General features: G+C 40.1%; 54 protein-coding genes (1 of these 54 only partly in view). 48 read left to right on the top strand and 6 right to left on the bottom strand.

Going from position 1 to position 57,671, the window contains the following annotated elements:
• Window positions 1–422 carry the 3' portion of a D-glycero-beta-D-manno-heptose 1,7-bisphosphate 7-phosphatase gene (gene gmhB / locus F8B77_RS06435; protein ID WP_130047219.1) on the top strand. The gene continues 130 nt to the left of window position 1, outside the view, so only the last 422 of its 552 coding nucleotides appear in the window; its start codon lies off the left edge, out of view; it ends in the stop codon at window positions 420–422.
• 68 nt (window positions 423–490) lie between these two features.
• Here the strand turns inward: gmhB and F8B77_RS06440 are convergent, their stop codons facing one another.
• Window positions 491–1,375, bottom strand: a complete 885-nt coding sequence (locus tag F8B77_RS06440) for a LysR family transcriptional regulator (RefSeq protein ID WP_151654666.1) — start codon at window positions 1,373–1,375, stop codon at window positions 491–493.
• Between the two features lie 168 nt (window positions 1,376–1,543).
• Between F8B77_RS06440 and F8B77_RS06445 the strand changes: the two genes are divergently transcribed.
• The 13 genes from F8B77_RS06445 to F8B77_RS06500 all read left to right on the top strand — a co-directional run bounded on the left by F8B77_RS06445 (window position 1,544) and on the right by F8B77_RS06500 (window position 15,998).
• On the top strand, window positions 1,544–1,927 hold the full coding sequence (locus F8B77_RS06445; RefSeq protein WP_151654668.1) for a RidA family protein: 384 nt from the start codon (window positions 1,544–1,546) through the stop codon (window positions 1,925–1,927).
• An 88-nt stretch (window positions 1,928–2,015) separates the two neighbouring features.
• The gene (locus tag F8B77_RS06450) at window positions 2,016–3,479 is read left to right on the top strand and encodes an aldehyde dehydrogenase family protein (protein WP_151654670.1); all 1,464 of its coding nucleotides are present in this window, start codon (window positions 2,016–2,018) and stop codon (window positions 3,477–3,479) included.
• Window positions 3,480–3,535: 56 nt separating this feature from the next.
• A complete protein-coding gene (locus F8B77_RS06455; protein WP_151654672.1) occupies window positions 3,536–4,525 on the top strand; it encodes a membrane dipeptidase in 990 nt (329 codons plus the stop codon).
• 98 nt (window positions 4,526–4,623) lie between these two features.
• Window positions 4,624–6,222 (top strand): BCCT family transporter, encoded by a 1,599-nt coding sequence (locus F8B77_RS06460; protein ID WP_151654673.1) that lies wholly within the window; start codon window positions 4,624–4,626, stop codon window positions 6,220–6,222.
• An 89-nt stretch (window positions 6,223–6,311) separates the two neighbouring features.
• A complete protein-coding gene (locus F8B77_RS06465; protein WP_151654674.1) occupies window positions 6,312–8,012 on the top strand; it encodes a hypothetical protein in 1,701 nt (566 codons plus the stop codon).
• On the top strand, window positions 8,009–8,740 hold the full coding sequence (locus tag F8B77_RS06470; protein ID WP_151654675.1) for a DUF3726 domain-containing protein: 732 nt from the start codon (window positions 8,009–8,011) through the stop codon (window positions 8,738–8,740). Before F8B77_RS06465 ends, F8B77_RS06470 begins: the two co-directional genes overlap by 4 nt.
• 213 nt (window positions 8,741–8,953) lie before the next feature.
• Window positions 8,954–9,121 carry a hypothetical protein gene (locus tag F8B77_RS17515; protein ID WP_167512778.1) on the top strand — a complete coding sequence of 56 codons (168 nt, stop codon included), beginning with the start codon at window positions 8,954–8,956 and terminating at the stop codon, window positions 9,119–9,121.
• 261 nt (window positions 9,122–9,382) lie between these two features.
• Complete coding sequence (locus F8B77_RS06475) at window positions 9,383–10,411, top strand: ABC transporter permease subunit (RefSeq protein ID WP_151654676.1); 1,029 nt, start codon at window positions 9,383–9,385, stop codon at window positions 10,409–10,411.
• Window positions 10,412–10,422: 11 nt separating this feature from the next.
• The gene (locus tag F8B77_RS06480) at window positions 10,423–11,466 is read left to right on the top strand and encodes an ABC transporter permease (protein WP_208846102.1); all 1,044 of its coding nucleotides are present in this window, start codon (window positions 10,423–10,425) and stop codon (window positions 11,464–11,466) included.
• An 84-nt stretch (window positions 11,467–11,550) separates the two neighbouring features.
• The gene (locus F8B77_RS06485) at window positions 11,551–13,389 is read left to right on the top strand and encodes an extracellular solute-binding protein (RefSeq protein ID WP_167512779.1); all 1,839 of its coding nucleotides are present in this window, start codon (window positions 11,551–11,553) and stop codon (window positions 13,387–13,389) included.
• Between the two features lie 76 nt (window positions 13,390–13,465).
• On the top strand, window positions 13,466–14,473 hold the full coding sequence (locus F8B77_RS06490) for an ABC transporter ATP-binding protein (RefSeq protein WP_151654679.1): 1,008 nt from the start codon (window positions 13,466–13,468) through the stop codon (window positions 14,471–14,473).
• Window positions 14,470–15,438 carry an ABC transporter ATP-binding protein gene (locus F8B77_RS06495; protein WP_151654680.1) on the top strand — a complete coding sequence of 323 codons (969 nt, stop codon included), beginning with the start codon at window positions 14,470–14,472 and terminating at the stop codon, window positions 15,436–15,438. Before F8B77_RS06490 ends, F8B77_RS06495 begins: the two co-directional genes overlap by 4 nt.
• A gap of 233 nt (window positions 15,439–15,671) precedes the next feature.
• Window positions 15,672–15,998, top strand: coding sequence for an MliC family protein (locus F8B77_RS06500; protein WP_151654681.1), 327 nt, complete (start codon window positions 15,672–15,674; stop codon window positions 15,996–15,998).
• A 64-nt stretch (window positions 15,999–16,062) separates the two neighbouring features.
• On the opposite strand, the gene F8B77_RS06505 is transcribed toward F8B77_RS06500, so the two are convergent.
• On the bottom strand, window positions 16,063–16,671 hold the full coding sequence (locus tag F8B77_RS06505) for a YitT family protein (RefSeq protein WP_151654682.1): 609 nt from the start codon (window positions 16,669–16,671) through the stop codon (window positions 16,063–16,065).
• Between the two features lie 326 nt (window positions 16,672–16,997).
• Here F8B77_RS06505 and glyA point away from each other — a divergent pair, with 326 nt between their 5' ends.
• Window positions 16,998–18,248: a serine hydroxymethyltransferase gene (gene glyA / locus F8B77_RS06510; protein WP_151654683.1), complete on the top strand. Its 1,251-nt coding sequence runs from the start codon at window positions 16,998–17,000 to the stop codon at window positions 18,246–18,248.
• Window positions 18,249–18,662: 414 nt separating this feature from the next.
• Here the strand turns inward: glyA and F8B77_RS06515 are convergent, their stop codons facing one another.
• Entirely contained in the window at window positions 18,663–19,799 is a 1,137-nt protein-coding gene (locus F8B77_RS06515) for a flagellar assembly protein FlgT (RefSeq protein ID WP_151654684.1), read from the bottom strand.
• A gap of 162 nt (window positions 19,800–19,961) precedes the next feature.
• Here F8B77_RS06515 and F8B77_RS06520 point away from each other — a divergent pair, with 162 nt between their 5' ends.
• Both F8B77_RS06520 and F8B77_RS06525 read left to right on the top strand, forming a co-directional pair.
• Window positions 19,962–20,597, top strand: a complete 636-nt coding sequence (locus F8B77_RS06520; RefSeq protein ID WP_151654685.1) for a FlgO family outer membrane protein — start codon at window positions 19,962–19,964, stop codon at window positions 20,595–20,597.
• An 11-nt stretch (window positions 20,598–20,608) separates the two neighbouring features.
• A complete protein-coding gene (locus F8B77_RS06525) occupies window positions 20,609–21,040 on the top strand; it encodes an LPP20 family lipoprotein (RefSeq protein ID WP_151654686.1) in 432 nt (143 codons plus the stop codon).
• 343 nt (window positions 21,041–21,383) lie between these two features.
• Here F8B77_RS06525 and F8B77_RS06530 read toward each other — a convergent pair whose 3' ends face one another.
• The 3 genes from F8B77_RS06530 to flgA form a co-directional block, all read right to left on the bottom strand.
• Window positions 21,384–21,812, bottom strand: coding sequence for a flagella synthesis protein FlgN (locus tag F8B77_RS06530; protein ID WP_151654687.1), 429 nt, complete (start codon window positions 21,810–21,812; stop codon window positions 21,384–21,386).
• Between the two features lie 52 nt (window positions 21,813–21,864).
• A complete protein-coding gene (gene flgM, locus F8B77_RS06535; RefSeq protein ID WP_151654688.1) occupies window positions 21,865–22,176 on the bottom strand; it encodes a flagellar biosynthesis anti-sigma factor FlgM in 312 nt (103 codons plus the stop codon).
• Window positions 22,177–22,376: 200 nt separating this feature from the next.
• On the bottom strand, window positions 22,377–23,099 hold the full coding sequence (flgA, locus tag F8B77_RS06540; protein WP_244298223.1) for a flagellar basal body P-ring formation chaperone FlgA: 723 nt from the start codon (window positions 23,097–23,099) through the stop codon (window positions 22,377–22,379).
• Between the two features lie 98 nt (window positions 23,100–23,197).
• On the opposite strand from flgA, the gene F8B77_RS06545 reads away from it, so the two are divergent.
• The 31 genes from F8B77_RS06545 to fliJ all read left to right on the top strand — a co-directional run bounded on the left by F8B77_RS06545 (window position 23,198) and on the right by fliJ (window position 57,633).
• Window positions 23,198–24,118, top strand: coding sequence for a chemotaxis protein CheV (locus F8B77_RS06545; RefSeq protein WP_151654690.1), 921 nt, complete (start codon window positions 23,198–23,200; stop codon window positions 24,116–24,118).
• A gap of 79 nt (window positions 24,119–24,197) precedes the next feature.
• On the top strand, window positions 24,198–25,025 hold the full coding sequence (locus tag F8B77_RS06550) for a CheR family methyltransferase (protein WP_151654691.1): 828 nt from the start codon (window positions 24,198–24,200) through the stop codon (window positions 25,023–25,025).
• 195 nt (window positions 25,026–25,220) lie between these two features.
• Entirely contained in the window at window positions 25,221–25,616 is a 396-nt protein-coding gene (gene flgB, locus F8B77_RS06555; protein ID WP_151654692.1) for a flagellar basal body rod protein FlgB, read from the top strand.
• A gap of 2 nt (window positions 25,617–25,618) precedes the next feature.
• Complete coding sequence (gene flgC / locus F8B77_RS06560; protein WP_151654693.1) at window positions 25,619–26,035, top strand: flagellar basal body rod protein FlgC; 417 nt, start codon at window positions 25,619–25,621, stop codon at window positions 26,033–26,035.
• Between the two features lie 15 nt (window positions 26,036–26,050).
• Window positions 26,051–26,761 carry a flagellar hook assembly protein FlgD gene (gene flgD, locus F8B77_RS06565; RefSeq protein WP_151654694.1) on the top strand — a complete coding sequence of 237 codons (711 nt, stop codon included), beginning with the start codon at window positions 26,051–26,053 and terminating at the stop codon, window positions 26,759–26,761.
• Window positions 26,762–26,923: 162 nt separating this feature from the next.
• Window positions 26,924–28,222, top strand: coding sequence for a flagellar hook protein FlgE (flgE, locus tag F8B77_RS06570; RefSeq protein ID WP_151654695.1), 1,299 nt, complete (start codon window positions 26,924–26,926; stop codon window positions 28,220–28,222).
• Between the two features lie 213 nt (window positions 28,223–28,435).
• A complete protein-coding gene (locus F8B77_RS06575) occupies window positions 28,436–29,185 on the top strand; it encodes a flagellar basal body rod protein FlgF (RefSeq protein ID WP_151654696.1) in 750 nt (249 codons plus the stop codon).
• 55 nt (window positions 29,186–29,240) lie between these two features.
• Window positions 29,241–30,029: a flagellar basal-body rod protein FlgG gene (gene flgG, locus F8B77_RS06580; protein ID WP_130048971.1), complete on the top strand. Its 789-nt coding sequence runs from the start codon at window positions 29,241–29,243 to the stop codon at window positions 30,027–30,029.
• A 12-nt stretch (window positions 30,030–30,041) separates the two neighbouring features.
• The gene (gene flgH / locus F8B77_RS06585; RefSeq protein ID WP_151654697.1) at window positions 30,042–30,833 is read left to right on the top strand and encodes a flagellar basal body L-ring protein FlgH; all 792 of its coding nucleotides are present in this window, start codon (window positions 30,042–30,044) and stop codon (window positions 30,831–30,833) included.
• A gap of 2 nt (window positions 30,834–30,835) precedes the next feature.
• Window positions 30,836–31,957, top strand: coding sequence for a flagellar basal body P-ring protein FlgI (locus F8B77_RS06590; protein WP_151654698.1), 1,122 nt, complete (start codon window positions 30,836–30,838; stop codon window positions 31,955–31,957).
• 130 nt (window positions 31,958–32,087) lie between these two features.
• Complete coding sequence (flgJ, locus tag F8B77_RS06595) at window positions 32,088–33,092, top strand: flagellar assembly peptidoglycan hydrolase FlgJ (RefSeq protein ID WP_151654699.1); 1,005 nt, start codon at window positions 32,088–32,090, stop codon at window positions 33,090–33,092.
• Window positions 33,093–33,365: 273 nt separating this feature from the next.
• A complete protein-coding gene (gene flgK, locus F8B77_RS06600; RefSeq protein ID WP_151654700.1) occupies window positions 33,366–35,246 on the top strand; it encodes a flagellar hook-associated protein FlgK in 1,881 nt (626 codons plus the stop codon).
• 16 nt (window positions 35,247–35,262) lie between these two features.
• Complete coding sequence (gene flgL, locus F8B77_RS06605; protein ID WP_151654701.1) at window positions 35,263–36,456, top strand: flagellar hook-associated protein FlgL; 1,194 nt, start codon at window positions 35,263–35,265, stop codon at window positions 36,454–36,456.
• 653 nt (window positions 36,457–37,109) lie between these two features.
• Window positions 37,110–38,249, top strand: coding sequence for a flagellin (locus F8B77_RS06610; RefSeq protein ID WP_151654702.1), 1,140 nt, complete (start codon window positions 37,110–37,112; stop codon window positions 38,247–38,249).
• A 322-nt stretch (window positions 38,250–38,571) separates the two neighbouring features.
• Window positions 38,572–39,705 carry a flagellin gene (locus F8B77_RS06615; protein WP_151654703.1) on the top strand — a complete coding sequence of 378 codons (1,134 nt, stop codon included), beginning with the start codon at window positions 38,572–38,574 and terminating at the stop codon, window positions 39,703–39,705.
• Between the two features lie 312 nt (window positions 39,706–40,017).
• Complete coding sequence (locus F8B77_RS06620) at window positions 40,018–41,151, top strand: flagellin (RefSeq protein ID WP_151654704.1); 1,134 nt, start codon at window positions 40,018–40,020, stop codon at window positions 41,149–41,151.
• A 445-nt stretch (window positions 41,152–41,596) separates the two neighbouring features.
• Entirely contained in the window at window positions 41,597–42,724 is a 1,128-nt protein-coding gene (locus F8B77_RS06625; RefSeq protein WP_151654705.1) for a flagellin, read from the top strand.
• 243 nt (window positions 42,725–42,967) lie between these two features.
• A complete protein-coding gene (locus F8B77_RS06630) occupies window positions 42,968–44,104 on the top strand; it encodes a flagellin (RefSeq protein WP_151654706.1) in 1,137 nt (378 codons plus the stop codon).
• A gap of 124 nt (window positions 44,105–44,228) precedes the next feature.
• Complete coding sequence (locus F8B77_RS06635; protein WP_151654707.1) at window positions 44,229–44,648, top strand: flagellar protein FlaG; 420 nt, start codon at window positions 44,229–44,231, stop codon at window positions 44,646–44,648.
• A 23-nt stretch (window positions 44,649–44,671) separates the two neighbouring features.
• On the top strand, window positions 44,672–46,639 hold the full coding sequence (gene fliD, locus F8B77_RS06640; RefSeq protein WP_151654708.1) for a flagellar filament capping protein FliD: 1,968 nt from the start codon (window positions 44,672–44,674) through the stop codon (window positions 46,637–46,639).
• 29 nt (window positions 46,640–46,668) lie between these two features.
• Window positions 46,669–46,959 (top strand): hypothetical protein, encoded by a 291-nt coding sequence (locus F8B77_RS06645; RefSeq protein WP_151654709.1) that lies wholly within the window; start codon window positions 46,669–46,671, stop codon window positions 46,957–46,959.
• A gap of 15 nt (window positions 46,960–46,974) precedes the next feature.
• Entirely contained in the window at window positions 46,975–47,385 is a 411-nt protein-coding gene (gene fliS, locus F8B77_RS06650; RefSeq protein ID WP_065624088.1) for a flagellar export chaperone FliS, read from the top strand.
• A 216-nt stretch (window positions 47,386–47,601) separates the two neighbouring features.
• Window positions 47,602–49,083, top strand: coding sequence for a sigma-54 interaction domain-containing protein (locus F8B77_RS06655; protein WP_151654710.1), 1,482 nt, complete (start codon window positions 47,602–47,604; stop codon window positions 49,081–49,083).
• A gap of 129 nt (window positions 49,084–49,212) precedes the next feature.
• The gene (locus F8B77_RS06660; RefSeq protein WP_151654711.1) at window positions 49,213–50,274 is read left to right on the top strand and encodes a sensor histidine kinase; all 1,062 of its coding nucleotides are present in this window, start codon (window positions 49,213–49,215) and stop codon (window positions 50,272–50,274) included.
• A 2-nt stretch (window positions 50,275–50,276) separates the two neighbouring features.
• Window positions 50,277–51,710, top strand: coding sequence for a sigma-54-dependent transcriptional regulator (locus F8B77_RS06665; protein WP_151654779.1), 1,434 nt, complete (start codon window positions 50,277–50,279; stop codon window positions 51,708–51,710).
• Between the two features lie 99 nt (window positions 51,711–51,809).
• Complete coding sequence (gene fliE / locus F8B77_RS06670; protein WP_060991566.1) at window positions 51,810–52,121, top strand: flagellar hook-basal body complex protein FliE; 312 nt, start codon at window positions 51,810–51,812, stop codon at window positions 52,119–52,121.
• A 17-nt stretch (window positions 52,122–52,138) separates the two neighbouring features.
• On the top strand, window positions 52,139–53,869 hold the full coding sequence (gene fliF, locus F8B77_RS06675; RefSeq protein ID WP_151654712.1) for a flagellar basal-body MS-ring/collar protein FliF: 1,731 nt from the start codon (window positions 52,139–52,141) through the stop codon (window positions 53,867–53,869).
• The gene (fliG, locus tag F8B77_RS06680; protein ID WP_151654713.1) at window positions 53,862–54,914 is read left to right on the top strand and encodes a flagellar motor switch protein FliG; all 1,053 of its coding nucleotides are present in this window, start codon (window positions 53,862–53,864) and stop codon (window positions 54,912–54,914) included. Before fliF ends, fliG begins: the two co-directional genes overlap by 8 nt.
• Window positions 54,915–55,015: 101 nt before the next feature.
• Window positions 55,016–55,813: a flagellar assembly protein FliH gene (gene fliH / locus F8B77_RS06685; protein WP_151654714.1), complete on the top strand. Its 798-nt coding sequence runs from the start codon at window positions 55,016–55,018 to the stop codon at window positions 55,811–55,813.
• Window positions 55,814–57,133, top strand: coding sequence for a flagellar protein export ATPase FliI (gene fliI, locus F8B77_RS06690; protein WP_130048989.1), 1,320 nt, complete (start codon window positions 55,814–55,816; stop codon window positions 57,131–57,133).
• A gap of 56 nt (window positions 57,134–57,189) precedes the next feature.
• On the top strand, window positions 57,190–57,633 hold the full coding sequence (gene fliJ / locus F8B77_RS06695) for a flagellar export protein FliJ (RefSeq protein ID WP_130044140.1): 444 nt from the start codon (window positions 57,190–57,192) through the stop codon (window positions 57,631–57,633).
• Window positions 57,634–57,671 lie beyond the last annotated feature (38 nt).

A 57,671-nucleotide genomic window follows, 5' to 3' on the forward strand; every position in this document is an offset into this window, starting at 1 on the left:
GTTACCTACTTGTATTAGTAACAAACCAATCGGGAATTGCTCGTGGTATGTTTACTGAAGAGCAATTTGAAATCCTAACTGAATGGATGGATTGGAACTTTGCTGATCACGGTATTGATTTTGATGGTATCTATTATTGTCCGCATCACCCAGAAGCAACAGTAGAAAAATACAAAGAAGAGTGCGATTGCCGCAAACCAAATCCAGGGATGTTTAACTCAGCACAGAGTTTCCTAGACATCGATATGGAAAACTCGGTCATGATCGGCGATAAGAAAGAAGACATGATGGCAGCACAAGCTGCGGGTGTTGGTACTCGTATCCTTGTTCGTACCGGTAAACCAGTAACTGAAGAAGGTGAAGCGTTAGCAACTACGGTACTTGATAGTATTGCTGATGTGCCTAAGTTCCTTTTTGCTTAATTAAATAAAGCACACGGCTGTAATTTTAGAAAGCGCACAGACTTTAAGTTTGTGCGCTTTTTTATTGATTATCCTTCGTGATAATTTAAGTACTGAACGCATAATTCATAGAATTGCTGAGCTTGTGGTGAGATGGTTCTGCCTGCTAACTGAAATATTCCAATGTGTCGTTCTAATGGTGGATCAATCAAAGGGATCCAGAGTAAACGGGTTTCATTGGTTGGGAAAGCCAATTTGGGTAAGGTCGTAATTCCAATACCGAGTTCTAATATTGAAAACAATGAGGTGATATTCTCTACAGAGTAGAGGGCCTGTTGACTGAGTACGTGAGCAGGAGTGGAATTAAGTAAAGAACAAGTCCCGTTTTTAATAAAAGGGTATGAGAGTAACGCCTGCCATTCTACACCATCGAGGTTATTGGCTATTGGATGATCTTTTAAGCACACCACCCCAATTGGATCGGCGATAAGCGGAGTAAAGTGAATCGCTTCCTCTTCTAATTGAGAGTAATTCCCTAACGCTAAATCGACCTCGCCAGATAATAATCTTGCTTCAACGGCGGCAGCATTATCATCAATTAAACTGACTTCCACATTTGGATACTTCTCACTAAATGCTCCCAATACACTCGGGATTAATTTTGCAGCAACAGAAGGAACACTTGCGATACGAACTCGTCCTTGCTGGCCTGCCGCATCAGCACGTAAGTCGTTAGTTAGCTGTTCATAAACGCCTAAGAACTGTTTTATTTTAGGAAAACAGATCTCTCCAAAAGGCGTTAATTTAGATTTATTACCCGCTTCAAATAAAGGTTGCTCTAAAATACGTTCAAGTTCTTTTATTGAGGTTGATAACGCCGCTTGAGAACGATTTGCACGATTTGATGCAGCGCGAAAGCCTCCTTCTTCTACGACTAAAGTAAAGTGTTTCAATTGTTGTAGCTTGATACTCATTTATCCTCCCTCCTGTCAGCCCTTTATTTATCGAACTCTTACTAAAGTGATTAGTTTTTCTTATCGAATGTAAAAAATTTACCGTTAGATTTATCATCTGTCAATGTGCAATATTTAACCATATTGAAACATTGTTATTACATGACGAATGAGAGCGTGAAGACTAAAATGAAAAAGCATTCAATAAAAACTGACTTATTTGCCTCTAAAGCGCCACTTGAGTGGGCAATTGTAAATAACGGAACTTTATATACCGCTCAGATCCCAATTGACCAATCCGGTGCGGTTGTTGAAGGCGGCATTGAAGCGCAAGCACACCAAACACTAGACAACTTAGCTCATACCTTAGAGTGTGCTGGTGAGTCTTTAGATTCTGTTTTGCAGGTATTAATTTATGTGACTGATAGAGAGTATTTAGCCACTGTAAATAAAGTGTACGCAGAGTACTTTAATGCACCTTATCCAAACCGTGCTGCAATGATTGTTGCTGGGTTAGCTCGAGAAGAAATGCTCGTTGAATTTGTTGTTTATGCCGCAGTCGGATCAGAATAAGCCCAACGCTTTACCTTATTAAATACTAAAGCATTCGTTTTTTATTGCTTATTTTTACAAGCAATAATCTTAGAACAAGGAAGATAGCATGACAGTTCAAACACTAAATATTCAAGCAGAGAAATCATTATACATTGGCGGCGAATGGCAATCTGGGATCAGTACTATTACTAACATTAACCCATCAGATATTACGCAGGATTTAGGTCATTTCGCTCAAGCAAGTGCAAGCCAAGTTCAAGATGCAGTTTCAATTGCAAAAAAAGCACAACCACTGTGGGAGAAAACACCACTAGAGCGTAAACAAGCAGTATTACAAGCGATTGGTGATGAGTTAATTGCCCGTTGTGATGAATTAGGACGTTTGCTATCAAGTGAAGAAGGCAAACCTTTTATGGAAGGTCGTGGTGAGATTTATCGTGCGGGTCAATTCTTTCAATATTTTGCCGCTGAAGTGCTACGTCAAATTGGTGATAGTGCCGATTCTGTAAGACCGGGTGTTTCTGTTGAAGTAACGCGTGAAGCTGTCGGTGTGATTGCGGTGATTTCGCCTTGGAATTTTCCAACTGCAACTGCAGCTTGGAAGATAGCTCCAGCTCTCGCGTTTGGTAACAGTGTCATTTGGAAGCCTGCGAATTTAACACCTGCAAGTGCGGTTGCTCTTACTGAAATTATTCACCGACAAGGCTTGCCTGAAGGTACATTTAATTTGGTATTAGGTAATGGCTCTCAGGTGGGGAATGCGCTTATTAATTCAAAAGAGATCAATGGCGTGAGCTTTACGGGATCGGTTGATACGGGACGTAAAGTAGCAACGGCTACCGCACCAAACTTTGTACGTTGCCAGCTAGAAATGGGCAGTAAAAATGCGTTAGTGATTGCTGATGATGCGGATATTCAAACCGCGGTTGAAGCAACCATTGCAGGATCTTTCTCTGGTGCAGGTCAAAAATGTACAGCGTCATCTCGTTTAGTTGTTATGGATGGTATTCATGATGCGTATGTTGAAGCGCTAATTAAGCGCATGAGTGAATTAAAAGTAGGTCACGCATTAGAAGATGGCATCTTCATGGGGCCAGTGGTTGACGGTAATCAGTTAGATGCAAACTTTAGCTGGATAGAAAATGCACGCCAAAGTGGTGCTGAATTGGCATTTGGTGGTGAGCGTTTAACTCTTGAACATGATGGTTACTATATGTCTCCAACGCTATTTATTAACACGGATAATAAGTGGGAAGTAAACCAAGAAGAAGTCTTTGCACCAATGGCGAGTGTGATCCGCGTGTCTGATTTAGATGAAGCAATTGCAACGACTAACGCTACTCGTTTTGGGTTAACGGGTGGCATTATTACTCAAAGTTTACGCACGAGTTCATTGTTTAAACAACAAGCTCAAACGGGCTGTGTAATGGTGAATTTACCTACTGCTGGTACGGACTATCATGTGCCATTTGGTGGTCGTAAAGAATCAAGTTTTGGCCCTAGAGAACAAGGCCAATACGCAAAAGAGTTTTATACAGTGGTGAAAACAGCCTACCAACGTCCTTATTAAAATGGATGGAAAATCTACTCAACTAGATGAAACCGAAATGAAATAAGGGGTGATTTATGTATCAACAACGGATTGTTATCGATGGATTGCAGTATTGCAATTGGGACCGAGAATATTTTCAAACCTTAAAAGCCAGTGGGATTACTGCGGTTCACGTCACTATGGTATATCACGAAAATGCACGTGAAACCTTGAGCCGTTTTTCTGAGTGGAATTTACGTTTTGAGCAAAATGCAGAGCTAATCATGCCTGTTTATTCGATGGCTGATATTGAGACTGCTAAAGCGAAGGGCAAAGTCGGCATTTTCTTTGGCGCACAAAATTGCTCTCCCATTGAAGATGAAATTGGTTTGGTTGAGGTTATGCGTCAGCAAGGGCTACTGATCATGCAGTTGACCTATAATAACCAAAGTCTACTAGCTACGGGATGTTATGAAAAAAATGACAGTGGTATCACACGTTTTGGTCAACAAGTGATCGAAGAGATGAATCGTGTGGGAATGATCGTCGATATGTCTCACAGTGCAGAGCGCTCAACGCTTGAAGCGATTGATTTATCGTCACGTCCTATTTGTATTAGCCATGCAAATCCTTCTTTTGCTCATGATGCATTACGTAATAAATCGGATGCAGTAATTAAAGCCTTGGCAGGATGTGGTGGCTTACTTGGTTTTAGTTTATATCCATTTCATCTGCCAAATGGCAGTCAATGTTCATTAAATGACTTTTGCCAAATGATAGCAAAAACGGCCGACATGGTTGGAATTGAACATTTAGGTATTGGAAGTGATTTGTGCCTAAATCAACCACAAGAAGTGTTGGAGTGGATGCGTAATGGTCGCTGGTCAAAAGCGATGAATTACGGTGAAGGCTCTGCAAGTAATGCTGGATGGCCAGATGCGCTTCCTTGGTTCTGTGGAAGCGCAGGGATGGAAAATATTTACAATGGATTAATGCGTCACGGATTCAGTGAATCTGAGGCGGGGAACATACTGGGTGGAAACTGGTTTAACTTTTTACAACAAGGATTAGAGCCTATTTCGTAAAGCATACCCATACATGGAGCAGCCTAGTCAATAGAAAGATAACAGGGCGGGTGGTAAATACACCTTTGCAGCTGCAAAGCAACTTCTGGAGTCAGAATATGTCAGATTTAGCCAATAGCGTGAAAGAGTCAAATAAAAACACGATAAAAAAGGAAACTAAAACCTCAACACTACAAAGTAAGGAATCAACATCTGAAAAGTTAGGGCTTGATAACCCTGCTTTATGGTATAGCGGCGGTTTTATCGCTCTATTTGTTTTACTTGCATTGGTTGATGGAGAGTTTTTATCAACCGTTGTAAATACTGGCTTTTCATTGGCCGTGAAAATATTTGGTCCTTACTGGCAGTTACTTTTATTACTGACATTTTTAATTGCTCTTGGGCTTGCAGCTGGACGTACCGGGCGAGTTATACTCGGGGGGATCGATAAACCTGAAATGGGTGGTTTTCGATGGGTTGCTATTATCTTTTGTACTTTACTTGCTGGTGGTGGGGTATTTTGGGCCGCAGCTGAACCAATAGCACACTTTGTTAATGCTCCACCATTGTATGGACCTCAAGAGAGTGCTCAGCAAGGTGCTGTAAACGCATTATCACAATCTTTTATGCATTGGGGTTTTTTAGCCTGGGCGGTAGTTGGAGGGTTAACTTCAATTGTTGTTATGCATCTGCATTATGATAAAGGCTTACCTCTTAAACCGAGAATTCTACTTTACCCTCTTTTTGGTGAACGTGTACTCAAAGGGCACACTGGAGCATTAATTGATGCATGTTGTATTGTCGCCGTTGCTGCGGGAACGATAGGTCCAATTGGCTTCTTAGGTTTACAAGTGAGCTATGCGTTAAACGCGTTGTTTGATATTCCTGATGGATTTAACACACAGCTCATTATCATATTATTTGCGATTGCATTATATACCTTATCAGCATTAAGTGGTTTGAACCGCGGCATGCAAATGTTAAGTCGATATAACGTTATTTTAGCCGTTTTACTTATGCTTTATATCCTTATTTTTGGTCCAACCAATTTCATTGTGAATAGTTATATTCAAAGCGTTGGCAGCATGATTGATAACTTCATACCAATGGCGACATATCGTGGCGATGAAGGATGGTTAAGTTGGTGGACCGTCTTTTTCTGGGGATGGTTCCTAGGATACGGACCAATGATGGCCATCTTTATTGCGCGTATCTCACGTGGTCGCAGTATTCGTCAGTTAGTATCTATGATCTGTATTGTTGCACCGTTAGTGACGTGTTTTTGGTTCACTATTGTTGGTGGATCTGGATTGGCGTTTGAAATTGCGAATCCAGGTAGCGTGAGCCTTGCCTTTGAAGGGTTTAATTTACCGGGGGTTTTACTTGCTGTCACATCTCAACTACCAATGCCAATGCTGATATCTATCTTATTTCTTATCTTAACCACTATCTTCATTGTGACAACAGGTGACTCAATGACGTACACCATTAGTGTCGTGATCAGTGGTGAGACTGAACCTAATGCCATTATCCGAACTTTTTGGGGGGTGATGATGGGGTTAAGCGCAATCATCTTAATCTCCCTTGGGTCTGGTGGTATTTCTGCGTTGCAATCCTTCATTGTTATCACCGCGGTTCCTGTCTCTTTGATTCTTTTGCCTTCATTGTGGAACGCGCCACAGATAGCAATGAAAATGGCCAAAGAGCAAGGTCTATAAACGACATCAATAACGTGAATAGAGTGATGGAAACACCACTCTATCTGGCTCTAATAAAAGAGTACCTATTAGTATAATTCTAACGAGAAATGGTGGTGAGGAACATGGATGCACATCGTTCAACGTACGCTAAAACTCATCTGCGTAAACCTGAAATTGTAATGGCACCAGAAAGACTAGGTGCAATGCATCAAAATAGGATCAGTTTTGTTCGTAGCCTAATACGAAAAATGGTACAGCAAGACTGGAAAGTGACTAAGCATGAATGGCTGTTATCACCGCAAGGTTTTGGGCATGTTATTTATAAATTAGTGACTCCACATGATGTTTATCACTTCGTGGTATTTTGTGATGAAATAGCAGATGAAGAGCGGAATGACCGTGTTATTGCCGAAAAGTGGGATGTTACTTTTGCCTTGGTTCTTGGTGATGTTGATGTCGAGTTATTAACTCGACTAAAAGCCAATGTACCGTTGCAAGAAGCAGGAAGAAACCCTAACAATGTATTGGTATTATCAAGAGCGAATAAAAGTGTTAGAGCCTTTCAACATCTTGTTTCGCATTTATCGAGAGGCGAACAACCTAACCAAAAAGAGTTGCTTGAGGTAGGGTATATTCTACGTACAACAGCTGTTTATGGTAATGGCAAATTTGGTATTGCGGATTTTAAATTATTAGAGAATAACGCAGATTTTAATCAATCGTTTAGCGCGCAAATGTGTGCAGTTTATCTATTACGTCAATTTAGCTTAGATTGGGTTCATTACTTAGCGACAGAAACTGGTGGCGAGAAGGCAATTAGCTTGCATCGTGAATTACAACGTTATCTTGGTGTTGGTAATGCAACGGGGTTAGGGATGGCACCGTATTTAATTAATCATCCTTGTATTGTTGATCAGTGGATGTTTGCTCGTGAAATGGCTTTGGCTGAGGTTCTTCATCACAGGGTGTCACTGAATAAGAAATCACCTCTGGATTATTTATTGAAAAAAGCAGTGCTGCACTTAGAGCAGGTTATTACTATTAATGAAGTTCAAGATAACCTTAATCATATTGCAGTGTCTGAACTAAAAGAGTTAGCGAACAATTTAGATAATGTACTTGCTCTGAGTTCAACTTGGGGGGATGTAGTCACTCAAGCGCATAATATGAGCTTAGAAGCACAAGAGATTCTTCTGTCTTGCTTAATGGAAATTCATCCAGAATTAGTCGATAGATTTGAAGAGCAAATGAACTGTAGTGAAACGCTTTCTCTACCGAGTGGGAAAAAAGTGCAAAATTTGCAGATAATCATAGAAGGTTGTTATCAATGGGCAATCGGCACTGATTTTACTAAACCAGAGAATAATTACTGGTTTTGGTATCGTTCACAAGATAAAGAAGAGCCTCGATTAGGGGTTAGAGGAGAAGAAAAAGGAGAAGACAGAGAGTTACCATTAGATATCGGTCGTCAAGTGTATTGTCTTTATCATGAACTATTGAAATGTGAAATGAGTATGTCTCTGGCTCAATTTCTAGTAGAACACCCTCAGTATCGCGCTATTGTGCGTCGGGTATGGACATTAGGGCATAAGACAATGGGGGATATTCAAATGAATGTACTACATAAGTCGTCTTTACCTATGCATTTATTACGCTGTAAATTAGCTGTGTTTGGCGCGACAAAATTTGATCCTCGCTCAGATCGCTGGGTTAGAGTTACGTTTTTTCAAGGAGCGCCACTGCTCGATGAGATTAATGATGGTGAATGGCTGTTCCCATTATTGTCAGTCGAAGGAGAAAGCGAATGATCGTTTCACATAATGAGTTAGTTGCAGTAACTAATAAGGCATTTATGGGGATGAGACGTACCTGTGGAGAGGCTGATATCATTGCGAACATGGTGGCAGACCTGCAAATGGTTGGGCTTAATGGCGTTATGCATTTTAATAATGCTACCAAGTTTTTAATAGCTGAGGAAGATTGCCCTGTCGATATTACAATGTCCAACTCAGGGAACTTGGTGGTGGACTTACACGGTTGCAGTGTGGCTTGTCATTTACCTGTAATTGTTGATTATGCGGTTGAAAAAATGGTAGAGAAAAAAAACTTAACGATCACGCTTAAAAAATGCCATAACCGTTGGTTAGCTTACAGTGAATTAGTAAAGTTGGCAGCGAAAGGTATTGCTTGTAAAGCTCATTGGGAAAACGGTACGAGCCCTAAGCGAACTTTATATGTTTTGAATCGAGGGTGTGTGGCTCCTGAATTATTCTTATCCGATAAAATAGATCTAAACAGTGGTTATCTTAATGATATGACGATTGAGTTATCAGTAAGAGATTTCGATGTAATGGCACTGTCTGAAGGATACAGTATCCATATTGATTCTGCGGAATTAAGTTCAACACAAGAGAATGCATGGCGAAATGGCATTGATGTTGACGATGTTGATTGGGAAAGCTTGAAAAAAACCGCGACCGCTATTTTAGTCGAAAATAGTGAACAATCTCTAAAAGGGGCTGGTGAATCGGTCTAAGTAGAATAAAAAAGTAATGCATACTAATAGCGCTCATGGTAAAAAATGAGTGCCTTTTTACACTTGTCCCAACATTAAGGTTGTTTTTCTGTATATTTATAAGGCAATTTTACATAAGGTAATTTACACTAATGTAAATAAGTATGTAAATAAGTATGTAAATAAGTATGTAAATAAGTATTTAAGTAAGTATTTATGGAAGGGGTGGTTTATATGAATACGTTAGATACAAGTAACAGTATGGTTTCAGATTTAGAAACGACAAAGAAATTGCCAATTCAACATGAAAAACTAGATTACACTGTAAATACGTGGGACCAATTAACTGAAAAACAACAACAAGAAATATTAGCTCATTTGATAGCAATACCTTTTGAGTGATTTTTTGCGTTAACACATTCTTTATTCCCTTATTCGGATAGTTTAATCCAATGAGGTTTACTTTGTTGCACTTTTATAATAATGGTATCAAAAAAACGGCCTTTTTCTTCCTTATCCCCTCACTATTCTGCAAACTGTTAACTCTATTACATTATCAAGCCTTGGCTTTGTAGTTACTTAATCATTGGGCTAAGTTAATAAAACTATTATAGAAATAATAGACAACGGAGTTTATTGAAGGATATGGAGCAATAATCACGGATGATATCTTACCTACTTAGACGACTTTTATTGGTTGTCCCAACCTTCATTGGTATTACCTTACTTATTTTTGCGTTAACGCGTTTTGTTCCCGGTGGCCCTGTAGAGCGTATGCTTCTGAGCTTACAAATGCAGGGAAGCGCTGAAACGGGTGGAACGAGCAGTGTAACTGATGGAAATAATGCCTTATCAGAAGATCAAATCGCCGAGCTTAATGCGTTTTATGGTTTAGATAAGCCCGTTTTTGAAGCCTATTATGATTGGTTAACAAAATTAGTAGTGCTTGATCTTGGTGAATCGACCCGTTATTACGAACCCGTATGGGATATGATTGCTGAGCGCTTACCTGTTTCTCTCTTTTATGGAGGAATGACCTTTCTACTCAGTTATCTTATTTCCATTCCTCTCGGTTATTTAAAAGCGTTAAAGCATGGCTCCATTCTTGATTCCACCTCTTCCATTGCTATTTTTGTTGGTTTTGCTTTGCCGGGTTACGTCATTGGTGTGTTCTTAATTAGTTTATTTAGCTATCAACTAGAATGGTTTCCAATGGGTGGCTTTGTTGGCGATGACTTTGATGATTTCGGCGCTTTTGAACAAATAAAAGACATTATATGGCATGCCGTATTACCCCTGTTTTGCTATCTCATCGGTGATTTTGCTCTACTTACGATGACCATGAAGAATAACTTAATGGAAAACTTAGCGGCGGATTATGTTCGTACCGCCATCGCTAAAGGGTTGCCATTTAGAAAAGCCGTTCGTAAACACGCCTTACGTAATAGTTTGATCCCTGTTGCGAGTCACTTTGGTAATTCACTGATGTTTTTTATGACGGGTTCGTTTCTCATCGAGGTTATTTTCAATATTGATGGTATTGGTTTACTAGGCTACGAAGCGATAATGGAGCGAGATTACCCAGTCGTTATGGGGTTGTTTGCCATTAACGCCATGATGCTGATGCTAGGCAATATTTTATCTGATGTGTGTGTTGCTGTGGTTGATCCTCGCGTGAAGTTTGGAGCTTAATTATGACGTCTATATTAAATTTAAGTCCATTGACGCAAAAGAAAGTTCAACGTTTTAAGGCGATAAAACGAGGCTATTGGTCATTTCTTATTTTGTTTTTACTACTGGTACTTTCTATCTTTGCGGAAGTGTTCGTTAATAGCAGAGCATTATTGGTTAGTTATCAAGGAGAGTGGCATTTTCCAACCTATGGTGGCGTAAAATCTGGAGAGACCTTTGGTTTAGATTATGTTCATGAAACCAATTACAGAGAGTTGAAAATTAAGTTTGAACAAGAGGGGCAAGGCAATTTTGTTATTATGCCCATTGTTCCATGGAATCCTTATGAACAAGATTTTTCAGGGGATTTTCCTCCTACAGAGCCCAGCCTTGAAGGACAGCATTACTTAGGCACCGATACGATTGGTCGAGATATTGTGTCGCGATTGGTTTATGGCTTTCGGATTGCCATGGGCTTTGCCTTAATTACCTTGGCAATATCTTACGCAATTGGCGTATCTGTTGGTTGTGCAATGGGGTTCTTTGGTGGCAAGTTCGATCTGTTTTTCCAACGTTTTATTGAAATTTGGTCTATGGTGCCTTTCTTATACGTCATCATGATATTGGTATCTATTATGAAGCCCAGCTTTATGTTGTTTACCTTAATTAATGTCATGTTTGGCTGGATGGGAATGACATGGTATATGCGAACCATGACCTATAAAGAAAAGGCTCGTGAATACGTAATGGCAGCCAAAGCACTAGGGGCATCTAATTCTCGAATTTTGTTCCATCATATTTTACCTAATACCATGGTGATGATCGTGACTTTAGCGCCATTTACTATTGTCGCAAATATCACGGCTCTCACTGCTTTGGACTATTTGGGGCTAGGTTTAATGCCACCGACACCAAGCTGGGGGGAGCTATTGCAACAAGGAAAATCAAATTTAGATTCACCATGGATAGCAAGCTCCGTTGTGACTGCGATTGTTACGGTATTAATTATGGTGACCTTTATTGGGGAAGGGATACGTGAAGCCTTCGATCCAAAGAAACACACTCGATACGTTTAAGTATTAACTATTAATCTAGGTTGATGGAAAGCAGGACCCTAGACCATATCGAAAATAGAGATAAAAAGAAAGGAATCGATAATTATGAATAAAAAACTCACGATATTAGTACTATCTACCACTGCGTTATTCAGCTCTCATGTATTTTCAGCAGAGTTACCTGATAATTTACAATGGCAAACCAATGACACAGCACCCACGTTTGCCTCTTCTGAAGCAATCTTTGGTGGTTCGTATCGAGCATACACATTAAGTTTCCCACAGACTTTTCGAACCGTTGGACCTGACTCTAATGGGTCTTTTAGAGCGTGGATTTTAGAAGCAAACTTACCCCCATTAATTAAACATCCTAATACCGGAGAGTGGCTTCCAGGGCTGGCTCAGTCGTGGGCGTTTGGTGATGATAATAAAACCGTTTATTTTAAGTTAAACCCAAAAGCGACATGGAGTGATGGTAAACCAGTAACCGCGGATGATTATCAGTTTATGCTTAAGTTGATGCGTTCAACAGACATTGTTGCCCCTTGGTATAACGACTTTTTTACTAATGAAATTGCGGACATCATTACCTTTGATAACAATACGATAGCTGTTGTGTCCGCTAAAGCTCGTAACCGTGATGAATTGATTCAGTACACCAACTTAATGCCTCGACCTGAACACTTTTATGGTAAGCCAAAGGTGGATAAAAATAACGATGGCATTGATGATAAATTTGTTCGTAAATACAACTTCAAGCCAGAGCCTGTCACAGGACCTTACTATATTGATAAAATTAAAAAGGGTAAAAACATTACCTTTAAACACGTAGGTGAAGATTGGTGGGGTTATGAAAATAAGTATAACCAACATCGTTACAACGTAGAAAAAATTAATATCAAGGTGATCCGCGATGCTGATATTGCGCTAAAGCATTTTGAAAAAGGCAATTTAGATTCGTTTGATTTGGTTCGTCCTGACCTTTGGCATGAAAAATCTTCCGGTAAAAACTATCAAAATGGGTACATACAAAAAGCATGGGTGTTTAACCAAGCGCCAGTGGGAGCAGGTGGACTATGGTTGAATACGGCAAAACCAATGCTGAACGATATTAATGTTCGTAAAGGCATTATGTTTGCGACTGACTTTGACATGATGATAGAGAAAGTCCTTCGTGGGGATTATTCTCGTAAGCCAAATGGCATGGGATTTGGTCATATTGGTTATGACAATACAGAGATTAAGGCGCCTAAGTTCGATGCTAAAAAAGCCATCGAATATTTTGAGAAAGCGGGATTCACTAAGGTCGGCTCTGATGGTATTCGTGTTAATGATAAGGGCGAGCGACTAAGTTTTGCCGTTACTTATTCTCAGCAATCTTTCACTCCTCGTGTTGCGGTATTAAAAGAGCAGGCAAAATTGGCAGGGCTGGATCTTGAGCTGAATCTTATTGATGGCTCAAGTATGTTTAAATATGTACTTGAGAAAAAGCACGATATCTCTTTCCATAATATGGGCACAGGCGACATTCCTGCCTATTGGGAATATTTCCACTCAGATAATGCCAATAAACCACAAACTAACCATTTCACTAATTTCACCTCTCCAGAGCTAGATAGTTTAATCGACTCATTCAAAAATGAATTTGATATTGAGAAAAAACGAGCGCTTTCTCGCAAGATCCAACAAGTGATTGCGGATGCTAACGTTATTGTTCCAGGTTATATGGTGCCATACGCACGTGCAGGTTATTGGCGTTGGATGAAACTGCCAGAAAATATAGCCACTAAACAGACTGGGTATTTATTCCACGGTTGGGGATTCTCTCAAACATTCAGCACCTTCTGGATTGATGAAGCAGCGAAGAAAGAAACCAAAGCAGCAATGAAATCAGGCAAAACCTTTGAGTCAGTGACCATCATTGATGACACTTACAAACTATAAGTTTAACTAAGTAACGTAAAGGTTAGGAGAGGGATCTCCTAGTGACAACATACTAATAAAAACAGTGAAGATGCATATGGATAGAAAGATTGTTTTATCAGTAGAAGATCTAGTGACTGAGTTTCAAACTGATGATGGCACAGTAAGAGTGTTAGATGGTGTTAGCTTTCAAGTCCCAAAAGGAAAAACCATTGGTATTGTTGGTGAATCAGGGTGTGGGAAAAGTGTCACGTCGATGTCTATTATGGGGTTATTACCTAAGCCGTATGGCAATGTAGTCGGGGGGCGAATTTTATATAATGAGACGGATTTGGTTCAGCTAAGCCCTGATAAATTATATGAAATGCGTGGTAATCGTATCTCCATGATCTTCCAAGATCCAATGACAGCACTTAACCCCGTACATACTATAGGAAAGCAGATTCACGAAGTACTAGAACTTCACCGTCCTGATTTAGGTAAAAAACAGCGCCTCGCCTATTCTTTAGAGATGTTAGAAAAAGTAGGCATCCCATCACCGGGATCTCGGATTCATGAGTACCCCCATAATTTGTCTGGTGGTATGCGTCAGCGTGTCATGATAGCCATTGCCCTCGCATGTGAACCTGACATTTTAATTTGTGATGAGCCAACGACAGCGTTAGATGTCACCATTCAGGCGCAGATTTTAGAGTTAATGAAAAAGCTGCAAGATGAAACGGGCATGTCGATTATTTTTATTACTCATGATCTTGGCGTGGTGGCTGAGATCTGTGATGAAGTTGTCGTGATGTATGCAGGGAGGGTGGCAGAACAAGCGGGTATTTTTGAATTGTTTGATAATCCAAAGCACCCATACACGCAAGGCCTGATGTCTTCTATGCCGAGTTTAAGTTTACAGCCAAAAACAGAACTTGAAACCATTCAGGGTACGGTTCCTTCATTACATGAAATGCCAGCAGGTTGTCGATTTTCAACACGCTGTAAATACAAGCAAGACATATGTAACACTGAGGTGCCAATCATGAGTGAGGTAGGTTTATTGCATCAGGTAAGTTGCCATTTTACTCATGAATTAATTGCCAGTAATGAGGTGGTTAAATGAGTGAGTTATTAAAAATTAATGGTCTTAAGCAGTATTTTTATTCAGGAAAAGGGATCTTTAATAAGGGATATGTAGTTCATGCGGTTGATGGGGTTTCACTGAGTGTTAATAAAGGTGAAACGCTTGGGCTTGTCGGGGAATCTGGTTGTGGGAAAAGTACATTAGGTCGTAGCCTTCTAAAGTTATTTGAGCCAACAGCAGGGCGTATATATTTTGAAGGTCATGATATTACAGAGCTTGGCAATAAAGAGATGCGGTCACTTCGCCAAGACATGCAGATTATTTTTCAAGATCCTACAGAGTCTCTGAATCCTAGACACACGATAGAGATGATTCTAGAAGAGCCTTTTGTTATTCACGGAGTGGGAACAGTAGAAGAACGTAAACAATGGGTGGAAGACTTGCTGATTAAAGTCGGTTTACCTGCGAGTGCAGCAACGCGTTATCCTCATGAGTTTTCGGGTGGTCAAAAGCAAAGAATTGGTATCGCAAGAGCCATAGCGTTAAAACCAAAATTAATAGTGTGTGATGAATCAGTGTCTGCATTGGATGTGTCAGTTCAAGCTCAGATAGTGAATTTATTATTAGACTTACAAAAAGAGATGAACTTAGCGTTGATTTTTATTGCTCATGATTTATCGGTTGTGAAGCACATCTCAGACAAAGTAGCAGTCATGTACTTAGGTAAAATTGTTGAATATGGTGATTCGGAAACCTTATATCACTCGCCAAAGCACCCTTATACTGAAGCGCTACTGTCTGCGATACCTGTTTCTCATCCTAGATGTAGAGGAAAGGAGCGGATTATTTTAAAAGGAGATGTTCCTTCGCCTATTAATCCTCCCAAAGGATGTCGATTTTCAACTCGTTGCCCAAAAGCAGAGGCAGAATGCTTCACTAAAGAACCGATAAGGCATGAACTTTCTGATAATGGGCATGAAGTGGCTTGCCATTTATATAGATAATACCAATCTACATAAGTATTTGATCATTCTTGCTTGTTAAAATCGATTATATCTGCGTTATAAATTTTGTAATTAGATCCACTAGTTACTGTAATTTATACCTTGCTCTAATCGATTTTTCCTACGCAATTATCTGAACAAAGACTTATCCAGAATGGTATAAATATCTTTTTTGAAACATCTGTATTTGCTTGTTTTATCCTATAGTTAATAAAAAAGAATGAGAGAAAATCATGAAAAAGTTATTGGCTTTTACGGCCCTAGGATTACTTGCTGGTTGTTCATCTACAATGCCTGATATGGGAACTGCGCAACCAGTTAACTATCAGTGCGATGGTGGTAAAAATTTTCAGATAACGTTTAATGAAGACAAAGCATTACTGCAATTACCTAAAGGCGATTATGCTTTAAAGCGTGCCGTATCAGCATCAGGAATGAAGTATATTTCAGATGATGGAATGCCTGATATTAGCGCTGCGATAGTATTTCACGGAAAAGGGGATGAAGCTCGGCTGGATTTAGGTCGTGTAGTTTTAAAGAATTGTACGGTGATTAAATAAGTAAAGAAAAGGCGATGCTATTAATAACGCATCGCCTTTTTTCATTCAATGTGATGGTTAGGCACTACGTCCCATAAGTCACAATGTATCTATTAGGTTTATGGTTCATTGCAAGGACGATATTTAATACCGCGGCACCAAGAACAGATACAACCAATAACCAAGGGGTTATAAAGAAGAAAGAAGCACTTAAAATACAGAAGTCGATCGCCATTTGAACTTTACCTACCGATATTCCAAACTTCTCTTGAATGAACAAGCAAAGGACATTAAAACCACCTAAACTAGAACGATGCCTAAATAAAATAAGCATACCTAATCCCATCAATAAACCACCAGCGACAGCACAGTAAATGTCATTAATATGATCCACTGAGATCATCATATTCAAATGATCAGTCATGATAGAAACAAGACCACCAGAGATTAAGCTGGTTAATGCAAACTGTTTCCCAAACCGTTGCCAAGCCAGAGCATAGAATGGCAAGTTACAAGTGAAATATAAAATACCAAAACTAACGCCGCTCATTTGGCTCAATAATAGCGCCAATCCAGTGGTACCCCCAGTTAAGAGTTGAGCGGCTTGCAAAAAGAAAATGCCTTGAGAGACTAAGAAAGTGCCTGTCAGAATAGCAATGACATCTTCCTTGTGAGTGTGTTTAATTTTTTCCATAACGACAGGGTCTGTTCTTGTACCAATAAAATAATGGTCGAAAGAATAGTAGGATTATAAATTTATGCAATCGATTGTCGGAAAATATAAGAGAAGATTTGTAGTAAAGCCTTTACATAGTGTAAAGCAAATTATTGACACATATTGAATCCCATTCATGTTGATAATGAGGAATCCTCTTCAAAAATGATAAAGAAATATGTAATTTAGGGTATCTGATCTAGATCAAATTATGTAGAATACATCACAGTTAAGACTAGTGACGTAATCGTTTGCGTCATTGGGCTATTTTTGGGTTTTATATTTATCTGAGTCAGGAGATACAGATGCTTAAGCGTGATATGAACATTGCAGATTACGATGCAGACTTGTTTGCAGCAATCCAGGAAGAAACAGTACGTCAAGAAGAGCATATCGAACTGATTGCTTCTGAAAACTACACTAGCCCACGAGTGATGGAAGCTCAAGGTTCACAATTAACAAACAAATACGCAGAAGGTTACCCTGGTAAGCGTTACTACGGTGGTTGTGAGTTCGTTGATAAAGTGGAAACACTAGCTATTAATCGTGCGTGTGAATTGTTTGGTGCAGAGTACGCAAACGTACAGCCGCACTCAGGCTCTCAAGCAAACAATGCAGTTTACATGGCACTTCTAAATGCTGGCGATACAGTATTAGGCATGAGCCTTGCACACGGTGGTCACTTAACTCACGGTTCTCCAGTAAACTTCTCAGGTAAGCTTTACAACATCATTCCTTACGGCATTGATGAAGCTGGCCAAATTGATTACGAAGAAATGGAAGCTCTAGCAGTAGAACATAAACCTAAGATGATCATTGGTGGTTTCTCTGCTTACTCTCAAGTATGTGATTGGGCGCGTATGCGTGAAATCGCAGATAAAGTAGGCGCTTACTTCTTCGTAGATATGGCTCACGTAGCGGGTCTTATTGCTGCTGGTGTTTACCCTAATCCAGTACCACATGCACACGTAGTGACAACAACGACTCATAAAACACTTGCAGGTCCTCGTGGTGGTCTTATTCTTTCTAACGAAGGTGAAGATCTTTACAAGAAACTAAACTCAGCAGTATTCCCTGGCGGCCAAGGTGGCCCTCTAATGCATGTTATCGCGGGTAAAGCGGTTGCATTTAAAGAAGCACTAGAGCCTGAGTTTAAAGAGTACCAAGCCCGCGTTGTTGCTAATGCAAAAGCAATGGTTGCCGAGTTTCTTACTCGTGGTTACAACATCGTTTCAGGTTCTACGGAGAACCACCTGTTCCTAGTTGATTTAATCGACAAAGACATTACAGGTAAAGAAGCGGATGAGGCACTCGGTTCTGCTAACATTACGGTTAACAAGAACTCTGTACCAAACGATCCACGTAGCCCATTTGTTACTTCTGGTATCCGTATCGGTTCTCCTTCTATCACTCGTCGCGGTTTCTCAGAAGCTGATGCGAAAGAACTTGCTGGCTGGATGTGTGACATTCTAGACAACATGGGTGATGAGTCTGTTATCGAAGCGACAAAAGCAAAAGTGTTAGAGATCTGTAAGCGTCTACCTGTATACGCTTAATACTTTTTCTCAAGACTATATTTTAAAGGCTAGCCTGTGATGGGCTAGCTTTTTTGTTTGCTCAGTAAAGCTGGCAGCCCCGTCTGCTTGCAAGATAGCAGAGTCACAACCGGCTAAGGGGAAGACAATCTGAATGGCAAGGGTGCCACTGGCCACGCAATAGTAGGGCTGATGGCTATAATTATCCCCACTGCGGGTGACAATGCCATGAATGCGAGTCGCGACATAAATACGTTTAGCACTGGAGATATAGTGACATATATCTCTTTAAGTATAGCTAGTGCGATGTGTGGAGAGCTGATTGTATAGAAAAAATATCGCATAAATAAGTGGAAAACGAGGGGGCATAACTCAAAATGAAAATAAACCACGAAAAATATGTGGTTTATTTTTTAAGAAAAGACATCATCGAATCTATTGAATGGCAACTTTATGCATCACATCTCCGATTTGGATACTGTTAAGCAATTGTGGTTGATCGATAGTTAGCTCAGCATTTTGCTCATACACACGAGCAACGGTTAATGTAATTTCTGTTTTAGATACTTTATTACGCGGTAAACCGTTTTGATCAATAAATGAACCAGTATGCCAAAGTTCTAATTTATCGCCTTTCTTAACGCCATGGATGCGACCAAGATCCATCGATATACGATTATTATTGATACTGACAATTTGAGGCAACGTCATTTTACAGGCGAATTGGTTTTCGAGATCAAGCATAATATCTCGGTTAACTCTAAGCACCATTTCACCAAAAGCTGAAGTCCAAAAGCGAGCACTTTGGGTATCAACTTCACTGGTTTTAGGAAAGTCCCACAGTGCGACTTCACGGTAATTATTGTTATAAACGGTTTGGCCTGTTTTGCCATCTAATACAGTAACTTCAATGGCAAATTGTCTATTTATCGTGTCTTTTTTTAGTAAATTTTGCTCAACAGTCGCACTTAAATCGGTGATGTTTCCTGAGAAAATGTATTGTGCGCCATGATCATCAGCAATCATTTTGACAACGTCAGGTTGACGCTTATCAATACGAATATGAGAGTTTCCAACAGAAACAAAGCTTTGTGATTCTTTATCTACTTGACGGGAAAAGACCGTACTTAGATCTTCACCCAATTGATATACCTTACCCATTACCGCTTGTTGCGGTGAGTTGATTGTGATCTCACTGGTCATCAAGGTTTTCTTATATTGGCCAATATGGCAACTGTTTGCCGAAGGGTAGATATCAATTCGGGTCGTAATATAGATCTTACCATTTTTCGTCTTCTCTTTTATCACTTCAATACTGCGAATTTCACTTCCACTGAATTGATAGTGCTTTTTATCATTCTCTAAAAAGGTTTTTAAATCTATTAAGCGGCTAATATCAGCCCCAGAAAATAGCATAGCTTGGTAAGCGGCATCTTCTAGTGCGTTTGATCTTGCCGCCTTTTTGTTAGTTAATACACTTGCAGAGCCAGTTACTTCAAACCATTCAGCTTTTGAAGGTAGAGTGTAAGTTATTGTTAATATTGAGGTAAGTAGTAATAATATTTTTTTCATTGCTGATATCTGCCAAATGGGTATGAAATTTGCTTGCTAATATTTGTTGATTGATAAAAGTACTTACAAATTGCGTTTCATAAACTACTGCAAGTTTTGTTCCTAGTTTGAATTTGACGCTTAACCAATAAGTATATTAAAACATTATCTGGAGATAATAGAATGAGAGTATTAGTTGTAATCCTGCTATCAATGCTGATGGGTGCGTGCGCCTACTCACCAATTTATAATGGTAAAGAACCATATAATGGCAGTCCTTTTATGTTGGCGGATACGCCGAGACATACCATGGATTACTTCATTGAAAGTTTAACTGAGCAGTTAGTAACATCAAATACGACGTTATCTGCTCGTTCACCAATTGCCATTACGTCTTTTGTTGATTTACAGCAAATGGACCAAACAAACTGGTTAGGCAATTCAGTAACAGAGAGCTTTATTTTCCAGCTTCAGCGCCGTGGCTTCAAAGTTATTGATTATAAAACAACGGGCAATATCCGAGTTACTCAACAAGGTGATTTTGCTTTTAGTCGTGATTGGAAAGAATTAGTTCAAGAGCAACAAGTTGATTACGTACTAACTGGTACAATGCTTCGCCAAGATGGCGGAGTGTTAATTAACGCCCGTGTTATTGGTATGCAAACTCGAGTTGTTGTCGCATCGGCACAAGGGTTCCTTCCGGCGGATCGAATTGGCCGTGATTTAGACACACTAAATACAGTGCGTATGGAAGATGGTGTCATTATTCGTTCTGATGTTCAAAAAGCAGAGCGTCATACCATTATCCTACGTCCATAGGGGAAGCAGATATGAAACATTGGTTTTTATTAGTTCTATTAGTATTAGTTGGTTGTCAACCAATTGGTGTCATGCGCGAAAGCGATCACTTGACCGCGGTTGGTTACGCTAGCATTAGTGAGCAAGCTGGAAAAAATATTGATGAAAAACGTATGCGTGCAATGCGTGCTTCTAAGGTTGATGCTTATAGAGAGTTAGCCGAGCAAGTGTATGGTATGCGTATCAGCGGCAAAGTTGAGATGAATGATCAACAGCTGGGAGAAGAAACCACCTCTGCTGGTGTTGATGGTATTATCCGCGGAGCTGAAGTGGTAAGAACTTACCCCGTTGGCGACAGTTATGTGACTGAATTAAAATTAGATTTAAAAAAGATGGAGCGCATGAAAAACCAAGGCCAGGTTTATGATGTACCGTCAACCCAACGCAGAACAACGTTATTTTAATTAATAGTGATAAACACGGTTAGTTAGAAACTCTCATTCGACATAACGTTATTGCCCTTAGTGCTTAAAGTGCTGAGGGCTTTTTTATATTAGAACTTAAGGAGTAATACCAAATCTAATAATTATCGTCTTCCTCTCAAGTGATTTTTCTGTGTAATACATAGGTCATCTAATTAGTTCATTGGGATAAATTTAAGTATGAAATGGTAAGAATAGAAAGTATGGGGAATAATGAGGAAAGGAAGTTTAGTTGAAGCAAAGGATAGAACAATAATAGTCACGACAGTGTTATATGAAAAACACTGTAGACATTAATTAGGTATTGGGAAAATAACAAAGTAGGTTACGCCTTTACGTTAGTACCTAATGTGGTGATGTTACGAGTTTGGCCTTCAGCGGTATAAGTCATGCCATTTTTACCACGGCTCTGTTGCATCAGGTTATTTAGCTTATTAAAACTTAGTTGTGCACGTTGAAGTGCTTCACCATTTACGGTGTTTTCTTCTTTACAGTCATGAATGATGGATTTAATTTCCGTCACTTTTTCTGTTAGTGCATTATCTTCAGAGAGGAGCTGTCTTTCTGCATGGCTTCCTAATAGCTGATCATATTGGCGCAGTTGGTTTAGTAAGCCAAGTTTGTCGTGAGCAATACTTTCCATTTCTGCTGGTTTTCTACTGGCAATAGCATGCTTCTCTCGATGTAATACCGTCGAAAGAGACAAAGCAACACTGCGTTGCAGATCCAATAATTCAGTTAATGTTTGAGCCATATTCTCTCAATATTTATTAGGTTAGCGCTAGATGAGTAACCAGCCTAGGTTATTATAGGCCGGCTAATTCATCTTCAAATTTAATCATGTTGTCTGCTAAGCGCTCAGGGTCAACAGAATAAGAGCCATTTGCGATAGCTGCTTTAATTGCGGCAACTTTATCTTCGTTAAACGAGGGTTCTGTTGCTAGTTGTTGGTGCATTTGGCCAATCTCTTTACCTTGGTTACTTAAAGAAACCGCATCCATTTTCGCAGACATTGCAGGTGTCGAATTTACAGGTGACTTATCACCAGAATCAACACGAGCTTGATTACGTAATGTTGCCATTGCTTGGCTAGCACGTAGTTGGTCAATACTTGTCATATATTCAAGCCTTTTAGCCGGGTTAATACATTTTTCTAATCTATCTATCGGCTGTCAAAAAAATAACTTAAGCAAATAATGAAATTTTTTGACGCTTTTTTTCATTATTTTTAGCTATGGTAAAGCTAAGCATAAATAGTGCCATAAAAAATATATCGGCATTGTTTGCAGATAGTTTAGAAAATAAAAGTGATTATGAGTTAAAAACGAATACTCACTTCACCCACAGCAGTAACAATACCACTAACAATGCGTTTTGATTTGTCATTCTCTACATTTACTTTTTCACCAAGCACACCATCACCGAGTGCTGTGCCTTTAGTGAGAATGCTTAACTCCCCTTTTACTGCTTTAATTATAACACTGTCATTGCGACATACCATGCAGATGTCGTTTTTTTCTACAACTTCACCCGCTCGAACGCTGCGTTTTATGCGCGCACCAATGATATCGTCTTGATTTATATAACCACCGCGGCGATATCGTCGACTGCCAACGAGCGTTAATGTTAAATCTTGAGGCGAAATAGAGTGTCCGCGTGATAGGGAGATGATAGCGGTAACTAATGGCATCATAAGCTCTGATTTAACAGGGACATAGACTTTCCAATCGTCTTCTGGGCACTCAACTAACACTGAGGTATTTCCACTGGTATTTAGTTTACCAGGTAATGTGGTTATTAAGGGGGTAGGACAGTCAGTTGCGTGAATACGACTATCAACTCGAACCGCTTCTACTTGCAGAGTTCCATTTTTAGGGGTATCTATTTGCTCTTCAATAAAAGATTCAGCTGCCTGTTTGATTGCCTTTAGCTGCATATCTGTGGCAGCATGAACATTCACACTAAAGAAACTTATAAATATGCCGATAAGGCTTACAAGTAGATAAAAAGTGACAGGCTTACCTTCTCTTTTTATTATCATTAAAAATTTTTTATAAAGTGCCATATGGTATGTCGTGTTCTTAATGGGTTTATGTTAGGCTCACGGTTCGTTAATAATGGCACAAGATGGAGTCAGATATGACAGGCATTCTAGATTCGGTGAATCAGCGCACACAACTTGTAGGGCAAAACCGTTTAGAGCTACTTACTTTTCGTCTTATGGGGCGTCAGCGTTATGGTATTAACGTCTTTAAAGTAAAAGAAGTATTACAGTGTCCTAAGTTGACTTCAATGCCTAATTTAAATCCTTTAGTAAAAGGTATTGCTCATATTCGTGGCCAAACCATTTCTGTTATTGATTTAAGCCTTGCTACTGGTGGTCGCGCTACTACCGAAATTGATAAATGTTTTATCATTATTTCGGAGTTCAACCGTACTATTCAAGGTTTCCTTGTTAAGTCTGTTGAGCGTATTGTAAATATGCACTGGGAAGCAATCTTACCGCCACCGCAAGGAACAGGTCGTGCAAACTACCTAACTGCAGTAACTAACATTGATGATGAGTTGGTTGAGATTTTAGATGTAGAAAAAATCTTAGCTGAAATCGCACCAATCGACGAAACGATGAATGAAGAGTTAGTTGAAGAAATGACAACAATGAGTCAAGAAATCGTTCGTAAAGTACTTATCGCCGATGATTCAAGTGTTGCCCGTAAACAAGTTCAACGAGCAGTGCAATCTATTGATTTTGAGACTATCATGGTTAAAGATGGTAAAGAAGCATTAGATAAATTAGTCGAAATGGCAAACCAAGGCAGTATTTATGAACAAATTGGCTTGGTCATTTCAGATGTAGAGATGCCAGAGATGGATGGTTATACTCTAACTGCAGAAATTCGTCGTGAACCAGCATTGAAAGATCTACATGTAATACTGCATACGTCATTAAGCGGTGTATTTAACCAAGCAATGGTTGAGCGTGTTGGAGCGAACCAATTTATTGCGAAATTTAATCCAGACGAATTGGGTGCCGCTGTGAAAAGAGCGGTTGAGAAGTAACAACAGACTTTTTATTCGTTAATTAATATTGCCGTGATAAGCAAACGGCAATTCATTCTATTTGGAAGTAAAAACGTTAATGACAACTATAACTATCAACGAACAAGAGTATCGTGATTTTAGCCGTTTTCTTGAATCTCAATGTGGTATTGTCCTCGGTGACAGTAAGCAATATTTAGTGAGAAGCCGACTGAGCCCTTTAGTTGCTAAGTTTTCATTAGCTTCATTATCTGATTTATTAAAGCAAGTGATCTCAGGTAGTAACCGAGAATTACGTGTTGCAGCGGTCGATGCCATGACAACCAATGAAACGTTATGGTTTAGAGATGGCTATCCATTTACCGTATTGTCTGAAAAACTATTGCCAGAGTTAGCGGCAAATCGTCGCCCGTTAAAAATATGGTCAGCGGCAAGTTCATCAGGCCAAGAACCGTATTCTATGGGGATGACTATTGCTGAGATTCAAGCGCGTAAACCGGGCTTTCTTCCAAACATTAGTATTACCGCGACCGATATTTCACCATCAATGCTAGAAAACTGTAAAGCGGGTGTCTATGACAACTTGGCGTTAAGCCGTGGTTTGTCACCAGAGCGTCGCCGTGCTTTCTTTGAAGATGCGGGTGATGGCAAGATGAAAATCAATGATAAAATCAAACGTATGGTGAATTTCCGTCCACAAAACCTAATGGATAGCTACAGCTTATTGGGTAAGTTTGACATTATTTTTTGTCGTAACGTATTAATTTACTTTTCACCTGAGATGAAATCTCAAGTGTTAAATCAAATGGCGGCAAGTCTTAACCCTGGTGGCTACTTATTGTTAGGTGCATCGGAATCGTTAACTGGATTAACTGATAAATTTGAGATGGTGCGTTGTAATCCGGGCATTATTTATAAATTAAAATAATTATGATTGAGTAATTATCGAACAAAAAGCGACTTAGGTCGCTTTTTTTGTGCCTGTAACCTATAGTTGGCTCAGATATTGCTAAATAAATATTGGTGGTATTGTCAATCTGCTCTGTGAATTGAAAAAGTTGGCATACAGGTTGCTATATAGAAATTATATATACTGCTAGTCAGTTCTTGTGGAGGGTTTGAAATGGCAATTTCTTTTGATAAAGCATTGGGTATTCATCAGTATACGGTTGGAGTTCGCTCTGAACGTGCTGAAATGTTAGCGACAAACATCGCTCAAGCGAATACTCCGGGCTATAAAGCAAAAGGAATGGATTTTCAAAAAGCATTACAGTCGGCAACATCGAAAGCAAGTACGGGCTTAAGCCGTACTGATGGTCGGCACATTAATGCCTCAACACGAATGGCTGGGGAAATTCAATACCGTCTTCCTACTCAACCTGATACAGGTGACGGGAATACGGTAGATGTGGATTTGGAGCGTAACTTGTTTATGCAAAACCAACTTCGTCATCAAGCATCATTGGAATTTTTAGGTAGCAAGTTCAAAAACCTAACCAAAGCAATTAAAGGGGAATAGAGATGAGCTTATTTAATGTTTTTAACGTTACAGGTTCTGCAATGAGTGCAGAGTCAGTTCGTCTTAACACCACTTCAAGTAACATGGCAAACGCAGACAGTGTAAGTAGCTCAGCTGCTGAAACTTATAAAGCACGCCAGGCTGTTTTTGGTGCGGAATTGAGCAAAGCAAAATACAAACAAGATCATACAGTTCCTGTAAAAGTTCTTGGTATTGTTGAAAGCCAAAAGCCTCTACGTGCAGAATATAACCCAGACCATCCTATGGCAAATGACGATGGCTATATCTTTAAGCCAAACGTTAATGTGATGGAAGAAATGGCAAACATGATTTCTGCTTCTCGTTCATACCAAACGAATATTCAAGTTGCAGATGCGAGTAAACAAATGTTGCAGAGTACTCTGCGAATGGGTCAATAAGGATAGGAGGTAGCTATGACTGGAATCAATAACGTTGGTCAAAACGGCTTGTCCTACATCGACCAGTTAAAGAGTCTTCAAGAGGCGAACAAAACTGAAAAAACAACGGGCGGCAAAAATGAACTGAAGCAAGAAGACTTCCTTTCATTGCTAACCAAGCAGTTGTCTCAACAAGACCCATTTAAACCGGTTGAAAACGACCAGATGATTGCGCAAATGGCATCATTTGCAACTGTCGACGGTATTGGCAAGATGAATACACAGTTTGATAGCTTGAATTCATCAATGACATCTAACCAAGCATTACAAGCGTCTTCGCTTGTTGGTCGTGATGTTCTAGTACCTGGCGCTAAAGGCTTAAAAGAAGCAGATAAAGGTATGGCGGCAATGGTTAAATTGCCTCAAGTAATTAATAACCTAATGGTTCGTGTTGAAAACGAACAAGGCCAATTAATTCGTACTTTAGATGTGGGCGCTAAACCTGCTGGCGACACTCGAGTAGAGTGGGACGGCAAAGATGATAAAGGCAATGCAATGCCTGCTGGTCGCTATAACATTAAAGCGGCGGGCGTGCTTGATGGAGAAAACAAAGAGTTTGGTGTATCAACATACGCAAACGTAAATAGTGTTCTTCTGGGCAAAGGTGATGGCAATGTTCTGCTAAATCTTGCTGGTTTTGCTTCACCTATCAAACTGGCAGAAGTGCTAGAAGTAGGTAAGGCGTAGAAAGGGCGAATATTCAGTGCAGCATGCGCTGCCTGAATACCCTTATTTATATCGTGAAAATTCATTAATAAATAGAGCTATGCCAATTCCTTTAACATTCCCAATGACTGTGATCGTTAATGGAATTGGAAAACATAAGCGTAGCTAGATAGGAGATATCAAATGTCATACGTAGCATTAAGTGGTCTAGCCGCTGCTCAAAAAGACTTAAACACAACATCAAACAACTTAGCAAATGCCAATACTTTTGGTTTTAAAGAATCCCGTGCAGAGTTCGGTGATGTGTATTCATCATCATTGTTCTCAAATGCAAAAACCACAACAGGTGGTGGTGCTCAAACGACAAAAATTGCTCAGCAATTCCACGAAGGTTCAAGCATTTATACTAATAATCCAATGGATTTACGTATCTCTGGCCAAGGTTTTTTCGCTGTGGCAAAAGATCGCCTACAACCAGCGACAAATGAATTAAGCCGTAATGGTGCATTCCACCTAGATAATGAAAATTACGTAACGACATCAAATGATGAGTTTTTATTGGGTTACGAAGTAGATCCTGAATCTGGTAATGTGTCTTCATATGAGCCAAAAGCACTGAAGATCCCAGACCAATTCGGTAAGCCAAAACCAACAGAAAACGTTGAAATTGGTATGAACTTACCAGCAACTGAAGTACCAAAAGATCCTGCTCTTTTTGATATGAATGATCCTGACACTTACAACAAGTCAACTTCGGTAACGACGTATGACTCTCTAGGTCAGCCATACAAAATGACGACGTACTATGTTAAAGATGCAACACAACCAAACCGTTGGAATGTGTTCTACTCTTCAACTGATACTGATGGTGAAAAACCAGTAAACATTAATGGTGGTGATTCAACGAATGCCGCGGGCCAAGTTGGTCACTCTATTATTTTTAATAATGATGGTACAACTCAAAGTATCAATGCTGGTCAACCGGTTGCAACAACAACACTAGGTGCGAATGGTTTAAACTTAAATGGTGCTGATCCTTCTCAGACATTAACCATGAAGTTTGATAACCCAACACAATTCTCTGCACCGTTTGAAATGCGTCGCTTTAGTGAAGATGGCGCAACAACAGGTTACTTATCAAAAGTAGATATCGATAAGAGTGGTAACATTGTAGGTTCATACTCGAATGGTAAAGATGTAACGCTTGGCCGTGTAGCTATGGTTCGTGTTACTAACCAGCAAGGTCTTGCACAAAATGGTGGTACTCAGTGGTCTACAACACAAGCATCTGGTGCGGCTATTTGGGGTGAAGCAAGCCAAGGTTCATTTGGTGACATTCAAAGTGGTACTTTGGAGCAATCAAACATCGATATGACACAAGAATTGGTTGATTTGATTTCCGCACAACGTAACTTCCAAGCGAACTCACGTTCACTGGATGTACACAACCAACTGCAACAAAATATTCTGCAAATTCGTTAATCTAAACGAAATTGTTATTATCGAATTGCCGTCAATGTTGACGGCAATTTTTTACCCAAATTATTTGCCTCTCCTCCCCCAAATCTTTCCTCTTTGAATCTATTACATTCATAAAATCATCCTGTTATATATTTAATTTATTGAAAAATATAGAAAATAAAAGTTGGCACACTCATTGCTTTTATAACTTCAGATAGATTATTGGAGTTCATTATGGATCGCGCATTATTTTTAGCCATGAGTGGCGCAAAGCAAAACATGCAAGCTATGCAATTGCGTTCAAACAACCTTGCAAACGTAAGTACAACGGGTTTCCGTGCTGATTTAGAGCAAGCTCGTTCAATGCAAGCGTACGGTGAAGGTTTACCTACTCGTGTATTTAATATGACAGAGCGTCCAGGAAGCAGTTTTTCTCAAGGCTCTGTGATTACAACAGGTCGTGATTTAGATTTAACGATTGAAGGTGATGGCTGGATTTCAGTGATGGACAACACGGGCCGTGAAGGTTTGACTCGTGCCGGTAATCTGAAAATTGATGAAACAGGTTTGTTAATGAATGGCAGCGGTCATTTAGTACTAGGTGAAAATGACGCGCCAATCACTTTGCCGCTTCCTATCTCAAAAATTCAAATTGCTAAAGACGGCACTATCTCTGTTCTTGAGCAAGGTGCGCCAGCAGAAGCGATGGCAGAAGTTGACCGCATTAAATTAGTAAAAACCGATAATCGCGATTTATTTAAAGACACGAATGGCTTGTTTCGTTCGAAAAATCCTAATAATGCATTCCAAGCTGATGCTGGTGTCACTGTATTAAAAGGTGCATTAGAAGGCAGTAACGTTAATGCCGTAGGTGAAATGACCAATTTAATTGATTTGCAGCGTCAATTTGAAATGCAAGTCAAGATGATGAGTACCGCTGAAGAAATGGATAAAGCGTCAGATTCATTATTGCGTATGGGTTAATTGAATAATTAACTTTGATTAACTTAATACATTAAAAAATTTAGAGGAACACACAATGAATCCAGCATTATGGGTAAGTAAAACTGGCTTAGACGCACAGCAAACAAACATTGCGACTATCTCAAACAACTTGGCGAATGCCTCAACGGTTGGCTTTAAAAAGAGCCGTGCTGTATTTGAAGATCTGTTTTACCAAAACGTAAACCAAGCCGGTGCTCAATCCACTCAAAATACCGAGTTACCAACTGGCTTAATGCTAGGTGCAGGTTCTAAAGTTGTGGCAACTCAAAAAGTATTCACTAACGGTAATGCTCAAACCACATCAAACGGTATGGACATGATGATCGAAGGTAAAGGCTTTTTTCAAGTAACGATGCCAGATGGTAACATTGGTTACTCTCGTAATGGTCAATTTACACTGAATGATGAAGGCGCAATCGTAACAACAGGCGCAGGCTACCGTTTAGAGCCAGAAATTATCGTTCCTGAAGATGCAATTAATGTAACTGTAGGTACTGATGGTGAAGTTTCAGTTCGTTTACGTGGTCAGCAAGATAACCAAGTGATTGGTCAAATTACAACGGTTGATTTTATTAACCCAGGTGGTCTAGAGCCAGTAGGGCAAAACCTTTACTTACCAACTGGCGCAAGTGGTGACCCGCAAGAAGGAACACCGGGTCTAGAAGGTTTAGGTGCCATTCGTCAATCTATGCTTGAAGCGTCAAACGTTAACGTAACTGAAGAGCTCGTGAATATGATCGAAGCGCAACGTGTTTATGAAATGAACTCAAAAGTAATTTCTGCTGTTGATAAAATGGCAAGCTTTGTTAACCAACAACTGTAATTGGTGATTAGGATGAAACGTCTTTTTTGTTTACTACTTCTAGCCACATTAACGGGTTGTGAATCGCTGTTAATTCAAAATCCAAACTTACAAGAGAGCGAAGTCACTTCTGCGACAACCAATGTTGATGCCGTAGAAGGGGATAAAGCAAAAGAAGAGGGCGGCGGCATTATTGATACACTGCGTGGTCGTAATGATCCTATATCAGGTGATCCTGCTTGGGCTCCAATTCATCCTAAAGAAAAACCAGAGCATTACGCGGCAGCAACCGGTTCATTGTTTAATATCGATCATGCGCAAGATATGTATGACGACACAAAACCACGCGGATTGGGTGACATTGTTACGGTTACTTTGGCTGAAAATACCAAAGCGGCAAAAAGTGCCGATGCAGAATTATCTAAATCAAATGATTCAAGCATGGACCCATTACAAGTGGGTGGCCAAGAATTGCAAATGGGTGGTAAGTATAATTTTTCTTATGAGTTATCTAATGATAATAACTTCACAGGAAATACATCTGCCAATCAAAGTAACAGTTTAAGTGGTTCAATTACGGTTGAAGTGATTGAAGTATTATCAAATGGTAATTTGCTGATCCGTGGTGAAAAGTGGCTAACACTGAATACGGGTGATGAGTACATTCGATTAAGTGGAACCATCAGACCTGAAGACATTGCTTTTGATAATACAATTGCATCAACACGAATTTCAAATGCTCGTATCCAATATTCAGGTGCGGGTGATCAACAAGATATGCAAGAACCTGGATTCTTGGCACGATTCTTTAATGTAGCACTGTAATAATGACGAATCGTTGGAGTTTTGACGTGAATAAAAACCTAGTTACCTTAATTTTTACTTGGTTATGCCTAAGTATCTCTACAGCACAAGCGGCACGTATTAAAGACGTAGCGGAAGTTGCTGGGGTTCGTAGTAACCAATTAATCGGCTATGGTCTGGTTTCAGGCTTGCCGGGTACTGGTGAATCAACCCCATTTACCGATCAAAGCTTTAATGCCATGCTGCAAAACTTTGGTATTCAATTACCACCTGGAACAAAACCAAAAACAAAAAATGTCGCGGCAGTAATGGTAACGGCAACGTTGCCAGCCTTTTCAAAACAAGGCCAAGTAGTTGATGTTACTGTCTCTTCTGTTGGTTCAGCAAAAAGTTTACGTGGTGGTACTTTACTACAAACTTTTCTAAAAGGTTTAGATGGTAAAACTTACGCAATAGCACAAGGTAACTTAATTGTAAGTGGCTTTAGTGCTGAAGGCGCAGATGGTTCAAAGTTGGTGGGTAATAACCCAACCGTAGGCCGTATTTCTGGTGGTGCAATAGTTGAACGTGAGGTTCCATCTCCATTTGGTCGTGGTGATTTCATTACCTTTAACTTATTAGAGTCTGATTTTACTACCGCTCAACGTATGGCTGATGCGGTAAATAATTTCTTAGGCCCAAATATGGCGTCAGCGGTTGATGCAACCTCAGTCCGTGTGCGTGCACCCCGTGATATTAGCCAACGTGTTGCTTTCTTATCTGCGGTAGAGAATGTCGATTTTGACCCAGCAGATGGTTCAGCAAAAATCATTGTTAACTCTCGTACTGGCACTATTGTTGTTGGTAAACATGTGAAATTGAAAGCAGCAGCGGTAACCCACGGTGGTATGACGGTTGCAATTAAAGAAAACTTACAAGTGAGTCAACCTGGTCCTTTTAGTGATGGTCAAACGGTCGTTGTTCCTGACTCTGATATTGAAGTAACTGAAGAGCAAGGAAAGATGTTTAAGTTTGAGCCGGGACTTACTCTTGATGATTTGGTTCGAGCTGTGAATGAGGTTGGTGCTGCCCCATCAGATTTAATGGCGATCCTACAAGCATTGAAACAAGCGGGTGCCATTGAAGGACAACTAATTATCATTTAATAGCGACTTATTAAATAAAGACAATAAACGCACGTCTTAGGGAGTGCGTTTTTTTTGGCATTAAATTTGCTCTATTAGTAACTGTAGAGACAGTAACTTTATTACCCTGATTAAAAGAGTAAGTGTAAAGATGAATAATTCAGTAAACATGACAGACGTAGGCTTTATCCATGATGTGGGTGGTCTAGATAAATTACGTAAAAGTGCAGTGAGTGGCGATCAAAAAAGCCAAGACAAAGCGCTGCGTGCGGCGGCTGAGCAGTTTGAATCAATCTTCACACAAATGCTTTTTAAATCAATGCGTAATGCTAATGATTCATTCAAGTCAGACATGATGAGCAGTGATAACCAGAAGTTCTTTGAGCAAATGCGTGATGACCAAATGTCGACTGAGTTATCGAAAAAAGGATCTCTCGGTTTAGCCGATATGATCGTCGCTCAACTTGGTGCATCAATGAATCAAAAGCCACCAGTTCAAAGCGGCAATAATTTAGAGCAAGATGCACGCACGGCAATGCGTAAAGCGGCAACCGATGAAACGTTACGTTTACCTTCTGATTATGTTTATCCAAATACATCTGAAGCAAAACAAGAGTCACAAGTAGAATCTCCAGCGATTGCACAATTAGAAAAAGCCTTAGCGGCAAGACAGGCACAGCAGCCTCAGAAATTTGATTCACCTCAGCAATTCGTTGAAACCATGAAACCATACGCAGAGAAAGCAGCAAAAGCACTGGGTATTGATTCAAATGTCTTGATCGCTCAAGCGGCCTTAGAAACGGGTTGGGGTAAGAAAGTGATTCAAAACTCTGTAGATTCAAGTCATAACTTATTCAACATCAAAGCAGACAGAAGTTGGCAAGGTGATAAGATCGCTAAGAATACCTTGGAGTATCACGATAATATTGCCGTTACTGAAAATGCCGCTTTCCGTTCATACGATAACTATGAAGAGAGCTTTAGTGATTTTGTTCGATTCTTAAATCAAAACCCACGTTATGAGCGAGCGCTACAGCAAACAGAAAGTTCAGAAAGCTTTATTAAAGGGATCCACAGTGCTGGTTATGCAACCGATCCAAATTATACCGATAAAGTAATGAGTGTAATGAAGACCGTAGAAAGCTTAACTAAATAAACTTAACTAAAAAATTAAACCATTAAAATCCTGCATCTTAGCCATATTGACTGGCTAAGCGGCAGGATTTTTTGTTTTATTGCCGCTTAAAAACCAAAAGAGGCAAAGAAAGGCAATAAATACAGAATTTTAGTGGCAAAGATAAAGTTTTAAGTCTGCGTTTTTAGTTATCTTGTTGAAAGTAAAGGGTTTAAAAGTTGGCACACTGATTGCTATATTAGATTCGTTAGGAAATTTTTATCGCATCTTTTATAGAGTTTTTTTGGAGGCAACATGGGACTTGATCTGCTAAATCTAGGTACACAAGGTGTGCTTACGGCGCAGCGTCAACTGAATACGACCAGTCACAATATTAACAACGTTAATACTGAAGGCTTCAGTCGTCAATCGGTTGTTCAAGACACTAATATGCCTCATTGGGTGTCAGGTGCAAACCTCGGCGCAGGCGTGCATGTAGCCGCTGTGCGACGTTCGTTTGATCAGTTTGCAACGAATGAACTGAACCTATCAACAACTAACCTTAATTACTCTATGGATACAGAAGCTAACCTAGATGTTCTAACGAATATGATGTCGTCTATTGGCGCTAAACGTATTCCTGAAAACATCAATGATTGGTTTGATGCCGTAAAAACTCTTGCCGACAGCCCTAACGAAATCGGTGCGCGTAAAGTAGTCCTTGAAAAATCGCGTCTTGTTTCGCAAAGTTTAAACGACTTTTATGAGAATGTACGTCAGCAAAATTCAGACGTAAATAAAAAGATGGATCTAACGGTAGAGCGTATGAATGGTATTGCTCTAGAGTTAAAAGAAATTAACCAAATGATGGTCAAGACCCCAGGTCCGCACAATGACCTAATGGATCGTCATGAAAAGTTAATTAAAGAACTGTCTCAATACACAAAAGTTACCATTACTAAGCGTGATAACGAGAACGCATTCAATGTCTTAATTGGTGGTGGGCACATGTTAGTGTCTGGTACTAATGCAAGTGAATTGAAAATGATTGCAGGGACTCCTGACCCATTACAACGCCGCCTAGCAATGGTTGAAGGTAAAGGATTGAAAGCGATTCAGCATGATAGCATTGGCGGTAAAATGTCAGCGTTATTTGAATTGCGTGATAGCACTATTCCTACCATCATGGATGAATTAGGCCGTGTGGCAGTAGGCTTCAGTAGTGAAGTTAACCGTCTACAAAGTCAAGCGATAGATCTGCGTGGACAGATTGGTGCAAATATTTTCTCTGATGTGAACTCAGAACAAGCAGCACGTAGTCGTGCCATTGTACAAGGCGGTTCATCTGCAGAAGTAGGCGTATTTATTGATGATATTAGCTTACTAAAAGCAGGTGATTACGCACTGAAGTATGATGGCAGCCAATATACGGTGACCCGACCTACAGGCGAAGTTCAGCGCTTAGACCCAACCGGTAACCCATCGACCTTTTTCCTAGACGGTATGCGAGTTGAAATTCGTGAACCACTAGGTGCCGGTGAGCGTGTATTACTTCGCCCAACGCGTATAGCGGCAGGCACAATGAAGCTTGAGATGAATGAAGCAGAGAAAATTGCCGCACAAAGTTATGCAAGTTCTGCCACTTTTGCGACAGGTAATGCGAAATTTAAAGTATTACAAGCGGGTGAGCTAAAAGAGTTCCAAGTCGTTATCTCTCCAGCAGCGAATCAGTTTGCAGTGTTAGATATGAAAGGAAAAATGTTACTAGAACCACAAACCTACCCACCAAAAGGTCCGGTAAGCGTTGGTGGTACAACCTTTGAACTAACAGGTGGCGCAGCTGCAAATGATAAGTTTGCTGCTAACTTAGTGCCATCAGAAGGTGATAACGGTAACTTATTGCTAATGCAAGGCTTACAGACACGTAAAGTAATGGACGAAGGCCGCTCAACGGTGATTGACCTATATGAAAACGTAAATACTGAAATTGGCCTGAAAAAAGCAACAGCGTCTCGTTTATCTGAAGTTTCTCGTGTAGAAAACGAAGCTGCACAAAGTCGTGTTGCTTCTGTAGCAGGCGTAAACTTAGATGAAGAAGCGGCAAATATGATGAAGTTCCAACAAGCGTATATGGCTTCTTCTCGTATTATGAAAGCGGCAGATGAGACGTTTAACTCAATCTTGCAACTTTCGTAACTAGGAGGCATTCAATATGTTAACTCGTATTTCAAGCTTTCATAATTACCAATCAGTTCAGAATGATATTTCGCGCCAAGAAGCCAAAGTGCATCAAAACAGCGCACAATTAGCGTCAGGTAAAAAGCTATTAACGGCAGGAGACGACCCCGTTGCTGCGTTATACGCTCAAAACCTAACGCAAAAGAAAGAAGAACTACGTCAATACAGCGATACCATTATTCTTGCTCGAAACCGCTTAGAGCGTCATGAAGTGGCGATTGCCAATGCGGAGCAGTTTGCCGATGATGCAAAGCGCAGTGTAATGGAAATGATTAACGGCTCTCTTGCACCAGAAGATCGTTATGCTCATGCTCAGGACGTAAAAGGATTAGCAGATAATTTCTTAAACCTAACTAATATGTTAGATGAATCAGGAAATTACCTTTTCTCTGGAACTAAGCCTAAAACCCAACCATTTTTTAGATCAAATGATGGGACAGTCGCTTATGCTGGAGATGAATACCAACGTAATTTAAAAGTATCAGGTTCGATTGAAGTTGCTGTTAATGATTCTGGCAGTAAGCTGTTTACTGAAATCAAAAATCCATTTGGAGATTATGATCCACAGTACGCACTGCAAGAAGGTTCAGAGCTTTTGCTGTCAAAAGCGACTAATACCAATTACACCGATCCTGCAACTTATGAAATCACTTTTAATGCAGCCGCTAACGGTCAGTATAATTATGAGCTATCAAAAGATGGCAGTACGGTAAAAACGGCCCAGTTTGACCCTTCTGAAGGCATTAAATACGAAGGGGTAGATATTCAGATCCGCGGTCAGTTAAAAGCAGGTGATACCATCACCTTGGAGCCGAAAAAGACCATTAGTATTTTTGATTCGTTCAAAAAAGCACAAGAATTAGCATTAAATGATGTGTCTGATGCCTCAACAACGGCAGAATTACATCAAGTAACGGATGAATTTCACGCGGCATTCATTCATTTAAGCCAAGCGCGTGCAGAAGTTGGCACGAGACAAAATACGTTAGATCAACAAGAGATGCAGCATCAAGATTTTGATTTAACTATTTCTAAATCATTAAGTTCTATTGAAGATTTAGATTACGCTCAAGCCGTGATTGAGTTTAATGAAAATACACGTGCACTTCAGGCTTCCCAGCAAGCCTTCGGTAAAGTAAAAGACATTACATTATTTAATTACGTGTAAATTAACACGTTTGATGACAAGCCTAGCTGATATACTAGGCTTTTTTTAAATTTAACTGTATGAATAGTAAGATTTTATATAGGAAATTAATTGCAGTTTCTCTTTGTTTTTTGCCGCAGTTGGTGTGTCTTTAATTATGTATAAGTACTTATTTTTGAGATGAATAAGAATTTTGTTTTTCTTATATAAATAAAGAGAGATACGACGGAAGTATTAAAGAGGCAAGAGTGGCAAATCTCGACTTGATAAAGTGGCAAAAAATAATTTAGATAGAAAGTTAAGAGTTAAATAACACTGAATAACCTTATTTAACTTATTGAAACTGTATAAGTTGATCATTTTTTTAATTTAAAATTAATTTTTCCTAAAATTGGCACAACTTATGCTAATTAATAACTATGACTGAGACGCTCACAGTTTGCCAATGGTAAATAGTGGCATGGCAGTGGCAAGGTAGAGTAATTCTCTTTGCTTTTGTATGTCAGTCATTAATTCATGTATTTCTTCTCATCTTGGCATGAGATTTGATATGTAAATTACATGACATTGAAAAACATTGGCCAATTGTGGCTGATATTTAACTATGAATTTTAAATATTTCTGAATAGAGCAGAAATTAGATTTCGTGAAAACGAAGCTAAAGGAGAGCAACGATGGCTGTAAATGTAAATACTAACGTATCTGCGATGACTGCGCAGCGTTACCTAAATAACGCAACGAATGATCTAAACAACTCAATGGAGCGTTTGTCTTCAGGTACTAAAATCAACAGCGCAAAAGATGACGCTGCTGGTCTACAAATTTCTAACCGTTTAACAGCGCAGACTCGTGGTCTTGACGTTGCTATGCGTAATGCGAACGATGGTATCTCTATCGCTCAAACGGCTGAAGGTGCGATGAACGAATCGACAAACATCCTTCAACGTATGCGTGATTTATCATTGCAAGCGGCAAATGGTTCTAACTCAGATCAAGACCGCTCTTCTATCCAAGAAGAAGTACATGCACTGTCTGACGAATTAAACCGTATTGCTGAAACAACCTCTTTTGGTGGTCGTCGTTTACTTAATGGTCAGTTCGGTGAATCAGCATTCCAGATTGGTGCTAACGCTGGTGAAGCTATTCTAATCAAGTTACCGTCAGTTCGTGCTGATGATGACAGTATGGGTGGTCAACGTTTTGTTTCTGAAAACGGCAAAGGTGCGTCTTGGAACGTTGAACCTGGCAAAAATGACCTGAAATTAGAATTCACAACTAAAAAGGGTGAAGCAATTTCTATCGATATCAGTGCTAAAACAGGTGATGATATCGAAGAATTAGCAACGTACATCAACGGTCAATCAGACAAGATCTCTGCATCTGTTGGCGATGAAGGTAAACTTCAATTGTTTGTTGCTGAACCATCTATTGAAGGTGAGTTAGCGGTATCTGGTAACCTTGCGACTGAACTAGGTTTATCTAGCGGTCCTGGTATGAAAGCTACCGTTGATAAACTAGACGTAACCTCTGTTGGTGATGCACAAGTTTCTGTTGGTGTTATCGATTCAGCGCTTGCTTACATTGACCGTGAGCGTGCTGATTTAGGTGCGAAACAAAACCGTCTAGGCCACAGCATCAACAACTTGTCTAACATTCAAGAGAATGTGTCTGCTTCTAATAGCCGAATTAAAGATACTGATTTTGCTAAAGAAACAACAAATATGACAAAAGCACAAATCCTTCAGCAGTCTAGTACATCTATTCTTGCTCAAGCGAAACAGTTACCAAACGCTGCACTAACTTTACTGCAGTAACTGAGTAACTAACAACAGTCATCTGAGTGAACAAGAGGTGCTCTCATCTCTCATCATCCTCTTGTTCATTTGATTGTTGTGCAAGCTTCAGGTAACTGGTTTTTTGTGTTCTTCTCACAGATCTCCTCATAAAAAACCAACCTAGCTTTATGCCCCTTAATTGGGGCTACTCTTTTCTATTTATCTCTCTAGTGCCCCCTTCTATTTTTCTAATCTCTTTCTTTTTATTTTCCTCTTAAGTTTATTTTTTCAGCGCCGATAAAGCCTTATAAGAGTCTATTTTCCTATATCAGCGAATAGCTATTTTAATTAAGAGAGCATTATGACAGTGACAGTCAACACCAATGTGTCTGCCATGACGACACAACGATATTTGAATCAAGCGACGGAGCATCTAAACCAGTCTATGGAGCGTCTTTCCTCAGGAAGTCGAATTAATAGTGCGAAGGATGATGCGGCAGGTTTGCAGATATCAAACCGTTTAAAATCACAAATGAGTGGTTTGGATGTGGCGGTTCGTAATGCTAATGATGGTATTTCTATTGCCCAAACGGCGGAAGGGGCGATGAATGAAAGTACTAACATTCTTCAGCGTATGCGTGATTTAGCACTACAGTCATCAAATGGCTCTAACTCTTTACAAGATCGCCAGGCAATACAAGAAGAAGCGGATGCTTTAAATGATGAATTAAATCGTATTGCAGAAACCACCTCTTTTGGTGGGCGCCGTTTATTGAATGGTCAATTTGGAACATCAACCTTTCAGATTGGTGCTAATGCAGGTGAAGCGGTGCAATTAACGCTTGGTAGTATGCGTTCTGACACCTTAGCAATGGGGGGCTTTCATTACACCTCTCAAAACCAGCTGAACAAAGGTTGGACAGTACCAGAAGGCGGGCAAACGTTAACAATGTCATTTGCTGATGAAAATGGAAAAGCTCAAGAGATTACGATAGAGGCGAAAGCTGGCGATGATATTGAAGAGTTAGCCACTTACATCAATGGGCAGAATGATACCGTTCAAGCATCCGTGGATGAAAAAGGTCAGTTGCAGTTATTTACTGCCGGAGATCTAGTCTCAAGTGCGGTGACCTTTGGCGGCTCATTATCTGCGGAATTGGCTATTGGCGGTGCTGTATTTGATACCGTGAATGATTTGGATTTAACAACGGTAGGCGGTTCTCAAAAAGCAATAGCAACGTTAGATGCCGCCATGGGATTTGTCGATAAAGAACGTGCAACATTAGGTGCGTTCCAGAATCGTTTTGGACATGCGATTAATAATTTAAATAATATTAATGAAAATATCTCGGCATCAAACAGTCGTATTGAAAATACTGATTTTGCAAAAGAAACGGTTGAGATGATGAAAGCACAAATCTTACAGCAAGTAAGCTCAACGGTACTCGTTCAAGCTAAACAAGCGCCTGATATTGCACTGAAGTTACTAGGTTAATAAATCGGTTCGTTTATATAGTAAGAAACCAGCGAAAGCTGGTTTTTTTTCACCTAAAAAAAGTAGAAGGTGCTTTTCTTGGACGAAATGGTAAAAACTTTAGTTATTTTTCCGTCAAATATTGAAAAGTTTGAAGCGCAGTCATAGTTCATTAAGTAATCAATAATTTTATAAAAAAAAGCATAAAGGTTTATTTTTAACCGTCGCTAAGCTAAGTATCAGGCACTAATGGCAACGTCGTTAGTTCCAAATAATAAAGCTCAGTTTTCCGAACTACGGAAAACAATCGGAAAACTAAACGGAGATACCACTATGTCGATTACAGTAAATACTAATGTATCAGCAATGACTGCTCAGCGTTACTTGAACAATGCAACGGATGGCGTTAATAAATCAATGGAACGTCTCTCTTCTGGCTTTAAAATTAACAGTGCGAAGGATGATGCCGCAGGCCTACAAATTTCAAATCGCTTAACTTCTCAATCTCGTGGTTTAGATGTTGCTGTCCGTAATGCAAATGATGGTATTTCTATTGCACAAACGGCTGAAGGTGCGATGAACGAATCGACAAATATCTTACAGCGTATGCGTGATTTATCACTTCAGTCTTCTAACGGTTCAAACACTTCTGCTGATCGTGAAGCAATTCAACAAGAAGTTGGCGCGCTTAATGACGAGTTAAACCGAATTGCAGAAACGACTTCATTTGGTGGCTCTCGCCTTCTTAATGGTCAGTTTGGTACAAAGTCTTTCCAAATCGGTGCTGATTCTGGTGAAGCGGTAATGCTTAGTTTAAATAACATGCGTTCAGATTCTGCATCAATGGGTGGAATAAGCTATAAAGCAGAAACAGGGTTGGGTGCAGATTGGTCTGTAAATGCTGAGAAATCAGAACTAACCGTGTCGTTTTTAAACAAAGCCGGTGAAGAGAAAGAATTAACGATTAATGCGATAGCTGGCGATGATATCGAACAAGTGGCTACGTATATTAATGGTCAAACAGATTCAATTAATGCCTCTGTATCAGAAAAGGGTGAGCTTCAAATTGTTACCTCTAATGATAAAGTTCAAGGAGAGGTGAGCTTCGGTGGTTCTCTAGCTAGCGAATTAAATATGGGTACAGCTCAGGCTGAAACCGTAAAAAGCATTGATGTAACGACTGTTGGTGGTTCACAAAAGGCCGTTGCAATTCTAGATGCAGCAATGCAGTTTGTTGATTCTAACCGTGCAGATCTTGGTGCATTCCAAAATCGCTTTAGCCATGCTATTAATAATCTAGATAACATTAATGAAAATGTATCAGCATCAAATAGTCGAATTAAAGATGTCGATTTTGCTAAAGAAACGACTGAGATGACTAAAGCTCAAATCCTTCAGCAAGCAAGTTCATCTATTTTAGCTCAAGCTAAGCAGGCGCCTAATGCTGCTCTTGGCCTATTACGCTAATTATATTGGCTAATTAAAGAAACTTCTAAGGTAGTAGTGCTCTCACACTATGCCAAAGCCGGGGTTTTCCTCGGCTTTTTTTATACATTAATTAAAATGAAATGCCATATATTGGATTAACTTTGGTTTTTGTTGTGTAAAAATTAAGCGATATCTTTCTGTTTATATCTATTTATAGCGATCTTCCTCTCGTTTTACCTTTCATTTAAATTTATTTCATTTTTTTTATCTTTTTTTCTAAAGAGTTTTCGATCGCGAGCGATAACTTAATTACAAGGCATTACGACTGAGATTTTTTAAAATGCTTACAAAAGAAAAACTTAAAAAATTAAAAGTTTTTCTAAAGTAATTTGAAACTAGGTCGCTAAGTTAAGTATCAACGATGAATAATACGGTTTCCGGTCCAGGAGCGGAGTGATTCGGAACCAAAGTGGAGAAATAAAATATGTCTATCAATGTAAACACAAACGTATCAGCAATGACAGCACAGCGTTACCTAAACAGCGCAACGAATGACTTAAACAGCTCAATGGAGCGTTTGTCTTCTGGTTTTAAAATTAACAGTGCAAAAGATGATGCGGCAGGTCTACAAATTTCTAACCGTTTAACATCTCAAACTCGTGGTTTGGATGTAGCAGTTCGAAATGCAAATGATGGTATCTCAATGGCGCAAACCGCTGAAGGTGCGATGAACGAAACAACGAACATCCTTCAACGTATGCGTGATTTATCACTTCAATCAGCGAACGGTTCAAATACACATGCAGACCGTACAGCGATTCAAGAAGAAGTGGTTGCTTTGAATGACGAATTAAACCGTATTGCAGAAACAACATCGTTCGGAGGCTCACGCTTACTTAACGGTCAATTTGGTACTAAATCTTTCCAAATCGGTGCGGATTCAGGTGAAGCGGTAATGCTAACGTTGAATAACATGCGCTCTGATACAACGGCAATGGGTGGTCACACTTACTCAGCGACCGAAGGTAAAGATGCAAACTGGAAAGTAGATGCAGAAAACACAGAATTTACAATGAACTTTGTCGATAAAGAAGGCAAAGAACAAAAGATCTCAATCAATGCAAAAGCAGGCGATGATATTGAAGAAGTAGCGACTTACATCAATGGTCAAAGCAACGCAATCAATGCATCGGTTACTGAAGATGGCAAGCTGCAAGTATTCGCAGCAGCAGAAGCAACAGACATTGAGTTTAGTGGTTCACTAAGCAATGAACTAGGTATGGGCAATAAAGTTGCCGATACAGTGAAAAGCATCGATGTAACTACTGTTGGAGGTTCACAAAAAGCGGTTGCTATCCTTGATTCAGCGATGGAATACGTTGACTCAAATCGTGCAGACCTAGGTGCTTTCCAAAACCGCTTTGGCCACGCTATCAACAACTTAGAAAATATTAATGAGAACGTTAATGCGTCTAACAGCCAAATCAAAGATGTTGATTTTGCTAAAGAAACGACGGCAATGACGAAAGCTCAAATCCTGCAACAAGCGAGCTCTTCAATTCTAGCTCAAGCTAAGCAGGCACCAAATGCAGCATTAGGCCTGTTGGGCTAATCAGCATAGTAAATACTTGTGAGAATGGGAATTTATGCGACACGCTAAGTTCCTTCCCAACAGGTCATAAGTAAGTCTGACTTACTTTTTAAAATTAATTTAGGCATTCCGCATGTATTTTGTAGAGGTGAGAGTCTACAAAGTGCATAGAGATACGCTTTATAAATATATGTGAGAATCAATAGCTGGTTTGGAGGATGAGACCAAACCACTGTTGTACAATTTTCCTTAGGAGATCTATTTATGTCTATTACAGTAAATACTAACGTATCAGCAATGACTGCACAGCGTTACTTAAACAGCGCAACATCTGACGTTAACCAATCAATGGAGCGTCTGTCTTCTGGTAGCAAAATCAACAGTGCTAAAGATGATGCAGCTGGCCTACAAATCTCTAACCGTCTAAACACGCAAACTCGTGGTCTAGACGTAGCGGTTCGTAACGCAAACGATGGTATCTCTATGATGCAAACTGCTGAAGGCGCAATGAAAGAGACTTCAAACATCCTTTCTCGTGTACGTGACCTAGCACTGCAATCGTCAAATGGTTCAAACACAGACGCTGACCGTAGCGCGATCCAACAAGAAGTAACGGCTCTTTCTGATGAAATGAACCGTATCGCAGAAACAACTTCTTTTGGTGGTACACGCCTACTTAACGGTAACTTCGGTACTAAATCTTTCCAAGTTGGTGCTGATTCTGGTGAAGCGGTAATGCTTACACTGAACAACCTACGTGCTGACGAAGCAAACATGGGTGGCCAATCTTTCACAGCGAAAGAAGGTGTTGCTGCGGGTTGGACTGCTGGTAAAGATGCAGAAATGACAATTTCTTTCACAGACAAGTCTGGTGAAGAACAATCTGTATCAATCACAGCTAAAGCTGGTGACGATATTGAAGAAGTAGCAACTTACATCAACGGCCAAACTGATAAAGTTAGCGCTTCTGTTGGTGAAGATGGCAAACTGCAAGTATTTGCAGCTAAAGGCACAATCGAAGGCGAAATCGAATTCTCTGGTGCTCTAGCTAACGAAACTGGTATGTCTGACGCTGTTCAAGCTCAAAAAACAGTTGGTAACATCGACGTTACAACGGTAGCTGGTTCTCAAGACGCAGTAGCAGTTGTTGATGCAGCAATGAAATTTGTTGATAGCCACCGCTCTGAGCTAGGTGCTGCTCAAAACCGTATGGGTCATACAATCAACAACTTAGACAACATTAACGAAAACGTTTCTGCTGCTAAGAGCCAAATCAAAGACGTTGATTTCGCGAAAGAAACAACTGAAATGACTAAAGCTCAAATCCTACAGCAAGCAAGCTCTTCTATCTTAGCTCAAGCTAAGCAAGCGCCAAACGCTGCTCTAGGTCTATTACGTTAATCCACTCGATTAATTGATAATACTTAAATAGGTAGGTGGGCGGCTTCATCGTCAACCCACTTACTTAAATATGACAGCCGGGCCGCTCTCCTGCTGTCTTTTTTCGTATTAGGAGGAAAATACTATGAATCCATCATCTGTATCTTCATCAATCCTGCCCTCTCCATCCTCAAATAACGGCACGCAAATTGCTAGTTCTAATGTGCAGCCAACATTATCTGTTAATGCCCCAAATAAAACAGCAAAAACTGAACCGTCAGAAGCAATGACGCAAAGCCAAGCTATCGTGATAGAAGCAGAGCAAAAGCTTGAAACGAAAAAGAAAGAAGAACTTTATCAAGCAGTAAAAGAGCTGAATGAATACGTTAAAAGCATGGATCGAGGATTATCATTTCATCTAGATGAAGAATCAGGGCGGCAGGTTATTACCGTTATAGAGGTTAGCTCTGGTGATATCATCCGTCAGATCCCCGATGAAAAAATGTTGCAAGTTGCTAGAGAATTAGCTGCCAGTGCGTCTGGATTAATAGCTGAGAAGATATAATCGTTAATTGAGGAAAATGCTTCATGAGTATGAGCCCGATGGGGATGGGTGGTGGCCTAGATATTAATTCTATGGTGAGCAAAATAGTTGAAAGCGAGCGCTTACCAAAGCAGCAACGCATCGACCGTGAACGTTCAGATATAGACATGAATATCAGTGGTTATGGCCGTCTGCAAGAATCGTTAGATACCATGAAAAATCTCATGTCGACGTTTCGCCAAGAGGATACGTTTGCATCTCGAACTATTTCAAGCAGTGATGATGAAGTAGTCAGTGCGACGGCAACGCCAGAAGCCTTAGCGGGTCGATACACAATTGATGTTTTACAATTAGCTCAAGCTCAAAAACTAGCTTCATCGCCAATCCGTGATGATGCTAAATTTGGTCCAGGTAAATTAGATATTTCATTAGGCGATAAAGAATTCACCATTGAAATTATTGGTAAAAATAACAAAATCACCGATCTGTTAAGACAAATTAATGGCGCACCGTCTAACCCTGGTGTGCAAGCCTCTATCGTTAAGGACGATGGTGGGTCACGTCTTATTCTCGCCTCTGATAAACCAGGCGAAAGTCATAAAGTTAAAATTGAAGTCGATGCTGAATACAATAATCAGCTGCATCGCCTTGCTTTTAATCCTAATTTTGATCCTACGGTATCAACAAAATTTGATATTCCAACCTTGCTTGAATATCAAAATGTACCAGAAATTGCCGCTCAGCAAGTGCAAGAGCCAATAACGGCACAAGAGGTTCCTGAATTAAGTGATAAAGAAAAATACGCGTACTTTAAGCCGCTTATTGATTATGCCAATCGTGAATTAGCGCGAGAAGAAAAAGCGGCAAAAGAGATCATGCTTCAACAAGAAGCAACAGCTGCATTATCGACATTAGAAGACCCTACCGATCCAACATCGGGCATGTCAGGATGGAGTGAGCGCACAGCAGGTACCCTGCAAGCGGCATTGCCAAGTGAAGATGAAAAGATCGAGTTAGCTAAAGCCGCAAAGCAAGGCGATAAAGATGCAGCAGAAGCCTTAGCTGAAATCGGTCAAACGGCAGATGTTGTTTTTCAAGCTGCAGGCATTACTTATGAAGCACCTCAAGTCGCACCTAAAAAAGAATTGGTTGAAATAGCGAAAGAAAAAATTGAACAGCTACCGCCGACAATTAAAGAAATAGCAAAAGAAAAATTAGAACCGATTGAAAAAGTCGTAGCGGCAATTAAGCCTGAAGGCCCACGTAAACCGTTGTATTCTGGCCTTCAAGAAGTGCAAACAGCAAGCAGTGCAAAAGTAGTATTAGATGGCGTTGCTCGAATAAGCAGTGATACCAATGTGATTCAAGATGCGGTTCATGGCGTAGACATCACTTTAAAAGGTACGACAGCAGAAGCAAGTAAGCGTGTGGAGCTTGATGTGCAGTTTGATAGAGATGGCGTAAAAGCCGCGATTGAACAATTTGTTACTACCTATAATCAGTTTTACGAAACAACTCAAGCACTGAGTGGTTTTGACCCGGCAACTGGCCAAAGTGGTCCTCTTGCTGGTGATAGTGTTGTTCGATCTGCTGAATCTCGTTTGAAATCTGCTTTTGTGGCACCAGTCGAATCAGCACCAAAAGATGTAAAAACACTTATTGAACTGGGTATTTCGACCACTCGTCAGGGGACGTTAGAAATAAACCATACGATGCTTGATCGACAATTGAATGAAAATTTTGCTCAATTGCATACATTTTTTGGTGGTTCGAAAGGTTTTGCTAAAAAAATTGAAGACGTAATTCAGAGTATGACAGGGGTAACAGGCCCAATTCGTACCAGAATGAATACGATGCGAGATCAAAATTACCGCTTAAATGACCAACAAGTGGATTTAGATCGTCGTATGGAGAGTTTACAAGAACGAACTAGAAATAAGTTTGCCAATATGCAGGACGTTACTGGGAAAATGAAAGCTCAGTTGTCAGGAATGATGAACGCGTTAGGTTAATGAGTACCCGTGATGATTAGGTGTTTTCAATGATATTAATACAGCAATTAGAAAAACTGGATCAAGAGTTACAAGGTTTATATCGTGAAGATGATATTAATTTTGAACAGTTGGCTATATTTTTATCAAATCGGGAACAACTTTTGCATCAGTGTATGCAAGTGTCAGAAATAGTGCATTCCACTGAATGGCAAAGCGCAATTGTAAGAACTCAATTGATCGTTGATGAAATGAGTCAATTAGGACAGCAATTTGCTACAGATTATCAAAAATTGAATCATGGACAAAAGTCGGTTCAACTTTATAGAAAATTTCAATAATACTGAGGAAATACAATGAGAGGTTCACTACAAGCATATAAGAAGGTATCAATTGATAGCCAATTAAGTGCTGCATCACCTCATAAGGTAATTCAAATGCTAATGGCTGGCGCGATTGAGCGTTTAATCCAAGGTAAAGCAGCAATGCAGCAAGGTAATACTCCTGTAAAAGGCGAACGTCTTGGTAAAGCATTGGATATTGTGATCAGTTTACGTTCTTGCCTTTCAATGGATGATGGTGGTGACATTGCAAGTAATCTTGATTCTTTGTATGACTTCATGATCCGTCAGATCTCTCATGCAAATCAAAATAACGATGGTCAAGCTATTGATGACGTTGTTGAGATGCTGCGTGAGATCAAATCAGCATGGGATCAAATTCCGGCAGAATTCCATAACCTTACTGCAGACCAAGTTGGTATTTAAGTTCACTTCACGTAATTTGGTATAAAAGACAATTAGTTTTATTAATCAAGTTTATTTTTGATTTTTTATATTAACCTCTCATTTACAGTATGACTGTCGTTTTATTGGCAGTCATAGTTGCCTTATTTTTCTTATGCTATAAAATGGCGATATAATTTCGTTGCTGTTCAATGAATAGGCCACTTAAATCAAAGAATTAAGGCACATAACACATCTATGCAAGGTTTAGCAAAGACACTAATTATTGAAGATGACGAGCAAAACCGTCATAACCTTAAGATCATTCTTGAGTTTATCGGTGAGCATTGTCATGCCATTTCGACTTCAGAACTGTCTACTTTTGATTGGAATGATCCTTGGAGTGCCTGTTTTTTAGGTAACGTGACAGATAGTTCACAAAAAGAACTAATCAAAAAATCCTTAATTACTAATAATCATATCCCTATTATTATGCTTACGGGCGCTGTATATGATCTTGAGGATTTGACGAACTATGTTGGTGAATTAAATCAACCGGTGAATTACCCTCAATTGACAGATGCGTTACGTCATTGCCAAGAGTTTATGGGACGCCGTGGTTTAGGTGTACCTCAGCTTGGGCGTAAAATTACCTTATTCCGTAGCATGGTTGGGCAAAGTCCAGCGATCAGCACAGTTCGTCACTTAATTGAGCAAGTCTCTGGCACTGAAGCAAGTGTTCTTGTTTTAGGTGAGTCAGGTACGGGTAAAGAAGTCGTTGCACGAAATCTTCATTATCATTCACCGCGTCGTAAAGGCCCATTTGTGCCTGTAAACTGTGGTGCGATTCCACCAGACCTTCTTGAAAGTGAGTTGTTTGGTCATGAAAAAGGGGCTTTTACTGGTGCAATAACAGCACGTAAAGGTCGTTTTGAACTGGCTCAAGGCGGTACGCTGTTCTTGGATGAAATCGGTGATATGCCGATGCCGATGCAAGTAAAACTATTGCGAGTATTACAAGAGCGCTGTTTTGAACGTGTTGGTGGCAATCAAAGTATTAAAGCGGATGTACGTATTGTAGCAGCAACACATCGCAACCTTGATGAGATGATTGAGAAAGGAATTTTCCGTGAAGATCTCTATTATCGATTAAATGTGTTTCCAATCGAAATGCCTGCATTGCGTGAGCGAAAGCAAGATATTCCGCTATTATTACAAGAATTGTTAACGAGAATGGAAGCGGAAGGCAGTGCTCGTGTACGTTTAACACCACGTGCTGTGAACTCGTTAATGGAGCATCATTGGCCGGGTAATGTGCGTGAGCTAGCAAATCTAATTGAACGCTTAATGATTTTATTCCCTGGGGAATCGGTTGATGTGAATCACTTACCGACAAAGTACCGTTATAGTGATATTCCGGAGTTCCAACCAGAGAATAACAATAAACAAAGTATTGAAGAGCAAGAACAAGCCGCACTAGCAGATATGTTTGCTAACTTTAGTGATGGCGGAGTTCTTCAAATGTCAAATCAAAACTTTGGTCCAACGTCAAATGATTTACCTGAAGACGGGTTAAATCTAAAGGAGATGTTGGCTGATGTAGAAGTTAATATGATATGCCAAGCGCTTGAAGCGCAGGCAGGAGTTGTTGCTCGTGCTGCTGATATGTTAGGTATGCGTAGAACGACTTTAGTTGAGAAAATGCGTAAATATAATCTAAGTAAAGATGATATGCGTTAAGAATCTGTACTGACAAATAATTGACTCGTTAAAGATATTATTTTGATATAACTTGATGATTTAAAAAGATAAAAAGGGCTGGCATGTTAAATGCATTAGCCCTTTTGTTGTTTTGGCGGGGATCAAATTATGCAAGGTAACTCTGAGAGTGAGATCAATTCACTCCTTGGCACAGTAGAAGAACAAAATACACGTTATAAGCAAGTATTAGATGTTATGCCTGCGGGGGTAATATTGCTTGATACACAAGGCGTTGTATGTGAAGTAAACCCAGAAGCCATTAAGCTTCTTGGTACCCCATTATTAGGTGAACGTTGGTTTGAAGTCATTCAACGCTCATTTGATCCAAGAGAAGACGATGGGCATGAGATCTCATTGCGTAATGGACGTAAAGTACGTTTAGCCATCTCAGCCTCAGAAACGGGCCAACTTATTCTTATTACCGATTTAACAGAAACCCGTTTACTACAATCACGAGTAAGTGATTTACAGCGTTTATCATCGTTAGGAAAAATGGTTGCTTCCCTTGCTCATCAAGTAAGAACGCCACTTTCAAGTGCGATGCTTTATGCTTCAAACTTAGGTTCCCCCAATTTGCCCGCAGCAACACACAAACGTTTTCAAACCAAATTGGTTGATCGTTTACATGATCTCGAAAAACAAGTGAATGACATGTTGTTGTTTGCTAAAGGTGGCGATAACAAGGTTGTTACATCATTTACGATTGAAGAGCTTGTTGCAGAATATCGTCCAATGGTAGAAACCGCTTTGCAATCAAATCAAGTGGATTATCACTTAGAAGTAGAAGAGCAAGATACTTTATTAATGGGTAATGCCAACGCTATTGCCAGTGCCATTAGTAACTTGATTATGAATGCGATACAAGCCATTGGAAAAGAATGCCAAATTGATGTTTTCTTTAGACCGGTTAACGGTTATTTGAAAATATCAGTACAAGACAATGGGCCAGGTATCCCACTTGAATTACAAGATAAAATTATGGAACCATTTTTCACTACACGCTCTCAAGGCACGGGTCTTGGTTTGGCTGTAGTTCAAATGGTTTGTCGAGCACATAAAGGACAACTTGAATTGTATTCAGAACCGGATGATGGTGCGTGCTTCACCATGTCTATTCCATTAACAGCAATCTACGTTGAATCCTCAACTCAAACAGAATCTGGAGAATAATGATGGCGCAAAGTAAAGTATTGATCGTAGAAGATGATGAAGGCCTACGCGAAGCCTTGATTGACACCTTAGAGTTAGCTGGTTACGAATGGGTAGAAGCGGATAGCGCAGAAACCGCGTTGCTTATTTTGAAAAAAGAACCTGTAGATATAGTTGTTTCTGATGTTCAAATGGCAGGAATAGGCGGTTTAGCATTGTTGCGTAGCATCAAACTAAATTGGCCTAATTTACCTGTTCTTCTAATGACAGCTTATGCCAATATTGAAGATGCGGTTTCTGCGATGAAAGACGGCGCTATTGATTATATGGCGAAGCCATTTGCGCCAGAAGTTTTATTAAACATGGTGAGTCGTTATGCACCAGTTAAAAACGAGCAAACGGGAGATGCGATTGTTGCGGATGAAAAAAGTCTTAAACTACTTAAACTTGCAGATAAAGTAGCAAGAACGGATGCGAATGTAATGGTGCTTGGTCCAAGTGGTTCAGGCAAAGAAGTGATGTCTCGTTATATCCATAATAACTCACAGCGTAATGAAGGCCCATTTGTAGCGATTAACTGTGCTGCTATTCCAGACAATATGCTAGAAGCAACCCTATTTGGTTATGAGAAAGGCGCATTTACTGGCGCGGTTCAAGCGTGCCCGGGTAAGTTTGAGCAAGCTCAGGGCGGTACGATCTTATTGGATGAGATCAGTGAAATGGATCTTAATCTACAAGCTAAATTACTGCGCGTACTTCAAGAACGAGAAGTTGAGCGTTTAGGTGGCCGTAAGAGTATTAAGCTTGATGTCCGAATCTTGGCGACCAGTAACCGAGACTTAAAAAAATACGTAGAAGAAGGTAACTTCCGTGAAGATTTATATTACCGCTTAAACGTATTTCCAATTACATGGCCTGCGCTTAAAGAGCGTAAAGGTGATATCGCACCTATTGCTCTGCATCTTGTTGAACGTCATTGTCAAAAACAAGGGCTACCAGTACCAAGTTTTAGTGCGCAAGCAACCCAAAAGCTAGAAAGCTACCCTTGGCCTGGGAATGTACGTGAGCTAGATAACGTGGTTCAACGAGCATTGATTTTGGCAGAAGAACACCAAATTACAGCGGATGATATTTTATTAGAAGGCGTTGATTGGGAAGATGCACGAGGTTTACAACAAGTGGTTAGTGGTGAGGCGCCAACAATTAAGCCAGAGCAACAAGCACCGTCAATAAATGACACAGTTGCAATGCCATTACCTGAAGACAGTGAGATTTTAATCGCATCTAGTGGGCTAGGTGGCGAACTTCGCGAGCAAGAATTTATCATTATCCTTGAAACGATAAAAGCGTGTGATGGTAAACGAAAAGATGTCGCAGAAAAATTGGGCATTAGCCCACGAACATTACGTTACAAATTAGCTAAGATGCGTGACGCTGGAATAGACATCCCATGTTAAAACAAGGGGTTACTATTTTGATATTTTGGTATGTAAATTGCTTTATATACTTCGGGTCGTAAAATTAAGTCAATTAGTTGACTGGGTCGGAGAATAGAAATGAAGATTGGTGGTTTACAGGACGAAATGCAAGCAATGATGCTTGACGCGTCAAATACAACGCGTCCAGCAACAGGTAAGGAAGTCGGTGCGGACTTCAGTGCTATGTTTGCAAAAGCAGTAAATAACGTAAATGGGTTACAACAAGCCTCAAGTGATTTGGCTGTGCGTTTTGATCGAGGTGATGAAGGGGTCTCATTATCCGATGTAATGATTGCACGTAATAAATCAAGTGTTGCATTTGATGCCACAATACAAGTGCGTAATAAGCTTGTAGATGCTTATAAAGCACTCATGAATATGCCAGTATAATTGCTAGGAATTAAAGCGTGTCAGAAGAAAATAAAAACACAGATTTAGCAGTATCTGATGGAGTATCCGCCGGTAGTTCAATGACGTTGGATAATTCACTGGATGTTCAAAATCCAGATACTGATGAGCAAAGTTCCTCGAAGTTAGATTCAGCGTTGGGTAATCTTGATTTATTACGTCAAATTATCCTTGTGCTATCTGTATCTATCTGTGTCGCATTAATAGTCATGCTGTTTTTTTGGGTTCAAGAACCTGAAATGCGTCCACTTGGTGCGTATGAGACGGATGAATTAATTCAAGTTCTTGATCACCTTGATTCGCAAAAAGCAGAATACAAACTAGAAGGTAATACCATTCTAGTTCCCGCTTCTCAATTCAGTAAAATGAAGCTTGATCTTTCTCGTGCCGGTTTAAACCGAGAAGTAGGAGAAGGCGATGATATCTTACTGCAAGATATGGGATTTGGTGTTTCACAGCGTTTAGAACAAGAGCGTCTAAAGTTAAGTCGTGAACGTCAATTAGCAAGTACGTTTGAGCAAATGCGTCCAATTCGTAAAGCTCAAGTATTACTTGCAATGCCAAAACAAAGCGTATTTGTTCGTCATAATCAAGAAGCGTCGGCAACGGTATTCTTGACTATGCGAATGGGTGCAATGTTAAAACAAGAAGAAGTAGATTCGATTGTTGATATGGTTGCAAGTGCGGTTCCAGGAATGAAACCAACGCGTGTTACTGTTACTGATCAACACGGTCGCCTACTGAGTTCTGGCACGCAAGATCCAATGGCAACTGCGCATCGTAAAGAGCAAGAGTTAGAACGTAAGCAAGAGCAATCATTACGTGACAAAATTGATGCGATTCTTATCCCGATTTTAGGCTTGGGTAACTATACTGCTCAGGTTGATGTATCCATGGATTTCAGTGCTGTTGAGCAAACTCGTAAACAGTTTGACCCGGAAACACCATCAACACGAAGTGAGTACACATTAGAAGATTACAACAATGGTAATGTGATTGCCGGTGTTCCGGGAGCCCTAAGTAATCAGCCACCAGTAGATTCAGCAATCCCTCAGGATATTGCTGAATTAAAAGATGGTTCAGTACTAGGTCAAGGTTCTGTTCATAAAGAAGCAACACGTAACTTTGAATTAGATACAACCATCAGTCACGAGCGAAAACAAACGGGAACGGTCGCACGTCAAACGGTTTCAGTTGCCGTAAAAGAGAGTCAAAGTGTTAACCCTGAAACAGGCGAAGTGACTTATACACCAGTGTCGACAGAGCAAATTGAAAAGATCCGTCAAATCATCATTGGTAGTGTTGGTTTAAATGAGCAACGTGGCGACTTATTAAATGTATTAAGCGTTAAATTTGCGATTGAAGAGCAACCAATTACTATTGATGTACCGATTTGGGAGCATCCAAACTTCAACGACTGGATTAAATGGTTAGCTGGCGCTTTAGTGATTATTGCTGTGCTACTTATCCTTGTTCGCCCAGCAATGAATAAATTGCTGTTCCCTAACCAAGCAGAAGACGATGCCGTTGCGAAAGGTGAAGGCGTTGAAGGCGAAATGGGCTTAATTGGCAGTGAGTTGGATGGTGACGGCTTCGAGTTTGGTTCGGGCATTGATCTACCAAACTTGCATAAAGACGAAGATTTATTAAAAGCGGTTCGTGCTCTTGTAGCAAATGAACCAGAGTTAGCAGCACAAGTGGTTCGTAACTGGGTATCTGAAAATGGCTAATGAGATTGTAGAAGCAGAAAAAAAAGATGAAGCCAACCAAGAGTTTGATCTTTCGTCACTAGCCGGCTCAGAACGTGCTGCCATTTTACTACTTAGTTTGAGTGAGGATGATGCCGCAAGTATCATTCGTCACTTAGAACCAAAGCAGGTTCAGAAAGTAGGCGCAGCAATGGCAACCGTATCTGATTTAAATCAGATTAAAGTGTCAGCGATTCACCGTGCTTTCTTAGAAGACATTCAGAAGTACACTAGCATCGGTATGGGCAGTGAAGACTTTATGCGTAACGCATTGGTTGCCGCTCTTGGTGAAGATAAAGCAAATAATCTAGTCGACCAAATCCTACTAGGCAGTGGTTCTAAAGGCTTGGATTCATTGAAATGGATGGATCCTCGTCAAGTGGCAAGCATCATCATGAATGAGCACCCACAGATCCAAACTATCGTATTATCGTACTTAGATCCTGATCAGTCAGCCGAGATTTTATCTCAGTTCCCTGAGCGTGTACGTCTTGATCTTATGATGCGTATTGCACACCTTGAAGAAGTTCAGCCATCAGCACTTGCTGAGCTAAATGAAATCATGGAGAAACAGTTTGCGGGTCAATCTGGCGCACAAGCGGCGAAAATTGGCGGCCTGAAAGCAGCGGCAGAAATCATGAACTACCTAGATAACAGTATTGAAGGTATGTTGATGGATCAAATCCGTGACCAAGATGAAGAGACTGCAACGCAGATCCAAGATCTTATGTTTGTATTTGAAAATCTTATCGATGTACAAGACCAAGGTATTCAAATGCTACTGCGTGATGTTCCACAAGAAGTTCTGCAAAAAGCACTTAAAGGTGCCGATGATGCACTTAAAGAGAAAATGTTTAAGTGTATGTCGAAACGTGCAGCGGAACTTATGCGTGATGATCTTGAAGCGATGGGGCCAGTTCGTGTGGCAGACGTTGAAGCTGCTCAGAAAGAAATTCTGGCAGTGGCACGTCGAATGGCCGATTCTGGCGATCTAATGCTTTCTGGCGGTGCAGACGAATTCGTATAATACGTTTTTTGCTTCATTGAGTTATAATTATACGGCTATTTAAGAGTTAATCTAAATAGCCGTTATGCTTTTTAATCTTCTTCTTTTTACGGGTTATTATCATGAGTATCAGCAAAAAACGTGGCTTTATTCGAATTACCGATGAGAGTGAGCTACAAAAAACTAATATTTGGGAATCCCCTGATTATTCTGATCCTAACCAGCCAGCTCGTGAAACTGCATTAAATTATGATCCTAGCTGGACACCATCACTTCCTCAAGAAGAAGAGCCTGAAGAATTTGTACTCACCGAAGAGATTATCGAACAGATAAAGCAAGGCGCTTACAATGAAGGGTTAACGCAAGGGCAAGAATTTGGTTATAAAGAAGGTCTAGAAAAAGGCCAAGCAGAAGGTTTTGAGGCAGGAAAACCAGAAGGTTACCAAGCTGGCTACGATGAAGGTATTGCTGCAGGGCAGGCTGAAATTCAAGAGCGTATACAGCATTTAATTGAAATGGCTGATAAGTTTGCAACGCCATTAGAGTTAGTTGATTCTCAAGTAGAAAAACAGCTTATCGATATGGTATTAGCGCTAACTAAAGAAGTCATTCATGTTGAAGTAAAAACCAATCCTCAAGTATTACTTGATACGGTTCGTGAATCTGTCGAAACCTTGCCGGTTACTGAACGTGAAATTACTATTTCATTAAACCCAGAAGATCACCAACGCGTGATTGAGGCGTATGGCGAAGAAGCGTTAGCGCAAAAGCAGTGGACACTGGTTGCCGAGCCTTCAATGAATCTTGGTGATATTAATATTCAAGCATCAGATTCAAAAGTCAGCTACTTACTTGAAGAGCGAATTAAAACCGTTTTAAATAAATTCTGCGGTGTAAATCGTCATCAAGGGAATCAGTAAATGCTGCCATTATCTGAACGCCTTTCTCAATATAAAACAACAGGGTTAACCACACGAGCTATAGCGTCAGGCAAGCTAGTACGTGTTGTTGGCTTAACCTTAGAAGCCACAGGATGTCGAGCGCCAATTGGCAGTTCCTGCTTGGTAGAAACCATCAATGGTGAAATAGAAGCAGAAGTGGTTGGTTTTTCAGGTGATAACCTATTTTTAATGCCGAATGAACAAGTCTCTGGCGTACTTCCTGGGGCGAAAGTCACTCCAATTGTTGGTGGTAGTGGCATTCCTGTTGGTATGGAACTGCTTGGTCGAGTGGTGGATGGTGTAGGAAATCCTATCGATGGTCTTGGAGAGTTGTATACTGAAGAAACCGCGTCATTTACCTCAGAGCCTATTAACCCATTATCGAGAAAACCAATTTCAGAACCACTTGATGTTGGATTAAAAGCCATTAACGGTTTACTTACGGTTGGTAAAGGCCAGCGTTTAGGTCTATTTGCAGGCTCAGGTGTGGGTAAATCGGTAACACTTGGCATGATGACTCGTGGTACAACAGCACAAGTGGTTGTCGTCGGTCTGATTGGTGAGCGTGGGCGAGAAGTAAAAGAATTCATTGAAGAGATTTTAGGCCCAGAAGGTCGACAACGTTCAGTTGTTGTCGCAGCGCCTGCCGATTCATCAGCGCTGATGCGATTAAAAGGCTGCCAGACAGCACTGACTATTGCGGAGTACTTCCGTGATCAAGGTTTAGACGTATTATTATTGATGGATTCACTGACACGTTTTGCACAGGCACAGCGTGAAATTGCCTTGTCAGTTGGTGAACCACCTGCAACCAAAGGTTATCCGCCTTCCGTATTTGCTAAATTACCTGCTTTGGTTGAACGAGCGGGTAATGGTAACGAAAACCAAGGGTCTATTACTGCCTTCTTTACGGTTCTGACTGAAGGGGATGACTTACAAGATCCTATTGCTGATGCTTCTCGTGCCATTTTGGATGGACACATCGTATTGTCACGTGAAATGGCTGATGCAGGCCACTATCCAGCGATTGATGTTGAAAAATCAGTGAGTCGTGTTATGCCACAAATCACTGATGAAGAGCATATGTTGATGTCTAAAGTGGTTCGTCAAATTTTATCTACTTGTCGTAAAAACCAAGATTTGGTATCAATCGGCGCTTATAAACCGGGTACCGATCCGGCTATTGATCAAGCGTTTACATTAAAACCACGACTTGATGAATATCTACAACAGAAAATGAAAGAAAGCGTGCCATACGATATGTGTAAGAGCATGTTGAAAATGCTATTAAGTGGCTAACAGGTTAAAGGTACGAGAATAGTGCGCATGGATAAGACGATAAATAGAGAAAGAACATGAGTAATACCTTTGATTTTTTATTAGAACAATCTCAGGAAAGAGAGAACCAAGCGGTAATGGCATTAAGTAAAGCCAAGGCGGAGTTGGATAATTTCTATGAGCAAGTTAAACAAATCGAAAAGTATCGTCTTGATTATTGTAATCAACTTTTACAGCGTGGTCAGCAAGGTCTTACTGCGAGCCAATACAGTCATTTAAATAAGTTTTTGGTGCAGTTAGATGAAACGCTAACAAAACAAAAAAGTGCAGAGTCTCATTTCACTTCCCAAGTGGATAATTGTCAAAGCTATTGGCAAGAGACTCGTAAGCAACGTCGCTCTTACGAATGGATGATCGATAAAAAGAAAACCGAGCGTCAAAAAAAACTCGATAAACAAGAGCAAAATATGATGGATGAGTTTTCGACACTCCAGTTTGCCCGACGAATTAAATCTGAATAGGCAATTTGGTTATTTTTTCGATTGCTTTACTTTAGTTA

Source organism: Aliivibrio finisterrensis (genome assembly GCF_008933155.1).
GTDB classification, from domain to species: Bacteria; Pseudomonadota; Gammaproteobacteria; order Enterobacterales; family Vibrionaceae; genus Aliivibrio; species Aliivibrio finisterrensis.

Coding starts and splice junctions, on each gene's coding strand:
- F8B77_RS06550 (WP_151654691.1), top strand. CDS start 24,198: ATGACAACTATAACTATCAACGAACAAGAGTATCGTGATTTTAGCCGT.
- F8B77_RS06575 (WP_151654696.1), top strand. CDS start 28,436: ATGGATCGCGCATTATTTTTAGCCATGAGTGGCGCAAAGCAAAACATG.
- F8B77_RS06470 (WP_151654675.1), top strand. CDS start 8,009: ATGATCGTTTCACATAATGAGTTAGTTGCAGTAACTAATAAGGCATTT.
- F8B77_RS06490 (WP_151654679.1), top strand. CDS start 13,466: ATGGATAGAAAGATTGTTTTATCAGTAGAAGATCTAGTGACTGAGTTT.
- flgD (WP_151654694.1), top strand. CDS start 26,051: ATGACTGGAATCAATAACGTTGGTCAAAACGGCTTGTCCTACATCGAC.
- fliG (WP_151654713.1), top strand. CDS start 53,862: ATGGCTAATGAGATTGTAGAAGCAGAAAAAAAAGATGAAGCCAACCAA.
- F8B77_RS06495 (WP_151654680.1), top strand. CDS start 14,470: ATGAGTGAGTTATTAAAAATTAATGGTCTTAAGCAGTATTTTTATTCA.
- F8B77_RS06525 (WP_151654686.1), top strand. CDS start 20,609: ATGAAACATTGGTTTTTATTAGTTCTATTAGTATTAGTTGGTTGTCAA.
- F8B77_RS06630 (WP_151654706.1), top strand. CDS start 42,968: ATGTCTATTACAGTAAATACTAACGTATCAGCAATGACTGCACAGCGT.
- F8B77_RS06455 (WP_151654672.1), top strand. CDS start 3,536: ATGTATCAACAACGGATTGTTATCGATGGATTGCAGTATTGCAATTGG.
- flgB (WP_151654692.1), top strand. CDS start 25,221: ATGGCAATTTCTTTTGATAAAGCATTGGGTATTCATCAGTATACGGTT.
- F8B77_RS06665 (WP_151654779.1), top strand. CDS start 50,277: ATGGCGCAAAGTAAAGTATTGATCGTAGAAGATGATGAAGGCCTACGC.
- F8B77_RS06460 (WP_151654673.1), top strand. CDS start 4,624: ATGTCAGATTTAGCCAATAGCGTGAAAGAGTCAAATAAAAACACGATA.
- flgC (WP_151654693.1), top strand. CDS start 25,619: ATGAGCTTATTTAATGTTTTTAACGTTACAGGTTCTGCAATGAGTGCA.
- F8B77_RS06475 (WP_151654676.1), top strand. CDS start 9,383: ATGATATCTTACCTACTTAGACGACTTTTATTGGTTGTCCCAACCTTC.
- F8B77_RS06645 (WP_151654709.1), top strand. CDS start 46,669: ATGATATTAATACAGCAATTAGAAAAACTGGATCAAGAGTTACAAGGT.
- F8B77_RS06445 (WP_151654668.1), top strand. CDS start 1,544: ATGAAAAAGCATTCAATAAAAACTGACTTATTTGCCTCTAAAGCGCCA.
- F8B77_RS06615 (WP_151654703.1), top strand. CDS start 38,572: ATGACAGTGACAGTCAACACCAATGTGTCTGCCATGACGACACAACGA.
- F8B77_RS06610 (WP_151654702.1), top strand. CDS start 37,110: ATGGCTGTAAATGTAAATACTAACGTATCTGCGATGACTGCGCAGCGT.
- fliJ (WP_130044140.1), top strand. CDS start 57,190: ATGAGTAATACCTTTGATTTTTTATTAGAACAATCTCAGGAAAGAGAG.
- flgA (WP_244298223.1), bottom strand. CDS start 23,099: ATGATAATAAAAAGAGAAGGTAAGCCTGTCACTTTTTATCTACTTGTA.
- fliH (WP_151654714.1), top strand. CDS start 55,016: ATGAGTATCAGCAAAAAACGTGGCTTTATTCGAATTACCGATGAGAGT.
- flgG (WP_130048971.1), top strand. CDS start 29,241: ATGAATCCAGCATTATGGGTAAGTAAAACTGGCTTAGACGCACAGCAA.
- glyA (WP_151654683.1), top strand. CDS start 16,998: ATGCTTAAGCGTGATATGAACATTGCAGATTACGATGCAGACTTGTTT.
- F8B77_RS06590 (WP_151654698.1), top strand. CDS start 30,836: ATGACGAATCGTTGGAGTTTTGACGTGAATAAAAACCTAGTTACCTTA.
- F8B77_RS06500 (WP_151654681.1), top strand. CDS start 15,672: ATGAAAAAGTTATTGGCTTTTACGGCCCTAGGATTACTTGCTGGTTGT.
- F8B77_RS06545 (WP_151654690.1), top strand. CDS start 23,198: ATGACAGGCATTCTAGATTCGGTGAATCAGCGCACACAACTTGTAGGG.
- F8B77_RS06620 (WP_151654704.1), top strand. CDS start 40,018: ATGTCGATTACAGTAAATACTAATGTATCAGCAATGACTGCTCAGCGT.
- F8B77_RS06515 (WP_151654684.1), bottom strand. CDS start 19,799: ATGAAAAAAATATTATTACTACTTACCTCAATATTAACAATAACTTAC.
- flgH (WP_151654697.1), top strand. CDS start 30,042: ATGAAACGTCTTTTTTGTTTACTACTTCTAGCCACATTAACGGGTTGT.
- F8B77_RS06440 (WP_151654666.1), bottom strand. CDS start 1,375: ATGAGTATCAAGCTACAACAATTGAAACACTTTACTTTAGTCGTAGAA.
- F8B77_RS06505 (WP_151654682.1), bottom strand. CDS start 16,671: ATGGAAAAAATTAAACACACTCACAAGGAAGATGTCATTGCTATTCTG.
- F8B77_RS06625 (WP_151654705.1), top strand. CDS start 41,597: ATGTCTATCAATGTAAACACAAACGTATCAGCAATGACAGCACAGCGT.
- fliD (WP_151654708.1), top strand. CDS start 44,672: ATGAGTATGAGCCCGATGGGGATGGGTGGTGGCCTAGATATTAATTCT.
- fliS (WP_065624088.1), top strand. CDS start 46,975: ATGAGAGGTTCACTACAAGCATATAAGAAGGTATCAATTGATAGCCAA.
- F8B77_RS06660 (WP_151654711.1), top strand. CDS start 49,213: ATGCAAGGTAACTCTGAGAGTGAGATCAATTCACTCCTTGGCACAGTA.
- flgJ (WP_151654699.1), top strand. CDS start 32,088: ATGAATAATTCAGTAAACATGACAGACGTAGGCTTTATCCATGATGTG.
- F8B77_RS06530 (WP_151654687.1), bottom strand. CDS start 21,812: ATGGCTCAAACATTAACTGAATTATTGGATCTGCAACGCAGTGTTGCT.
- F8B77_RS06635 (WP_151654707.1), top strand. CDS start 44,229: ATGAATCCATCATCTGTATCTTCATCAATCCTGCCCTCTCCATCCTCA.
- flgE (WP_151654695.1), top strand. CDS start 26,924: ATGTCATACGTAGCATTAAGTGGTCTAGCCGCTGCTCAAAAAGACTTA.
- F8B77_RS06450 (WP_151654670.1), top strand. CDS start 2,016: ATGACAGTTCAAACACTAAATATTCAAGCAGAGAAATCATTATACATT.
- F8B77_RS17515 (WP_167512778.1), top strand. CDS start 8,954: ATGAATACGTTAGATACAAGTAACAGTATGGTTTCAGATTTAGAAACG.
- F8B77_RS06485 (WP_167512779.1), top strand. CDS start 11,551: ATGAATAAAAAACTCACGATATTAGTACTATCTACCACTGCGTTATTC.
- flgL (WP_151654701.1), top strand. CDS start 35,263: ATGTTAACTCGTATTTCAAGCTTTCATAATTACCAATCAGTTCAGAAT.
- F8B77_RS06655 (WP_151654710.1), top strand. CDS start 47,602: ATGCAAGGTTTAGCAAAGACACTAATTATTGAAGATGACGAGCAAAAC.
- fliE (WP_060991566.1), top strand. CDS start 51,810: ATGAAGATTGGTGGTTTACAGGACGAAATGCAAGCAATGATGCTTGAC.
- flgM (WP_151654688.1), bottom strand. CDS start 22,176: ATGACAAGTATTGACCAACTACGTGCTAGCCAAGCAATGGCAACATTA.
- F8B77_RS06520 (WP_151654685.1), top strand. CDS start 19,962: ATGAGAGTATTAGTTGTAATCCTGCTATCAATGCTGATGGGTGCGTGC.
- fliI (WP_130048989.1), top strand. CDS start 55,814: ATGCTGCCATTATCTGAACGCCTTTCTCAATATAAAACAACAGGGTTA.
- flgK (WP_151654700.1), top strand. CDS start 33,366: ATGGGACTTGATCTGCTAAATCTAGGTACACAAGGTGTGCTTACGGCG.
- F8B77_RS06465 (WP_151654674.1), top strand. CDS start 6,312: ATGGTGGTGAGGAACATGGATGCACATCGTTCAACGTACGCTAAAACT.